The sequence below is a fragment of the Thiohalocapsa marina genome (assembly GCF_008632335.1).
Lineage (GTDB): Bacteria > Pseudomonadota > Gammaproteobacteria > Chromatiales > Chromatiaceae > Thiohalocapsa > Thiohalocapsa marina.
The window spans coordinates 112,810-169,293 of record NZ_VWXX01000005.1; the positions used below are offsets into that span (position 1 = coordinate 112,810).

Below are 56,484 nucleotides of genomic sequence, written 5' to 3' on the forward strand. Positions count from 1 at the left end.
GTTTCTGGCCGAAGGGATCGCGCCCTTCTACCTGGATCGCACCCATCGACTGCGGCATGGGGGTCGCAACCTGGCACTGGCGCTGGTCGGTGGAGGCATCGGCGCCGCCTTCGCGCCGGCCATGCTCTGGGCGATGCAGACCGCCGCAACCCAGGGCTGGGGGCTGGCCCATTGGCTCGCGCTGCCCACCTGGGCCGGCGCCCTGATCGCCTTCGTACTGTTCGATCTGTGGATGTACATCTGGCACCGGCTCAATCACCGGGTGCCGCTGCTGTGGCGCCTGCACCGCGTCCATCACAGCGATCCAGCCATGGACGCCACCACGGCGCTGCGCTTCCATCCCGGCGAGATCCTGATCTCCAGCCTGCTGAATCTACCGGTACTGATGCTGATCGGCATGACGCTGGACACACTGATTCTCTACAAGGCCGTGATGTTCGTCGTGATTCTGCTGCATCACAGCAATGTCGCGCTGTCGCCGGGGCTGGACCGCGCGCTGGGCCGGGTGTGTGTGCCGCCATCCATGCATCGCGTCCACCACTCGGATCGGCGCGCCGAGACCGACTCCAACTACGGTACCATCCTGCCGTACTGGGATCGGCTGTTCGGCAGTTACCGCCAACGCGCGGACCTGGCCGACATCCGTTTCGGCATGGGCCGCTTCGTCGAACCGCGCTGGCAGCGGTTGGCCGGGCTGCTGCAGATACCGCTGATCGGCAAGGACGATCCGCGCGCCCCCGCATACCCGGTCAACGACTGATTGCACCTGCTCGCACCATCAGGTCGCACCATCACCGCACGAGGCCCCCGATGCTTGCCACGCTGCCCCACCTGATACCCAGCGATTTTCCGGCCATCCGTCGCAAGAGGCTGAAGACGCTGCAACTCAACCTCGGCTACCGCTGCAACCAATCCTGCCTGCATTGCCATGTCGCGGCCGGGCCGAAGCGCGATGAAATGATGTCGCGCGAGACCATCGACCTGGTCATCGACCTGCTTGGCGACGGACGGATCGAGACGCTGGACCTCACCGGCGGCGCGCCGGAACTCAACCCCCATTTTCGTGACCTGGTCCGCGCCGCCCGCGCTCGTGGCGTGCGGGTCATGGACCGCTGCAACCTCAGCATCCTGTTCGAACCCGGTCAGGAGGGGCTTGCTGACTTCCTGGCCGCGCAGGCTGTCGAGGTGATTGCGTCGCTGCCGTGCTATCTGCAGGAGAATGTGGATGCGCAACGCGGCAAGGGGGTGTTCGATGCCAGCATCCGCGGTCTGAAACACCTGAATGCCCTTGGCTATGGGGCAGGTAACGGCGGGGCAGGTGACAGCGGCCTGATGCTGAGCCTGGTCTACAACCCCCAGGGCGCCGAACTGCCGCCGGGGCAGAATGAGCTCGAACGCGACTACCGCGCACGCCTCGCCCAGGACTACGGCATCCGTTTCGACCGCCTCTTCACCATCGCCAACATGCCCATCCAGCGCTTCGGCAGCAGCCTGCTGTCGAAGGGAGAGTTCCAGGACTACCTGCAACGGCTCAAGTCCGCGCACGAGCCGACGAACCTGGACGCGGTGATGTGCCGCGACCTGATCAGCGTTGATTGGAGCGGCTACCTCTACGACTGCGATTTCAACCAGATGCTGGATCTGGGGCTGGAAGACGGGCACGGGCAGCGGGTGCATCTGCGCGATCTGCTGATCGATACCCTGCCCGGGCAGCCGATCCGGGTGGCGGACCACTGCTATGGCTGCACCGCCGGGCAGGGGTCAAGCTGTTCCGGCGCCTTGGGCGCCTGAGCTGGTTGGCCGCTGGATCGGCAACTGGGTTGGGGGCTGATTTGGTTTCAGCGACAACAGCATCCAGCCAAGCCACACGGGTACTGGTCTTCGCCAAGACCCCAGTGGCCGGCGAGGCCAAGACGCGTCTGATGCCGGCGCTCGGTGCGGATGGCGCAGCGCGTCTGGCCGAGCGTCTGACGATGCAGACGTTCGACATGCTGGCGGCGTCCGGGCTCGGGCCGATCGAACTCTGGTGCGCGCCCGATGTGCGGCATCCGCTCTTCACACAGGCAGCCGGGCGCCATGGCTGGGCGCTCCATCCCCAGCGGGGGCGCGATCTGGGTGAGCGTCTGTGGTCTGCCGCTTCGCACTCGCCCGGCGGCCTGCTGATGCTGGGCACCGACTGTCCGGCGCTGACCGGGGACCATTTGCGCCAGGCGCTTGCCTGCCTGTCGAGCCAGGATGCCGTGCTCGGACCCGCGGAGGATGGCGGTTATGTACTCCTCGGCCTGAGGCGCGCGCATGCATCGCTCTTCACCGACATGCCCTGGAGTAGCGACCAGGTCGCGGCCATCACGCGCGAGCGACTTCGGCACCTCGGCTGGACCTGGTCGGAACTCGCCCCACTGCCCGATATCGATCGCCCCGAGGATCTGGCCAGATTGCCCGACGCCTTGCGTGACAGCCTGGCTGGATCGGCTTGGCAATCAGGCCAACACGCATCATGCAGTCGGTCTTGAGCAGAGTGGTTGGTTCATGTTGGGCAGCGGCCTGGGCCTTCAGGGTCTCTGGACGATGGAAGCCGAACACCTCCCGCGAACGCGGGCTCGGATCATACCCATTGGCGAAGCGGGTGATAGACCGTCCCTCAATTATTGATTGATTTCGACGGTGATGTGGGCCAATTGTGGGTGCTGGCCGAGCATCTGCCGGACCGTGCCTGGTTCGATGGGGTCAGAGACCACCAGTGACAGGATGCAGGCGTACTTGTTGCGGCCGACCCGCCATAGGTGCAGGTCGGTGATCCGTGCCGGCACCGGGAGCCGGGTGACGGTCTCCCGGACCACGTCCACCAGCGGGGTGTCCATCTCCGCGTCGATCAGGACACGTCCGGAATCGCGCAGCAGGCCGTAGGCCCAGACCGAGACCAGGGTGGCACCCACAAGCCCCATCACCGGGTCGAGCCAGGCGGCGCCCCAGAGCTTGCCGCCGAACAACGCCACGATGGCGAGGACGGAGGTGAGGGCGTCCGTGAGCACATGCAGGTAGGCGGCGCGCAGGTTCAGGTCGTGGTGCCGGGCATGGTCGCCTTGCCAGTGATCATGTTGGTGCTCATGTCCGTGGCCGGGCTGTGGGGCATGATGGTGGTGGTGATGTCCCTGGCCATCCCGGAGCAGCCAGGCGCAGACGAGGTTGACCACCAGTCCGAGCACGGCGATGCCGATGGCCTGGTCGTAGTGGATCGGGGTCGGTGCAAGCAACCGTTCGACGGACTGAAACACCATGAGCGCGGCCACGCCAAGCAGCAGCATGGCGCTGGTGTAGCCGCCGAGGATCTCGATCTTCCAGGTGCCGAAGGCGAACCGGGGGTCGTGGGCGTAGCGGCGGGCAGCGGCATAGGCCAGCACCGCCAGCCCCAGGGCCAGCGCATGGGAACTCATGTGCCAGCCGTCGGCGAGCAGGGCCATGGAGTTGAAGATCCAGCCGCCGGCGATCTCGACCATCATCACCGTGGCCGTGAGCCACACGACCCAGCGGGTGTTGCGTTCCGCGAGGGGATTGCCCTCGTCGAAGACGTGGGTGTGTTGCCAATGCTCGGGATCGAGGTCGACGTGCGGCATGGACGCTGGGGTCAGAGGTCCTCGGTCTTGTCTGCTGCCTGCAGGGTGCCGAGGCGCACGGCGGCCAGGTCTGCTTCGCTGATCTCCAGGGGCTGGCCGGTGAGGTCTTCGGCGGCGCGTACCAGGGCCATGGCGTCCAGGCCGTATTCGCGCATCAGGTAGTCGCGGCTGGCGCCGTGGGCATAGCGGTCGCGCAGACCGATGCGGATCAGACGCTTGCCGATGCCTTCTTCGGCCATGCGCTCGGCGGTGGCGGCGCCGAGGCCGCCGATGATGCTGTGGTTCTCCATGGCGATGACGCCGTGGCGGGCGCCGGCGATGGCCGCGCTGATCTGCGGGTCGTCGAAGGGCTTGAGGGTCGAGACATGCAGATGGCTGATGCTGACGCCGCAGGCGGCGAGGGCAGCGGTGGCGCGCATGGCCTCTTCGGTGCAGATCCCGGAGGACAGCACGCAGAGATCGTCGCCCCGGCTCAGCACCCTGGCCTGTCCAAACTGCAACGGCGCATTGGCCGGGAACAGTCGCGGCACCTCGCCGCGGAGCTGGCGCACGTAGACCGGACCGTTCACGGCCTGGGCCACGTCGAGCATGGACTCCACATCGGTGGCGTCGCCGGCCTCGAGGATGGTCATGTTCGGGATGACGCGCATCAGGGCGACGTCGTCGATGGCCTGATGGGTGACGCCGCCGGGGGTGGTGATGCCGGGCAGGAAGCCGATCATGCGTACCGGCAGGTTCGGATAGGCGATGGACATGGCCAGCTGGTCGTAGGGCCGGCGGGTGATGAACACCGCGAAGGTGTGGATGTATGGGAAGAACCCCTCGCGGGCGAGCCCGGCGGCGAAGCCCATCATGTTCTGCTCGGCCATACCCAGGGAGAAGAAGCGCTGCGGATAGGCGTCGCGAAAGCCATCCGCCTCGCAGGAGGCGGTGAGGTCGGCGGACAGCACCAGCACCTCGGGTCGCTGCGCGGCCCAGCGGACCAGGTTGTCGCGATGGGGACGGGTGACGGTCTCGATCATCGGCTTATCCGGTGTGGCCCAGGGTGGTTTGACTGGAAGCGGTGTGACTGGCGGCGTTGGCGCTTGCTTCCTGCGCGCGCATCTTGTACAGCAATTGCTCGTAGGCCTTGAACTCGGCGTCGCTCTTGAAGCGCACATAGTGCAGCTTGGGTGCGCGCTCGCGCATGCGCTCGATGCCGCGGCAGGGATCGGTGCGGGCGATGACGGCCAGCGGGCGGTCGCCGTTGCCGAAGCCCTCGGCGGCTGCGGTGAGCGCGTCGCTGTCGTGGCCGTCCACCTCATGCACCTCGGCGCCGAAGGCGCGCAGACGTTCAGCCAGCGGCTCGATGGTGGACACCTCGTCCATGGCGCCGTCGCATTGCTGGGCATTGGCGTCGATGTACACACCAAGGTTGCCGATGCGGTGGTGGGTCAGGGCGGCGAAGGCCTCCCAGGTCTGTCCCTCCTGAAACTCGCCGTCGGACATGAATACCCAGACCCGCCCTGGCTCGCCGCGCAGCCGGCGCGCCAGGGCGATGCCACCCGCCTGACTGATGGCCTGGGCCAGGGAGCCGGCGGTGACCTCGTGCCCGGGTGAGTGCTCGGCACCGATCAGCTCGACGGTGCTGCCGTCCCGGTTGAAGGCGTCCAGCGCATCCGGTCCCAGCCGGCCCAATTCGATCAGCAGCGAGTAGAGCACCAGCGCATAGTGCACCGGCGAGAAGATGAAACGATCCAGATCCGGCGCCTTCGGGCCGTTGTAGTCAGCGCCGGTGAATGCGTGCGGGTTGTCCGCGGCGGGCACGCCGGCGAACGGACGCGGCGTCAGCGGCGCCTGACTGGGGCCGAGCCGCATGATGCGCAGATAGAGGGTGGCCAGCAGCTCGGCGGACGAGCAGGCCTGGCTCAGGTAGCCGCCGTTGTGCTTGAGGGTATGCTCCAGCACGCGGCGGCGAACGGCATCGGCGATGCGGGCCACCTGCTGCCGTTGTTCGTTCCCGCTGGACGTCGGGTCGGTCGGGTTCATGGGCGCTGCTCCGGGGCCGTTGAGGTTGGTGACGTGGGCCGCACCGAAAGATACAGCATCGGACCGAGCAGCGGCAGATGCATCAGCAGGACCATGGCAGGGTGCAGACGGATGCCTCCGGGCTGATGTAGCCCACGGCGTTGGCGATCGGTCGCTGACGCCAGATGCAATGCCGTGGTCAACACGATCAGGTCCGCGGTCATCAGGGCGATGAATTGTGACTCGCCAGCCTGCGCGGCAAAGGCCCCCGGATTGCCGGCGACAAGGCCAAAGGTCAGCAGCCCAAGGGTGATCAGCAGCAGCACGACGCCGGCCGTGCGAGAGCCCAGGGCACGGACGAAGCGGTTCGGCGCCGGATCCAGCGGTGCGTCGCTGTCGCGTATCGCCAGATAGGGCAGCAGGATGATGCCGCCCAGAAAATAGCCGCCGATGGCGAACGGCCGGGGGCTGGGGCGTCCGGTGTCGAACAGCAGCAGCGCCAGGAAGGCCGTCGGCAACACGCCGAGCAGATGGAAGACGGCGATGGCCAGCGGGTCGAGGGCCTCGGTCTGCAGGGTGGCCAGCGCGATGACCTGGCCCAGGGTGTCCGGCGCCGGCGCCGGCGCGAACAGCACCCAGAAACCCATGAGCCCGAGCCAGAGCAGGGCGTAGGCAGCGCGCGCGGTCATTCGGTCAGCCATCGGACCAGCTCTCTTGTTGGCCTTCTGGTCAGCCTTGCGGTCAGGCATCGGCCCTAACCTGACCAGGAGACGCACTCAGGGCCTGTCCGGTGGTGCCTTGGGCGTCCGGCCCCAGCAGCCACAGGTAGGACGGAGCCACAGTGTCAGGCGACGGCAGCGTGGTTGGGTCCTCGCCGGGATAGAGCTCGCGGCGCTGGGCGCTGCGCACGACACCGGGGTCCAGGCTGTTGACGCGGATGCGGCTGCTGTCGCGGGTCTCTTCCGCCAGGGTCTGCATCAGACCCTCGATGCCGAACTTGGCGGCGCTGAATGCGCCCCAGTAGGCCAGGCCCTTGCGCCCGACGCGGTCGGCGGTGAAGACCACGGAGGCATCCTCGGCGGCACGCAGCAGCGGCAGGGTGGCCTGGGTCAGCAGGAACGGGGCGGTGAGGTTGATGCGCAGCACGCGCTCCCACTGGGCGGCGTCGTAGTCGTCGATGCGGCTCAGAAAGGGCACGAAGGTGGCGCAATGCACCAGCCCGTCGAGGCGGCCGAACTCGTCGCCGATGGTGTTTGCAATGCCGAGATAGAGCGATTCGTCTGCGTTTTCCAGATCGAGCGGCAATGTGGCCGGCTGCGGACCGCCAGCGCTTTCGATCTCGTCGTAGACGCTATTGAGGCGCTCCTCGTCGAATCCGCTCAGGATCACGGTGGCGCCGTGTCCGGCGCAGGCGCGGGCGACGGCCTGACCGACGCCCTCGGCGGCACCGGTGACAAGGATGACGCGCTCTGCGAGCAGGTCGGGGCTGGGTTGGTAGTCTTGCATCGTATGGTTTCGGCTCAGCGGCGAATGAGCTGGAAACGCTAACCGATGCGGCGGCGGCTGGAAATGATTTTTTTCTCGCGTGGTGGCCTATGGAGAGGCTGATTCATTGGCCTCCCTGATCCGGTCCGGGCCAAAATCAGCGTCTCCCTAACCGATGGCCAGCACCTTAACCCGCACCCGCAGCCCGCGCCGGGACAGGGGGTGGTTGAAGTCCACCCGTACGCCGTCTTCGTCAGCCCCGATGATGGTGCCGGCGGTCTCCTGGCCACCGGGGGTCTCGAAACGCAGCACCTGGCCAGGCTCCGGCAGGAAATCCGGCGGCAGGTCGGCACGGGGGAGGGTCTGCAGGAGCCCTTCGTCGATCGGACCGTAGATGTCCGTGCCATCAGCCAGGATCTGCATCTCCTCGCCCACCGCCAGCCCCTCCAGCAGGCCTTCCAGACCCTTGGCCAGGGTGCCGTCGCCGATGCGACAATGCAGCGGCTCGTCGTCGAAGGTGGACACGACCTCGGTGCCGTCGTCCAGGTGGATGGCCAGATGCAAGGTTGCTTGCCGGCCGTGCGCAATGGTCCGGGCGGCGGCTTCTTTACCGGTCTCGGTTGTGGCGGCCTCGCCTGCGTCGGCCGTCCGTGCGCGGGAGGGCATCATCATCCGGCTCAGGTCATCATCTCCTGGGTGACGAACAGGTAGCCAAGGCTGACCGTGACCACGGCAATGGTCAGATAGGGGATAAGGATGCACACCCCCGGCAGATCATTGCAGACTCGGCTGAGACGGCACAGGTTGCAACGTTTCATGGACAGGGCTCCCGCAGGTGGTCGTACAGGGCGTGGGCAGGTGCTCGGGTGAGTCTGCCTGCTCTTGTGGTTTGTACGAATGCAGTACACCGATAATACCAAAATTATCTCTGATTTCAACTGAAACCATCGGCTTGTGCGACGCTGGAGTGGAACCGCATAGTGCTGATCTGAACGGCTGACAGAAGGACGCGCATCCATGCCGGAGCCCACGACCACGCCTGCGGCCCCTGTGCTTGCGGGCACGAGCGAGAATTTTGACCGCCTGGTGCTGGAGAACTCCCGCCGGGGACCGGTGTTGGTGGATTTCTGGGCCGCCTGGGCGGGGCCGTCGCAACGCCAGGGTGAGCTGCTGCGGCGACTGGCGCAGGAGTACGGCGGCCGCTTCCTGCTGGTCAGCATCGACACCGACCGGGAAAAGGCCGTCGCCGAGCGCTTCGGCGTGAAGAGCCTGCCCTCGTGCCGGCTGTTCCGCCGGGGCACCGTCGTGGAGCAGGTGCATGGCATGCAGACCGAGGCGGACTACCGGGCCCTGATCGAGCGACATCTGGTACCGGTGGCGGGGCGGGTGCAGGCGGCGGCACTGACGGCCTGGCAGAACGGCCAACAGGCCGAAGCGCTGCAACTGCTGGCAGAGGCGGCGGTGGCTGAACCAGCCGATCCGGCGATCCCGCTACTAATGGCGAAACTGCTGGTGCGGCAGGGGCGGCATCAGGACGCCGCGGATCTGCTGGGGGCGTTGCCGCCGACACTGGCGGCTGAGACCGGCATCCGCCGACTGCAGGCGCATCTCGGTCTCATCCGGGCGGCGGCTGACACGCAACCGGAAGATCACTTGCAGGCCGCCATCGATGCCGATCCGGACGATCACGCCAGCCGCTACGGCTTGGCCGCCCGGCGCCTGCTTGCCGACGACTACGACGCGGCGCTGGAGCTGCTGGCGGAACTGCAGGCGCGGGCGTCGGACTGGCAGGGTGGCGCCGCGATGCAGGCCATCCTGGCGGTGGCGGACGTGCTCGGCCCGGACGACGCCCGGGTCCGGCGCGTCCGCCGGCGGTTGTTCGATCGCTGATGCCTGGTGCGGGCTGAAAGCCGGCTGCAGCCTGGAGCAGATAGCGCAGCCAGCACGGCCATCGGGAGCGGAATCAGGGCAGCGCACCGGGCGCTGCAACAGCCAACCCGCCAGCCAGCGCACCGGTGACTTGCAGCACCAGATAGGTGTTGTAGGCGACGAAGGCAGTCAGCAGGATGCCGCCTTCAATGCGGTTGATGCGTCCCTCGCCGCGGAAACCGTAGGCCATGACGAACAGCGCCAGGGTCATGGCAAGCATCACCGGCCAGTCGCGGTAGAGTATCTCGGGCGACAGGTCGGGCACCGGCGCAATCACACCGGCGATGCCCACCACCGCCAGCAGGTTGAACATGTTGGAGCCGACCACGTTGCCAATGGCGATGTCGTGCTCGCCCTTGCGGGTGGCGATGACGGACGCCGCCAGTTCCGGCAGCGATGTACCCAGTGCGACGATGGTCAGGCCGATGATCAGATCACTGACCCCCATGGTCTGGGCCACGCTGACGGCGCCCCACACCAGCACGCGGGAGCTCACCACCAGCAGCAGCAACCCGGCGACCAGCCAGAAGATGGCGCGCCCAAGGGTCATGGGGTGCACCTGCAGTTCCTGATCGATTTCCGACCCCAGCTCGTCGGTGCGGTTGCGCAGGGCGGCGAAGATGCTCCAGCCGATCAGGGCGAAGAATCCCGCCAGCAGCAGCCCGGCCTCCACGCGCGTGAGGCTGTTGCCCCAGAGCAGGGCGCCAAGCAGCAGGCTGAGGAACAGCAGCAGGGGCAGTTCCTTGCGCACGATCCGCGACTGCACCGCGATGGGGGCGATGACTGCCGTGACGCCGAGCACGAGGCCGGTGTTGACGATGTTCGAGCCCAGCGCATTGCCCAGGGCCAGCTCCGGATTGCCTCCCAGGGCGGCCATGGCCGAGACCACCATCTCCGGCGCCGAGGTACCGAAGCCGACGACGATCATGCCGATCAGCAGTGACGGCATGCCAGCATGTCTGGCGGTAGCGGCGGCGCCGTCCACGAAACGGTCGGCACTCCAGATGAGCAGCGCGAAGCCGCCGAGGATGGCGATGACAGCAAGGATCATGAAAAGGTCCAAATGTGATACGCAGGACGAACCCGAAAGCTTCCCAGCTTAACCCAGGCAGCACGAATGCGCATTGCCGCGTTGGCGCGCGCTGTTGGCAGCCAGCGGCCGTTCCGTTTAGATTGCGGCCATGACTGACAACGACGACACCCTGCCGCTGGTGCTCGCCGGGCCGATCCTGCGACGGATCACCCGGGACCGGCTGACCCTGTGGATGGCGCTGCGGGAGCCTGTGCGGCTGCGGCTTGAGCTCGACTGCGAGCAGTCGGTGCTGCATCGTCTCCAGTGCGATCCGGCCGCCGCGGAGGATCGGGGCGCCGGCACCTGTCGGCTCATCCGTGCCGGCCGGCAGCTGCATTATCTGCTGCTCGATCTGCCGTTGACGCGCCCGTTGCCCGAGGATCGCTGGATCGGTTACCGGCTCGCGCTGCAACCCCTCGATCCGCCGGAACAGCCCTGGCAGGACTGGCGCGACTGGGCACCGGATCTGTGCTATCCGGGGCGGTCATCGCCGGGGTTCGTGCTGGTGTCGCGGGTGGAATCGCTGCTGCACGGCTCCTGTCGCAAACCGCACCATCCGGGGGGCGATGGCCTGGTCCAGGCCGACCGCCTGCTGGCGCGTTGCAGCGCCGCACGGCCGGGGGTGGAGACGGACGCCCGGGAGGCTGCCGCCGCGGCGGACATCCCGCCGGCCTGGCCTGCGTTGCTGGTGATGTCCGGCGACCAGGTCTACATGGATGACGTCGCCGGCCCCATGCTGCGCGCCATCCATGCCTTGGTCCACCGGCTCGGCCTGCCGGATGAAGCGCTGGAGGGGGCGGAGGAGAGCGGCGTCTACGACGCGCAGTCGCTGTACCGGCATCCCCACGGCTATTACCGGCGCGAGCGCCTGCTGCCGCGGCATCGACGCAACCTGGCGCTGCTGGAGATCCTGTTCGGCGGTGTCGAGAAACCCGTGTTCACCACCAACAGCGCCCACAATCACCTGATCACCCTGGGCGAGATGCTGGCGATGTACCTGCTGGTGTGGTCGCCCGCGGCCTGGACAGGCATCCGGCTGGATCCGCCGCCGGGGCTGACCGCGGCGGAATGCGAGCTGTTCGGGCAGGAGCGCCATGCCATCGAAGCCCTGCGCGCGGATCTGCCGGCGGTGCGCCGGACCCTGGCGCATCTGCCGGTGGCGATGATCTTCGACGACCACGACATCACCGACGACTGGAACCTGAGTCGCGAATGGGAAGAGGTGGCCTACGGGCATCCATTCTCCACCCGGGTGATCGGCAATGCGTTGCTGGCCTACCTGGTCAACCAGGCCTGGGGCAACCGTCCGGAGGCCTTTCCGGATGACCTCATGGACCGGTTGCAGCAGGCGCTGGCGGTGCCGGGCGGCCCGAGCCATGCAGACTGCATCCGGCGTCTCCTGTCTTTCGGCGACTGGCACTATGACTGGCCCACGTCGCCGCCGCTGGTGGTCATGGACAGTCGCACGCACCGCTGGCGCTCGGAATCCGCCGCGCGCAAGCCGTCGGGGCTGCTGGACTGGGAGGCCCTGACAGCGTTGCAGCAGACCCTGCTGGGCCACCGGGCGGTGCTGCTGGTGTCGCCGGCGCCGATCTTCGGCGTGAAGCTGATCGAGGCGATTCAACGCCTGTTTACCTGGTTCGGCCTGCCGCTGATGGTGGATGCGGAGAACTGGATGGCACACCCGGGGGCGGCGCACGCGATGCTGAACATCTTTCGCCACCCGAGAACCCCGCAGACCTTCGTGGTGCTGTCCGGGGATGTGCATTACTCGTTCGTCTACGATGTGGAACTGCGCGGACGCGTGCGCGGCCCGGACATCTGGCAGATCTGCAGCAGCGGTGTGCGCAATGCCTTTCCGCCCCGGCTGCTGGCGGTGCTCGACCATGCCAACCGGTGGCTGTACTCGCCGCGCTCGCCGTTCAACTGGTTCACCAGGCGCCGGCGGATGCGGGTGGTGCCGCGCAAGCCACAGGGAACCCCCCGGGGCCGGCGGCTGCTCAACGGCAGCGGCATCGGACTGGTGGAACTGGACGCCGAGGGCGTGCCCTGGCGGATCCGGGAACTGCTTGCGGACGGGCGCATGCCGGCCTTCGTACGACGCGAGGGCGAGTCCCACTGGAGTTGACACTGGAACTGGCACTGAGGTCGATCGCCGGCGCCTGGCCAGGGGTATACTGGAGCGCCATTCCAACGGAGGCACAGCCCATGGCCACACCCGAATCCGAAGCCGGCGTCCTGCAGGCGGTCCTGGAAAAGCTGGAACAGTACACCCTGCCGCGGGCGCTGGACATCAAGAAGATGGTCGACGCCGGCGGCACGCTGGGCGAGATGGACCTGGCGTTTCTGGACAACGCACTGGAGGGACTGCGGCGCAACGGCCCGTTCGTGGAGCATCACCCGGACTGGGCGCCCCTGTATTCGCGCATGGTCGATCTCTATGATCAGATCACGAAGACGGCGCTGGCGAACGAACAGACAGGCCAGCGGGCCTGAGCAGCGCCGTCCCCGCCTGGCGGGCGCGCCGAGCGCACGGCGCGCCCGTCGGCATCACTTCCGCGTCGAGGCCGGATCCAGCCGCGTGTAGAAGACGCTCTTGCCGGGGGCATCCTGCTCCGGGTCGTACTGCATCGGCAGGCTGTGGGCGATGCCCTTGTGGCAGTCGATGCAGGTCAGGCCCGCCTCTTCCGCGTCCTGGTGGCCCTGGCTGCTGCGTGACTCCTGCTTGGTGTAGTCCATGGAGTCGAACTCGTGGCAGTTGCGGCACTCGCGGGAATCGGTACGCTTCATCTCGCTCCAGACGTTTTGCGCCAGGCGAAAGCGCTCGGCCTCGAACTTCTCCGGCGTGTCCACGTCGCCCATGAAGTGGTGATACAACTCCTTGCTCGCGCGGATCTTGCGCACGAACTTGTGCACCCAGTCCTTCGGCACATGGCAGTCCGGGCAGGTGGCCCGCACACCGGTGCGGTTGGTGTAGTGGATGGTATCGGTATATTCCTCGTAAACATTAACCCGCATCTCGTGGCAGGAGATGCAGAATGCCTCCTGGTTGGTGGCCTCCATGGCGGTGTTGAAGCCGCCCCAGAAGACGATGCCGATGGCGACACCGACGAGCAGGATCACCAGTGTGGCCTTGCGGGCGCGGGAGGGTTTGGGCGAAGCGTGATCAGACATGACGATCCTCGAAGTCGGTCAGTGAGGGTTGCGGTTGCGCCGTTGTGGTGCTGCCGTGGCAGTGATGCGGTTTCAGTGCTGCCGTTCCAGGGGCGCCGTCGTCGCCGGAACCGGGCGCGTCGGGCCTCAGCGCCCCTGGAAGACGTTCTCCACCAGCGGCATCGCGCCGGCCTGGGGGGCGTGGCACTGGGTGCAGAAGTAGCGGCGCGGCGCGATGCCGTTGGTGCGATTGCCGTCGCGGTCCAGGAAGTGGCTGCTGGCCACGGCCGGCGCCTTGGCCGCCTCGTAGGTGGCTGGGCTGTGGCACTTGAGGCAGCCGTTCTGGCGCAGATTGATGCTGTACTTGTCGATGGGGTGCGGGATCATCGGTGGCTGCTCCTCCCAGCTCACCTGGAAGCCGCCGGGAACGGCCAGCGTGGGCTTGTTCAGGGTCTCGTCGGACGCGTCGGTGACGGCGTGACCGCGCAGGGACGCAACCCCCACAGAGGCGTTCGCCGGTTGGGTAGACGATAGGCTCGACGATTGGGCGAGGGCCTGGCCAAGAGCCGGGCCGAGGTTGGCCGTGATCAGCGCGGCGGCGCCGACGAGCAGGGTAAGGATCGGTTTTTTCATCTCTCTCTCCGCCATCTTGATCGTGCATGTTTTCGCTTCTTAAGCTGAAGCGCCGGTTGAGGTATCTTATTTAAGATTTTATTTTTAATTGGAAAACATCCTTGCTGCAAACATCGATGCAGCGACCGCAGCGGGTGCAGTCCAGGCTGGCGATGCGCGGACCCAGCCCGGCCGCGGCCCCCTTCAGCGCGGGTTTGATCACCTGGGGCTCGGGGCAGATGTCGAAGCAGTCCATGCAGTCATCACAGCGCTCGCGCCCGGTTGCGGCGACATGGACCGGCGACTTGGCGCCGATCAGCGCGTAGCAGGCCCCCACCGGGCACAGGTGCCCGCACCAGCCGCGTCGCACCAGGAACAGGTCGTACAGGAACACCGCCAGCAGGATCAGCCAGGCCCAGCCGAAGCCGAAGATCAGCCCGCGGTGCAGCATCGAGACCGGATTGACGTATTCCCACACCATCACGCCGGTGAGCGGCGGAAAGGCCAGCACCAGGCCCAGCAACCACCAGCGCAGGTTGCGTGACAGCCGAGCACCGGAGCGGATGTCGAAGCGCCGGCGCAGCCAGGCGGCGAGGTCGGTGATCAGGTTCACCGGGCAGACCCAGGAACAGAACACCCGCCCGCCCAGTACGGCGTAGAACACCAGCACCAGCAGGGCGCCGATCAGACCGGTCATGGCCGGCCAGGTGCCGGAGAGCATGGACTGGGTCAGCAGCAGCGGATCCGTCAGGGGCAGGATGTCCAGCGTCATGCTCGAGGACAGCGTGCCGGTGACCAGCCAGGCGCCGAACAGCGGGCCGAGCAGGAACATGAACAGCACGCCGAACTGGTTGAAACGCCGCAATAGCAGGAAGCGATGGGCCTTGAGCCAGCCCTGTTCGGCCACGGCCGTCTTGCCGGGATAGTCGGTCATAGCGGCCCCCTGCGGTTCAGGCTGTCCAGCGGGTTGGCCGGGAACGGCGTGTCTGCCGGTGCCGATGCCGGCGCGTCGATCAGGCCCTCGCCGGCGTGGTCATAGCGCATGCCCTCGGGCAGGTTGTAGCGGTGCTCGGCATCCGGGGCCACCAGCGCGCCGCCGGCCTGCTGCTTCTGCTCCCAGCCCAGCCGGTAGTGTTCACCCAGCTTGCCTTGGGCCAGATGCCGCGGCAGCACCTTGATGGCGGCCTGGTCAAGGATGCAGGCCTCCTCGCACTTGCCGCAGCCGGTGCAGTGCTCGGAATGCACCACCGGGATGAACAGGGCATGCTTGCCGGAGCGGGCGTTGTGCTGCAGGTTCAGCGAGATGGCCTCGTTGCGCACCGGGCAGATATTGAAGCAGACCTCGCAGCGCAGGCCCTGGAAGGCGATGCAGGCCTCCTGGTCGATGAGCACCGCCAGTCCCATGTCTGCATCGCGGATGTCGGTGAGGGCGTGATCCAGCGCATTGGTGGGGCAGGCGACCACGCAGGGGATGTCCTCGCACATCTCGCAGCCGGCCTCGCGAGCGATGAAGTAGGGCGTACCGGTGGGGATGTCCTGGCCCAGCCGGGCCAGGTGCAGCATGTCGTAGGGGCAGTCGCGCACGCAGAGTCCGCAGCGGATGCAGGCGCCGTCAAAATCCTCCTCGGCCAATGCCCCAGGCGGGCGCAGGGCCCAGGCCGGCAGGCTGGAAGCCCGCCGGCTGTAGAGCCCAAGGCCAAGTCCGACCAGGCCCACGGCACAGGCCGTCTTCAGGGTCTCGCCGATGAATTGGCGCCGGGAGAGGCCTTGCCGGACGGGAGCATTGCTTTTTGGCGCTGACATCGTTTTCCGACTCCTGTGTAGGATCAGGGTTCAGGGTTCAGGGTTCAGGAGGCAGGCCAGCGGCAATCGCTGCACCCTGCACCCTGCACCCTTCCTTAAACCCGCTCTACCTTACAGGCGCACTTCTTGTAGTCGGTCTCCTTCGACAGCGGGCAGGTGGCATCCAGCGTGAGCTTGTTGACCAGCCGATTGGCATCGAACCAGGGGACGAACACCAGGCCATTCGGTGGCCGGTTGCGCCCACGGGTCTCGACACGGGCCTTGATCACGCCGCGGCGGGTGGAGATCTCGGCCATCTGGCCGTCGCGCAGGCGACGCTTCTTGGCGTCGTCCTTGCTCATGTAGACCACGGCATCGGGCACGGCGCGATAGAGCTCGGGCACGCGCCTGGTCATGGAGCCGGAGTGCCAGTGTTCGAGCACACGGCCGGTGCAGAGCCAGAGGTCGAACTCGTCGTCCGGGCTCTCCGCCGGTGGCTCATAGGGCGCGAAGATGATGTTGGCGCGGCCGTTCTTGTTGCCGTAGAAGTAGACGTCGCCCTTGTCGCCGTCTGGGTTGTAGGCGGCCACATGGGGATCATAGCCCTCACGGAAGCGCCAGAGGGTCTCCTTGCCGTCGATCACCGGCCAGCGCAGGCCGCGGGCCTCGTGATAGGCCTGGAACTCGGCCATCTCGTGGCCCTTCTTGAGGATGTCCGGGCCGGAATTGAACATCCGGTATTCCTCGAACAGACCCTTCTGCACGTAGAAGCCGAAGTCCTCGCTCTCGTGGTTCTTGTATTCGTTGCCGCGGCTATCGACGACCTTGCCCGCGTACGGGAACTTGTCCACCTGGCCGTTGGTGTAGAGCACCTCATACAGGCTCTTGCCGGCGTACTCCGGCATCTGGTCGATCAGTGACTGCGGCCAGACCTCCTCCACCTTGAAGCGCTTGGCGAACTCCATGATCTGCCAGAGGTCGGACTTGCTCTGCCCGGGCGCATCGGTCTGCTGACGCCAGAACTGGGTGCGCCGCTCGGCGTTGCCGTAGGCGCCTTCCTTCTCCACCCACATGGCCGTGGGCAGCACCAGGTCGGCGGCCTGGGCCGAGACCGTGGGGTAGGGGTCGGAGACGGTGACGAAGACCTCCGGATTGCGCCAGCCGGGATAGGACTCCTCGTTGAGGTTGGCGGCCGCCTGCATGTTGTTGTTGCACATCTGCCAGTAGCAGTTGAGCTTGCCGTCCTTCATCATGCGGTGCATGAGCACGGCGTGATAGCCGACCTTGCCCGGAATGGTGCCCTCGGGCAGCTTCCAGACCTTCTCGGCGAAGGCCCGATGTTCGGGCTTGGCCACCACCAGGTCCGCCGGCAGGCGGTGGGCGAAGGTGCCCACCTCACGGGCGGTGCCGCAGGCCGAAGGCTGGCCGGTGAGGGAGAAGGGGCTGTTGCCGGGCTCGGAGATCTTGCCCATGAGCAGGTGCACGTTGTAGCAACTGCCGTTGACCCAGGAGCCGCGGGTGTGCTGGTTGAAGCCCATGGTCCAGAAGGAGCTGACCTTCTTGTTCGGGTCGGCGTAGGCCTTGGCCAGGCGCAGCAGGTTCTCCTGGGGCACGCCGGACAGCTCGGAGACGTATTCCAGGGTGTAGGGCTCCACCTGCTTGGCGAATGCGTCGAAGCTGGAGGGCAGTTTCTTTCCGACACCAGCGTTTGCCGCCTTTTGCTCCAGCGGGTTTTCCGGTCGCAGGCCATAGCCGATGTCGGTGGTGGCGGTCTCGAACTGGACGTGCTTGTCGATGAATTCCTGATTGTAGCTCTTGGTCTGGATGATGTAGTTGGCAATGTAGTTGAGGATGGCCAGATCCGTCTGCGGCTTGAACACGATTGGGTTGTCCGCCAGTTCGTAGCAGCGATGCTCGAAGGTGGACAGCACATGCACCTCGCAGCCTGGCTTGGACAGACGGGTGTCGGTCAGCCGCGACCACAGGATCGGGTGCATCTCGGCCATGTTGGCGCCCCAGAGCACGAAGACATCGGCGTGCTCCAGATCGTCGTAGCAGCCCATGGGCTCGTCGATGCCGAAGGCGCGCATGAAGCCGACCACGGCGGAGGCCATGCAATGGCGGGCATTCGGGTCCAGGTTGTTGGAGCGCAGCCCTGCCTTCATGAACTTGGAGCCGGCGTAGCCCTCCCAGACCGTCCACTGACCGGAGCCGAACATGGCCACGCGCGAGGTCATCTCGTCCACCGACTTGCCGGCGTTCTCCTGCATGCTCCTGTTGATGGCCTTCTTCCATTGCTCGGCCATGACGTCGAAGGCCTCGTCCCAGCTCACCGCTTCGAAGTTGCCGTCCTTGTGATACTTGCCGTCCTTCTTGCGCAGTAGCGGCTGGGTCAGACGGTCCTGACCATAGAGGATCTTGGGCAGGAAATAGCCCTTGATGCAGTTCAGTCCGCGATTCACCGGCGCGTCGGGGTCACCCTGACTGGCCACCACCTTGCCGTCCTTGACCCCCACCAGCACGGAGCAGCCGGTGCCGCAGAAACGACAGGGCGCCTTGTCCCAGCGGATGTCCGGTTCCGGTTGCTGGGCCTGGTTCTGAGCCAGCACCGATGCCGGCAGCGAGACGCCGGCCGCGGTGGCGGCGGCCATCAGTGCCTGGGACTTGATGAAGGCGCGTCGGGTGATGTTCCGGGTGCTGGTCACGAGGGTCTCCTCCGGGGTGCAGGCTGCGGGGTGCGGTCTGGGTGGGGTTGAAGCGAGTCGTTGTCGTCGGGATCAGGCCGCGGCCGGGGTCTGGCCAAGGGCGGTGTTGCCGAGTTCATCGTCAAGGTCGTCGCCGCCGTAGTGGTAGATGAGCACCGAATTCACCACGCCGGGCAGCTGATTCATGGCGCCGAGGGTATCCGCGGCCGGGGCGCCGGCGTTGTCCTCGATGGTCACCACCAGTTTGTCCTGATCGGCGCCGGCGTGGACCTCGACCCCCGGCAGGGCAATGATCCGCCGGGCCACGTTGGCGCCCTCGCCCGGCCGGGTGTGGACGATGCAACTGCAGATGTTTTCCGTCATGGTGCCTGGGCTCCGTCAGAGATGTGCGTCTTGTACCGTGCCGTTGCCGGCGAAGCCGCGCAGCCGGGTCACGGAGGGGATGTCGATGTCACGTCGTTGCAGCCGGATGAGTCCGTGACGGGATAGACCGCGCAGTTCGCGCGAGAAGGTCTCGGCGGACAGGTTGAGGCTGGAGGCGACAACGCTCTTCGCCGCCGGCAGCGTCAGGTGGGCCTGGTCGGGCTGTGCCGGATCCTGCACGGCGTCGCGCAGCAGACGCCCGGCGACGCGTTGCGCGGCGGACTGCAGGCAGCAGCGCTCCAGATCGGCAATCAGGCCGCAGGTGCGCCGGGCCAGCAAGTCAAGCAGGCCGGAGGCGACCTCGGGCCAGTGCTGCATCGCCTCGCGCAACCGGCCGATGCCGACGAACAGCAGGCAGGATTCCGTCAGGCTCACCGCCTGCACCGGGCAGGGCCGGCCGAGGAAGGCGCTGGCTTCGGCGAAAGTCCGCCCCGGCAGCAGGATGTCGAGCACGCGCTCGCCGCCTTCCTCAGACAGGATGGAGAGCTTGACGCGGCCGCTCACCACCACATAAAACCCGCTCAGCGCCTGACCCTTGGTGCAGAGCACCTGGCCGCGAGAAGCCACCTGTCGGCTGCAGCCACCGGCGACCCGGCGCAGCGCGTCCGGCGGCAAACCGGCAAAGGGCTGCGCCGATGCCAGTAGCGCGAGACAGCTCTTGCCCCGGTCTTCGGCGTTCACGGCTGGATCCTGGTCGCTGGCTGTCGCATGCTGTTGGTGGTGCTGTCGGTGACGCGACCGATAAGCCGGTTTGGCGTGTGGAATTCTTGATCTTTCGCAAGACTAGCGCGAGTGCACAAATGCGCAATGGGCACAAAGTCCGACCGAGCGCATCGGAAATACCCCCTTGGAGGTATCCGGTGGGTGCGCACAACCGCCTGATTCCACTTTTAATGATCCGGTTTTTGCCGCTGTGAGGCGCGGAGCCGGAGAAGGATCAAAAAAAGTGGGTACCCCTTTTTTTTCAGTGATGCAGTAGTGGATTTCCATGATACGCCTCACCGCCTCCAATCCCGCATCGCCCGGGCCTCGCTCCATCCTGGTGGTGGTCGGATTGCTGATGGCCGCCGTGGTCTTGCTTGGCATCACCGGCATGGTCACGTCGGTGGTGATCGCGCAGATCAGCGGTGGCATGGCGGCGGCAGTGAATCAGTCCGGCACCCTGCGCATGCAGTCGTACCGCATCGGCATGGCACTGGCCGGCGACGAGGGGCCGCTGCTAGAGCGCCAGGCGGCGGTGGATGGGCTGGCGAAGGAATTCGAGGCGCGTCTGTTCAGCGCGCGCCTGATCGACGCCTTGCCGGCGGTGGCCAGTGATTCGGTGCGGCTGGCCTACGAGCGGGTACGCTGGCGCTGGGAGCATGAGATGCGTCGGGCGCTGGCGGTATTCCTCGCCGCTGCGGATACCATCGAGGCCGCCCCCGGGGGCGGTGCCTACCTGCGCCAGGTGGATGACTTCGTCGCCGACATCCACGGTCTGGTCCGGGTGCTGGAAGAGCGGGCGGAGCGCCGCATCCAGTTGCTGCGCTGGATGCAATCTATCGCGCTGGTGCTCGTCGTCGTAGTGGTGTCGGTCACCCTGGTGGTCGTGCGGCGACGGGTCGCGGCCCCGCTGGGGGCCTTGCTAGATAGTGCAGACCGGGTGCGATGTGGCGACTTCTCCGTTCGCACGCCGGTCACCGGCAACGACGAACTCGGCCGGCTGGGCGCCGCAATGAACCTGATGACCGACGGCCTGTCGAGGATCTACAGCGAGCTGGAACAACGGGTGGCGAAGAAGACCCTGGACCTGGCGCGGACCAACCAGTCGCTGGACCTGCTGTACCGGACCAGTCGGGCGCTGGAGAGCGGGCCGGTGTCGGAACCGGTGCTGCGCGGGGTGCTCGATGATGTCTGCAGGGAGCTGTCGCTGGAGCGGCTTGCCTTGTGCCTGCGCGACGGCTTTGCCCTGGCCGGCGTCGACTGCATTGCCACCGGCGATAGCCCGCGGCCGCAAGGGGGTTGCGCGGCGCGTGAGGACTGCGCCCTGTGCCGGGGGCCATTGCCCGCGGAGCCGATTGCCGGGCGTTCAGCCAAGAGCGGGGCCCGTGACCGCTCCTGCCAGGACTTTGCGGTGCGTGATCAGGCCCAGCACTTCGGTCTGTTGCGCGCGACGCCGGACTCCGACAAGGGCCTGCAGCCCTGGCAGATGCCATTGCTCGAGGCGGTGGCCGGCCATGCCGCGCGGGCGCTGAGCCTGCAGGCACGGATGAACGAGGGCCGCCGGCTGGTGCTGCATGAGGAACGCAGTATACTTGCGCGCGAACTACACGATTCCCTGGCGCAGTCGCTGTCGTACCTCAAGATTCAGGCCGCGCGCCTGGATGTGGCGCTGCAGGGGGCAACCAGCAATAGCAGCACCGGCAAGGCCGGGGCGGCCGACGCCGCACCGATCCTGGCGGAACTGCGCACCGGCATCAACAGTGCCTACCGGCAGCTGCGCGAACTGCTGACCACCTTTCGCCTGAAGATGGACGGGCAGGGTCTGGGCTCCGCGCTGATCGCCACCGTGCGTGAATTCGGCCAGCGCGGGCATCTGGACATCGCCTTGCATGACCGCTTGCCCGCCGGGGTGCTGTCCGCCAACGAAGAGGTACATGTTCTGCAGATCGTGCGCGAGGCGCTGTCCAACGTGGTGCGGCATGCCCGTGCCACGCAGTGTCGCGTGGAACTGGTGCTGCAGAGGGCGCTGCAGGGGGAACAGGCGCATGCCGACGCCGTGGTGACCATTACCGACGACGGCCGCGGATTCCACCCCCAGCCTCCGGGGCAGGGGCACTACGGCATGACCATCATGCACGAGCGGGCGGCGAGCCTGGACGGCAGCATCCGCATCGACAGCCAGCCGGGGTGCGGCACCGAACTGCGCCTGAGCTTCAGGCCGCGGCTGGGCCCGACGCCGACACCGACGCCGGAGCAGAAACAGAACGAGCAGCAGTCGCCATGACCGACCCCATCGAAACCCGGATCCTGATCATCGACGACCACCCGCTGTTCCGCAAGGGCGTGGCCGACCTCATCGGCATGGAGCCGGCGCTGCAGTTGGTTGGCGAGGCCGCCGACGGTGAACTGGGTCTGCGGCTGGCGCGTACGCTGCAGCCGGACCTGATCCTGCTCGATCTGAACATGAAGGGCATGGATGGCCTGGCGGTGCTGCGCCGTCTGCGGGGTGATGACGAACTGGACGCGCGCATCGTCATGCTGACGGTGTCCGACACCGAGGCCGACGTGCTCGCCGCCCTGCGTGCCGGCGCCGACGGCTACCTGCTCAAGGACACCGAGCCCGAGGAGATGCTGGAACTGCTGCGCGGGGCCATGCGCGGGCGCCTGGTCATCAGCCCGCAACTGACCGAACTGCTGGCCCGCGCCCTGCGTGAGGGCGCGACGCCGCCACCGCCGGACCAGGCCGACCTGACGCCGCGGGAGCAGGAGATCCTGGCGCTGCTGGCCCGTGGACTGAGCAACAAGCTCATCGCCCGCGAGCTCGACCTGGCCGTGGGCACCGTGAAGGTGCATGTGAAGCACATCCTGAAAAAGCTCGGCGTCAGGAGCCGCGTTGAGGCCGCGGTGATGGCCGTCAGCCTGACTTGAAGACGCCCATGGTCCGCAGCCTCATGCCGACGATCCGCCCACTGCCACCCCAGCTCATCAACCAGATCGCCGCCGGCGAGGTGGTGGAGCGCCCGGCTTCGGTGGTCAAGGAGCTGGTGGAGAACAGCCTGGATGCGGGTGCGACCCGCATCGAGATCGACATCGAGCGCGGCGGCATCAAGCGCATCCAGGTGCGTGACAACGGCGTCGGCATCGGCCGCGAGCAACTCGCGCTGGCCCTGTCGCGGCATGCCACCAGCAAGATCGCCAGCCTGTCGGACCTGGAGTCCGTGGCGACCATGGGCTTTCGTGGCGAGGCCCTGCCCAGCATTGCCTCGGTCGCGCGCCTGGAGATCGTCTCGCGCACCGCAGACGAGCCCCATGGCTGGCGGCTGGCCAGCGACGGCAGCGAGCAGGCCGGTGCGCCAGCGCCGGCCGCCCATGCGCCGGGGACGACGGTCGAGGTGCACGACCTGTTCTTCAATGTGCCGGCCCGGCGCAAGTTCCTGCGCACCGAGAAGACCGAACTCGGGCATGTGGAACAGCTGTTGCGACGCATGGCCCTGGCCCGCGGCGAAGTGGCCTGGCGGCTGCAGCACAACGGCCGGACCGTGTTCGACCTGCCGGCGGGCGCCGCCGGCAAAGACGACTGGGCCACGGCCGGGGTCGGCCGCCTGCGGGCGCTGCTGGGGGAGGGCTTCGTCGCGCACGGCCTGACCCTGGACGAACAGGCGGTGGACCTGCGACTGCACGGCTGGATCGCCCAGCCGGCGTTTGCCCGCAGCCAGGGGGACATGCAGTTCTTCTATGTCAACCGGCGGCTGGTGCGCGACAAGCTGGTGACCCATGCGGTGCGCCAGGCGTATCAGGACGTGCTGCACCACGGTCGGCATCCGGCCTATGTGCTGTTTCTGGAACTGCCGTCGTGGCAGGTAGATGTGAACGTGCATCCGGCCAAACAGGAGGTGCGCTTTCGCGAGGGTCGGCAGACGCACGACTTCCTCTTCCGGGCCCTGCATCGGCGGCTGGCGGCAGGGGTTGAGCCGATGCTGTCCGTCGGGTTGACCGCTGCCGCGACCACCGGACCCTTGGCCCCGGCCGATACCCGCGATGCTGACCGGCCCGTAACGGGCCGCCCGGCTGCTGCATTCCGCGGCCATGCGCCGGCCATGCGCCCGCTGGACCTGCGCCTGCGGGATCAGCGCGCCGCCTATGGGGCCGGATTCCAGTTCCAGCATCCGTCGGGAGGCGACGGCCCCTCGACGCAGGGCGCCACGGACGCTGGCGTGCCGCCGCTGGGGTTCGCCATCGGCCAGCTCAACGGCGTCTATGTGCTGGCACAGGTGGCCGATGGCCTGATCGTGGTGGACATGCACGCGGCGCACGAGCGTATCGGCTACGAGCGGCTGAAACGGGCCGTGGCGGAGGGCGAACTGCGGCGGCAACCGCTGCTGGTGCCGGTGGCGGTGCAGGTCAGCCGCGCCGAGGCGGAACTGGCGGAGACCCAGGCCGCGCTGTTGCGGCAGCTGGGGCTGCAGGTGGACCGCCTCGGCGAGGGCAGCCTGGTGGTGCGCGAGGTGCCGGCCATGCTGCACAACGCCGATGCCGAGGGGCTGTTGCGGGACGTGCTGGCGGACCTGGGTGCCCATGGCCACAGCGACCGGGTGCGCGAGGCGATGAACGCCATGCTGGCCACCATGGCCTGTCACGGCGCCGTGCGCGCCAACCGCCGGCTGACCCTGGAGGAGATGAACGCCCTGCTGCGGGACATGGAGCGCACCGAGCGCGCGGACCAGTGCAACCATGGCCGACCCACCTGGATCAAGGTGTCGCAGCAGGAACTTGACAACCTGTTCCTGCGCGGACGCTGAATGGCCGATCCGGCACCCGAACAGCCCGCGGAGGACGCTCGGCTGCCCCCGGCGATCCTGCTCATGGGTCCCACCGCCTCCGGCAAGACGGAGCTGGCGGTCGCGCTGCAGCAGGCGCTGCCCTGCGAGATCGTCAGCGTCGACTCGGCACTGGTGTACCGCGGCATGGACATCGGTACCGCCAAGCCGTCTGCGGAGGTGCTGGCCCGGGCGCCGCATCGGCTGATCGACATCTGTGATCCGGCGGAGGCCTATTCCGCCGCGCGCTTCCGTGATGACGCCCTTGCGGCCATGGCCGAGATCACCGAGCGCGGCCGCATCCCGCTGCTGGTGGGCGGCACCATGCTCTATTTCCGCGCCTTGCAGCAGGGCCTGTCGCCGCTGCCGGAGAGCGCTCCCGCCCTGCGGGCGGAACTGGCGGAACGCGCTCGTCGCGATGGCCCCGCGGCGATGCACCGCTGGCTGGCCAAGGTGGACCCGGACGCCGCCCGACGCATCCATGTCAACGACCCCCAGCGGGTGCAGCGGGCGCTGGAGGTCTGGCTGCTGACGGGGCGGCCGCTGACAGACCTGTGGCAGGCGGCTGCCGCGCCGGCGATGCCCTATCGGGCACTGAAACTGGTGCGCTCCCCCCACGAACGTGCCGAGCTACATCGGCGCATCGCCCGGCGTTTCCAGGTCATGCTGGCCGCGGGCTTCGAGGACGAGGTGCGCGGGCTCCTGGCCCGCGGCGACCTGCATCCGGACCTGCCGTCCATGCGCTGCGTTGGGTACCGGCAGATGCTGCAGTACCTGCGGGGCGAACTGGACCGCGCACAGCTGGCGGACCGTGCCATCGTCGCCACACGGCAGCTGGCCAAGCGCCAGTACACCTGGCTGCGTGCGGAGCCGGGGTGCCACTGGTTGTGGGATGCCCCCTCCGTGGAGGCGGCGGCCATTGATGCAGTGGCGGCCTTCATCGAGTCCGCAGACGCGGCACCGTTGTTCGCGCACGACAGACGCTGACTGCCGTGCTGTGCTATTTTGTCGGTCAGTGTCGTGACGACAACAGTCAATACAACAACAAGGAGTATCCATAATGTCCAAGGGGCAAAGCCTCCAAGACCCGTTCCTCAATGCCTTGCGCAAGGAACGCGTACCGGTCTCGATCTTCCTCGTCAACGGAATCAAGCTGCAGGGGCAGATCGAGTCCTTCGACCAGTTCGTCGTGCTGCTCAAGAACAACGTCAGTCAGATGATCTACAAGCACGCCATCTCCACGGTTGTGCCGGCGCGCAACGTCAAGCTGCCGCCGGCGCAGGAGGGGGCGGCGGACACCCAGGGCAACGCATGATCCGCTGCGCATGCCTGCGCCCGCCGGCCAGCGCTGCCCGACGGGCCTGACGTGTTCGAACGGCCCAGGTCCGGCGAGCGGGCCGTGCTGGTGCAACTGGCCGTGGGCCAGCCGGTAGAGCCCGACGCACGGCTGGAATTCCGCCTGCTCGCAAAGGCCGCCGGCGCCCTTGAGGTCGGCTGGCTGACGGGCTCGCGCGACACCCCGGATCCGCGGTTCTTCATCGGCCGCGGCAAGGTGGAGGAGCTCGAGTCCCTGGTGCAGGCGACCGCTGCGGAGCTGGTCATCTTCGACCATGCCCTGAGCCCGGCGCAGGAACGCAACCTGGAGCGTGTGCTGCAGTGCCGCGTGCTCGAGCGCAGCGGCCTGATCCTGGACATCTTCGCCCAGCGGGCGCGCTCCTTCGAGGGCAAGCTGCAGGTGGAACTGGCCCAGCTCCGGCACCTGTCCACGCGCCTGGTGCGGGGCTGGACCCACCTGGAGCGGCAGAAGGGCGGCATCGGCCTGCGCGGTCCGGGTGAGACCCAGCTGGAGACGGACCGGCGGCTGCTGGGCAAGCGGATCGCGCTGCTGAACCGCCGCCTGGCGCGGATCGAGACCCAGCGGGATCAGGGCCGCCGGGCGCGGGATCGCGCGGAGATCCCCACCGTGTCGCTGGTGGGCTACACCAACGCCGGCAAATCGACCCTGTTCAATCGGCTGACCCAGGCCGGGGTGTTCCAGGCGGATCAGCTGTTCGCGACCCTGGACCCGACGCTGCGCCGACTGGAACTGCCCGATGCACCGGCGGTGGTGCTGGCGGACACCGTGGGATTCATCAACCAGTTGCCCCACGAGCTGGTCGCGGCGTTCCGCTCCACGCTGCGGGAGACCCGTGCCGCGGCGCTGCTGCTGCATGTGGTCGACGCCGGCAGTGCCCAGCGCAATCGGCGCATCGACGATGTCGATGCGGTGCTGGAGGAGATCGGCGCCGAGGAGATCCCGGTCCTGCTGGTGTTCAACAAGATCGACACCCTGGCGGCGGACGGCGCCGACGCAGGTGACCGGCAGGGCGGCGAGCACGCGCGTGAAGCGCTCGGCGAACTCGGGGACGGGCAGGGTGGCGATCAGCAGGCGACCGATGCGCCGATGGTGACCGCGCCGCGCATCGATCGCGATAGCGAGGGGCGCGCGACCCGTGTCTGGGTGTCGGCCCAGACCGGTGCTGGCATCGACCTGCTGCTGCAGGCCATCGCCGAGCATTTCCGCGGCGCCTGTCGGCGGCAACGCTTCCTGCTCGGTCCTGGTGACGGCGGCCTGCGGGCCTGGCTGTACCAGCACGCGCGCATCCTGGACGAGGCGCCCACCGACCTGGGCGGCTGGGAGATCCGCGCGGAGCTGGCCGAGGCAGACTACCGGCGCAGTGTCGAGGGCCAGCCACGCTGGCAGGGGCGCCTGCGGCCGGACACGCCTCACCGCGGGGCAGATGCGCAGGCCGATATCGCCCACGCCGACCACGCCTGAGTGTCGCCTGCCGACAGGCGCCGACCAGCGAAAACCATCGCCGGCATTGCCCAGCTGCACGGCTGGCTTCTAAAATGCCGCGGCGCGTCCGGGCGAGCGAAACCGAGCCACGCTTGATATCGGGCCACGACGGTGGCACCTGAGCGGAGGAGAGCGGACAGGGAACGGCCCGGACGGGCCGTTGTCCGAGACACAGCCGGGACAGAACGACCCAAGTAACACGAGCGACGGAGATACTATGGCCTGGAATGAGCCGGGAGGCGGCAACAAGGACCCCTGGGGGGGTGGCGGCTCGGGGAATCAGGGCCCGCCTGACCTCGACGAGATCGTGCGCAAGCTCCAGGACCGGATCAGCGGTCTGCTTGGCAGTGTCAAGAAATCCGGCGGATCGGGATCCGGCGGTTCCGGCGGTGGGGCCGGCGGGTCGGGTGGCGGTTTCGGCGGTGACCTCAGCCTGCGCGTTATCGGCATCATTGCCGGCCTGGCGTTCCTGGGCTGGCTATTCACCGGCATCTACATCGTCGCGCCGGCGGAACGCGGCGTGGTCATGCGCTTTGGTGCCTACACCAAGACCACCGAGCCGGGTCCGCACTGGCACATCCCCTGGCCCATCGAGGCGGTGCAGATCGTCAACGTCGACGAGATCTCGTCGTTCACGCACAAGGCGGCGATGCTGACCCAGGACGAGAACATCGTCGACGTGGAACTCACCGTCCAGTCCCGCATCCAGGACGCGGCCAATTACCTGTTCCAGGATCAGGCGCCGGAGAAGACCCTGCGTGACGCCACCGAGACCGTGGTGCGCAAGACCATCGGTGGCAGCAAGCTGGACTTCATCCTGACCGAAGGGCGTTCCGCCGTTGCCGCGACCATCCAGGAGCGGGTGCAATCGCTGATGGATGCCTACAAGACCGGCCTGTTGGTCACGTCGGTGAACATGCAGCCGGCCAAGCCGCCAGATCAGGTCAAGGAGGCGTTCGACGACGCCATCAAGGCGCGTGAGGACAAGGAACGCCTGGAGAACAAGGCCGAGGCCTACGCCAACGAGATCCTGCCCCAGGCACGCGGTGAGGCCGCTCGCGCCATCGCCGAGGCCAAGGCCTACCGCGATCGCGTCATCGCCGAGGCCGAGGGTCAGACGTCGCGCTTCACCGCCGTGCTGGCGGAATACGAGAAGGCTCCGGTAGTCACCCGCGAGCGTCTCTACATCGAGACCATGGAAGGGGTGCTGGGGCAGAACAACCTGGTGCTGCTGGACGTACCCGAGGGAAACAGCCTGATGTACCTGCCGCTGGACCAGATCCTCAAGCAGACACCGGCGCCCCAGGCCAAGACCACCATGCTGCAAGCCGGTGAGGGTATGACCACCGATACCGTGCCGACAACCATCCGCGACACGTCGCGCGAGCGGAGGAGCCGTTAATGGATGACAGCAAGAAGATCCTGATCCCGATCGCCGTCGCACTGCTTGCGGTGATCCTGTGGGCCTCCACCTTCGTGGTCAAGGAGTGGGAAACGGCCATCAAGCTGCGACTGGGCGAGATCGTCGGTAGCGACTACGAGCCCGGCCTGCACTTCAAGGTACCGCTGCTGAACAACATCCTGACCTTCGATCAGCGTATCCAGACGCTGGATTCGCGTCCGGAGCGCTTCCTGACCATCGAGAAGAAGGACGTCATCGTCGACTCCTACGCCAAGTGGCGTATCAACAACGCGGCGCAGTTCTTCCGCTCCACCGGCGGCGACAGTGCGCGAACGGCGCGGCTGCTGTCCGAGCGCATCAACACCAGCCTGCGTGACGAGTTCGGCAAGCGCACCATCCAGGAAGTGGTCTCCGAAGACCGCATGGAACTGATGAAACTGCTGACCAAGGCCGTGGACGCCCAGGCGGCGGAACTGGGTGTCGAGGTGGTGGACGTGCGGGTGAAGAAGATCGACCTGCCCCCGGAGGTCAGCGAGTCGGTCTACAACCGCATGCGGGCCGAGCGTGAGCGGGTGGCCCGCGACCTGCGCGCCAAGGGCTCGGAGGCGGCGGAGCGCATCCGTGCGGATGCGGATCGCCAGCGCACCGTCATCTTGGCGGACGCCTACCGTGAGGCGGAAGAGACCCGCGGTCGCGGCGACGGCAAGGCGGCGGAAATCTTTGCCGCCGCGTTCGAGCAGGACCCGGAGTTCTTTGCCTTCTATCGCAGCCTGACCGCGTATCGCACCGCCCTCGGTGCCGGGGACACCACCCTGGTACTGGCGCCTGATTCGGATTTCTTCAAATTCTTCAACCAACAGTATTCGACGCCCCGTTGAATGCCTGAACCACGATGACCCCCAGCCCGGGCAGTTCTCGCCCGGGCTGGCGGTCATCGCCGCCCACAGCTCCCGTCGGTCCCTTTCGGGCCGTATTCGGCCGATTTTCGGCGCGTTCGCGACCCCGTTCGGGTCCGCTTCCCCGCTCACCTGTTCTCGGCTTCGCGTTGCCTTTTCTGTCCGTTGTCTTCCGCTTCTCAATGGACAAGCGAAGCATCATCTGTAATGATTCGGCCCTTTGCGGATTGCCGGATGCGGGTACATCCCGCACCGCCCGGAAGCGAGGCCGGTTATGTGGCACGATCTCTTTGTTGCGCTCGCGCTGCTGCTGGTCATCGAGGGCGTCATGCCGTTCCTGGCCCCTGACGCCATGCGCCGCATGCTGCTGGAGGTGGCGCGGCAGGACACCCGCAGCCTGCGGATTGCGGGGTTTGCGAGCATGCTCGGCGGCGTCGCCCTGCTTTACCTGATCAACTGATGACGTGCCCATGAATGACGAACGCTGGTTGTTGCCAGCCGGTATTGACGAGGTGCTGCCCAGCGAGGCGGCGGAGCTGGAACGGTTGCGACGGGCCCTGCTCGATCTGTACGCGACCTGGGGCTACGAACTGGTCATACCGCCCTTCATCGACTACCTGGAGAGCCTGCTGACCGGCACCGGGCACGACCTGGACCTGAAGACCTTCAAGCTGACCGACCAGGTCAGTGGCCGGCTGCTCGGCGTGCGCGCGGACATGACGCCGCAGGTGGCGCGCATCGATGCACATCACTTCCGCCGCGAGGCGCCGAATCGTCTGTGCTACCTGGGCACCGTGCTGCAGACGCGCTCCGACGGCTTCGCCGGCAGCCGCAGCCCGATGCAGATCGGCGCCGAGATCTATGGCCACGACGGCGTCGAGAGCGATGTCGAGGTGCTGCGTCTGCTGCTGGCAACCCTGCGCACCGCCGGCATCGACAATGCCTACATCGACCTGGGTCATGTGGGTGTCTTCCGTGGGCTGGCGCGGCAGGCGGGGCTGGATCGCACCCAGGAGATGGCGCTGTTCGAGGCCCTGCAACGCAAGGCGGGCGCCGAGATCGAATTGCTGATCGGCCAGTTCGACCTGCCGGCGGATATCGGCGCGATGCTGCTGGGACTGGCGGACCTGAACGGCGAGGACGCCCTGGAGCGCGCCAGGACGGTGTTGTCCAATGCAGATGCGGCGGTGCAGGCGGCGCTGGCGCGCCTGCAGGCGGTGGCGAACGAGACCCGGCGCTGGCAGCCGGAACTGCCGATCCATTTCGACCTGGCGGAACTGCGCGGCTACACCTACAAGACCGGCGTGGTGTTCGCCGCCTTCGTCCCCGGCTGGGGTCTGGAGATCGGCCGGGGCGGGCGCTACGATGACATCGGCCGGGTGTTCGGCCGGGCGCGACCCGCGGTGGGCTTCAGCAGCGACGTCAAGGGGCTGATCGCACTGGCGAACGGCGCATCGCCGCCGGCGGACGCCCCCGGGCCGGTACTGGCGCCCTGGGATGTGGACCCGCGGCTTCAGGCGGTGGTGGACGCGCTGCGCGCCGGCGGCCGATGCGTGATCCGGGAGCTTCCCGGCGAGGCGCCGAGCCAGACCTGCAGCGAGCGGCTGGAACTGGTCGACGGCCAGTGGCAACTGTGTCCGTGCGCTGTGCCGGATGCCTAGTCGCGCCTGTACATCAATCATTTACGGTCAGGTTCCGAGTGGAAATGCAAGATGGGTAAGAACGTTGTCGTGATTGGTGCCCAGTGGGGCGACGAGGGCAAGGGCAAGGTCGTCGACCTGCTCACCGAGCGGGCGGACGTGGTGGTTCGCTTCCAGGGCGGCCACAACGCCGGGCATACCCTGGTCATCGACGGGGAGCAGACCATCCTGCACCTGATTCCTTCCGGCATCCTGCACCAGGGCGTGCGCTGCATGATCGGCAACGGGGTGGTGCTGGCGCCCGAGGCCCTGCTGTCGGAGACCGCCACGCTGGAGCAGCGGGGCGTGCCGGTGCGCGAGCGGTTGACCATCAGTCCGGCCTGCGCCCTGATCATGCCCTACCACGTGGCGCTGGATCAGGCCCGCGAGCAGGCCCGTGGCAACAAGGCCATCGGCACCACTGGCCGCGGTATCGGCCCGGCCTACGAGGACAAGATCGCCCGCCGCGGTATCCGTGTGGGCGAACTGCTGGATCCCGCACACTTCGAGGCCCGCCTGCGGGAGGTCATGGACTACCACAACTTTGCCCTGCAGCACTATTTCAAGGCCGAGCCGGTCGATGTGGCCGCCACACTGGATCTGGCGCTGCGCCAGGGTGAGCAGATCGCGCCCATGGTGGATGATGTCACCGGCCGGCTGCACCAATTGCGTCGCGACGGCGTAAACGTGCTGTTCGAGGGCGCCCAGGGGGCGCTGCTGGACATCGATCACGGCACCTACCCCTACGTCACCTCTTCCACCACCACCGCCGGTGGCGCCGCCAGCGGCAGCGGTGTGGGTCCGCGCGACCTCGACTACATCCTGGGCATCGTCAAGGCCTACACCACCCGCGTCGGGGGCGGACCCTTCCCGACCGAGCTGTTCGACGCAGACGGCGACCGCCTGGGCGAGCAGGGGCACGAGTTCGGCGCCACCACCGGGCGCAAGCGTCGCTGCGGCTGGCTCGACATGGTGGCCCTGCGGCGCTCGTTTGACATCAACAGCGTCTCCGGGCTCTGCATCACCAAGCTGGACGTGCTCGACGGCATGGAGCGGCTGCGGATCTGCACCCACTACGAGCTGGACGGCCAGCGTCTGGACGCGCCGCCGGTGGATGCCGAGGCCCTGGCGCGCTGCACCCCGGTCTACATGGACCTGCCGGGCTGGAGCGAGTCTACCCTGGGCGCCCGTTCCCTCGAGGATCTGCCTGCACCGGCCCGCGCCTATCTGGACAAGATCGAGGAACTCGGCGGCGTGCCCATCGACATCGTCTCCACCGGGCCGGATCGCAGCGAGACCCTGGTGATCAGACACCCGTTTGCCAACTGACCCGGCCGCCGGCGACCAACCACCCAGGGGGTTCGGACCACATCATGACCGACAACACCTTGATCATCGAAAGCCTGACGCTGATGGGGATCGGCATGGGCATCGTGTTCGGCTTCCTGTTGCTGCTGGTCGGCATCCTGCGCACCATGTCCTGGGTTGCCGGGCGGCTGTTGCCGATGCCGCCGGCCCCGGACCCCGTGCCGCCGGTGCTGACGCCGTCCACGCACGGCAGCGGTGACACCGCCGGGTCCGATGACCTGATCGCGGTCATCGCGGCCGCGGTGGCGCGCTATCGAACTCGCCCTTGACCGCAACCGCCCTTTGCGAAAACCACCAGTGACCGACAGTGGTATCCCGCGTCCCGGATCTTACCCGACCTCCGGTCGTCAACACGCTGCAGAGACGTGCCCATGAACCAGAACACCCCACTCGGCATCACCGACGTCGTGCTGCGCGACGCGCACCAATCCCTGCTTGCCACCCGCATGCGCATCGAGGACATGCTGCCCATCGCCGCGAAGCTGGACCAGGTGGGCTACTGGTCCCTCGAGACCTGGGGCGGTGCCACCTTTGATGCCTGCATCCGCTATCTTGGCGAGGACCCCTGGGAGCGCTTGCGGCAACTCAAGGCGGCGATGCCGAAGACGCCGCAGCAGATGCTGTTGCGCGGTCAGAACCTGCTGGGCTACCGGCATTACGCCGACGACGTGGTGGATCGCTTCGTCGAGCGGGCGGCTTTCAACGGCATCGGCGTGTTCCGCATCTTCGATGCCATGAACGACCTGCGCAACCTGCAGCAGGCCATTCGCGCCGCGCTCGCCACCGATGCCCACGCCCAGGGCACCATGTCTTACACCGTCAGCCCGGTGCACGACATGAATTACTGGGTGGATCTCGGCCGCCGCCTGGAAGATATGCAGTGCCACTCCATCTGCATCAAGGACATGGCCGGCCTGCTGCGGCCCTATGTGGCGGAGGAACTGGTCTCCCGGCTGAAGGAGACCTGCGCGATTCCCATCGCGATGCAGTGCCATGCCACCACCGGGCTGAGCACCTCCACCATCGTCAAGGCCGCCGAGGCAGGGATCGACATGGTGGACACCGCCATCTCCTCCATGAGCATGACCTACGGTCACTCGCCGACGGAATCGGTGGTGGCCATTCTCCAGGGCACGCCACGGGACACCGGGCTCGACCTGAACCTGCTAGAGGAGATCGCGGCCTATTTCCGCGAGGTACGCAAGAAGTACGCCCGCTTCGAGGGCTCACTGAAGGGGGTTGACTCCCGCATCCTGGTGGCCCAGGTGCCCGGCGGGATGCTCACCAACATGGAGAACCAGTTGCGCGAGCAGGGCGCCGACGATCGCCTGGACGAGGTGCTGGAGGAGATCCCGCGGGTGCGCGAGGACCTGGGCTTCCTGCCGCTAGTGACGCCAACCTCGCAAATCGTGGGCAGCCAGGCGGTGCTGAACGTGCTCATGGGCGAACGCTACAAAAGCATCACCACAGAGACCGCCGGCGTGTTGCGCGGCAGTTACGGTGCGACGCCGGCGCCGGTCAACGCCGAGTTGCAGAAGCGGGTGCTGAATGAGGGGGAGCCCCCCATCACGCACCGCCCGGCAGACGATCTGACGCCGGAGATGGACAAGCTCACTGCCGAGCTCGACGGCATCGCCAAGGAGCGCCGGCTGCGACTGGCCACCGATGCGGTGGACGACGTGCTGATCTATGCCATGTTCCCGCAGATCGGGCTGAAGTTTCTGGAGAACCGCGACAACCCAGGCGCCTTCGAGCCGGCCCCCTGGACCATCGACGACACGCCAGCCACGCCACCGGCCACGGCAGCGACAGCCCGGGCGGATGTGCCCGAGGCCTACCGGGTGCAGGTCAACGGCACCACCTACGATGTGGTGGTCTCGCCGGGTGGCGCGGTGGAGTCGGTGGCGACGGCGCCTGTCTCCGCGGCCGCACCGGCGGCACCGGCGGCTGGGCCGGCGCAGATGATCGAGGCGCCGCTGGCCGGCAACATCGTCAAGATCAATGTGGCCGTGGGGCAGGCTGTGGCCGCGGGGGACGTGATCGTGGTGCTCGAGGCCATGAAGATGGAGACGGAGGTGCGTGCACCCGCAGCGGGCACGGTGGCGGAGATCCGCATCAAGGAGGGTGATTCGGTCACCCTTGGCGCGCCGTTGCTCGCGCTGGGCTGACGCCGATGGAAGAACTCCTCAAGCTGTGGCAATCCATGGGCATTGCCAACCTGGAATGGGGGCAGGCCCTGATGATGGCCGTGGGTTGCGGCCTGATCTATCTGGCGATTGCGAAGAAGTTCGAACCCCTGCTGCTGGTCCCCATCGGTTTTGGCGCCCTGCTGAGCAACATCCCGGTGGCGGGCATCGGCGGTCCGGACGGCATGATCGGCCAGATCTATGCGGTTGGCGTGGAAACCGGCATCTTTCCGCTGCTGATCTTCATGGGGGTCGGGGCGCTGACGGACTTCGGTGCCCTGATCGCGAGGCCGTCGACGCTGTTGCTGGGGGCCGCGGCACAGTTCGGCATCTTTGCAACGCTGATCGGGGCGGTGGCGCTGAATTTTCTGCCCGGCTTCGATTTCACGCTGCAGGATGCCTCGGCCATTGCCATCATCGGCGGGGCGGACGGGCCCACGGCGATCTTCCTGGCCTCGCGTCTGGCGCCGGATCTGCTGGGTGCCATCGCAGTGGCGGCCTATTCCTACATGGCACTGGTGCCGATCATCCAGCCGCCGATCATGCGTGCGCTGACCACCAAGAAGGAGCGGGCGGTGGTGATGCAGCAGTTGCGCCCGGTATCGCAACTGGAGCGCATCCTGTTCCCCTTTGTGGTGCTGCTGCTGTGTGCCATGCTGCTGCCGTCCGCGGCGCCGCTGATCGGCATGCTGATGCTGGGCAACCTGCTGCGGGAATGTGGCGTGGTGGAGCGTCTGAGTCGTGCGGCTCAAAACGAGATCATCAACATCGTCACCATCATGCTGGGTCTGGCGGTGGGCTCCAAGCTGTCGGCGGACAAGTTTCTGGCGCTGGAGACCCTGGGCATCCTGGTGCTGGGGGCCGCGGCCTTCTGCATCGGTACGGCGGCGGGGGTGCTCATGGGCAAGGTGATGTACCGGGTCACGGGCGGCAAGGTGAATCCGCTGATCGGGGCCGCTGGTGTCTCGGCGGTGCCCATGGCGGCGCGGGTGGTGAATCGCGTGGGTCTGGAGGAGGACCATCACAACTTCCTGCTGATGCATGCCATGGGGCCGAATGTGGCGGGCGTGATCGGCTCTGCGGTGGCTGCAGGGGTACTGCTTGCGTTGACCGGAAATTGACGGCGAACTGGCGTGGCGCATGCACGAGTCGCGGAGTTGTCGGGAGGTACTGTGTTCTTTTTGTGCTCTCCGCATCTCTGCGATTCCGTTTTTCGAGCAGCTGCATGCATACCTCGGATTGACATGGGATTGTCATGCATACTAAACTGACGGGCTTATGTCCGAGGCATTGCCAGAGTTTCTCGATCCCCGTCGAGCCGTGGTCTCCGAGGCCCGGTTCGAGGGTCGAATCGCGCTTGTTGCCTTTTCGCGTCTGGCGCCACTGCTGACCGATCACGATGGATTGGTCTGGTATCGATTGGAGTTCGGCCGTGATGCACGGGGCTTCGAGACGGTGACCGGCCGTATCGAGGCGACACTGCCGTTGAGCTGCCAGCGCTGCAATGGCTCGCTGGCGCTGGATGTGGTCAGCGATCTCTCCCTGGCACTGGTGGAGGGGCTGGATCAGGCGGCGGCGCTGCCGGATAGCTACGATCCCCTGTTGCTGGGTGATCGGCTGATTCGGCCGTCGGATCTGATCGAGGACGAGCTCATCCTGGCGGTGCCGGCTGTGCCGCGACATGCGGACGGGGACTGCCGGATGCCGGAGGCCGGCGCTGACGTCCGGGCCACGGGCCAGTCCCGTTCCCAAGCTCGGGCCGGGGCGGACGGCGAGGAAACAGTCCGGCCGAATCCCTTTGCCGCGCTCGCGCAGTTGAAACGGAACCAATCGCACTGAGCGACAAAAAAACACCGGGGCGACTCGCCTCTCACGGGGAACCCCGCAGCGTCGAGCGCTTCCCCGATCTACGAACGACGACGATGCGGAGTACCTTATGGCCGTCCAACAAAATCGAAAGACCCCTTCCAAGCGCGGCATGCGCCGCTCCCACGACGCCTTGTCCCGGCCGACGTTGTCGGAGGACTCCACCACCGGCGAGGTGCATCGGCGCCACCATGTGACGCCGGACGGCTTCTACCGGGGCCGCAAGGTCATCGAAAGGGAAGGCTGACATGCAGCGGCGCCGCCACTGGCGCCGCCGCTGTATCGGACGGCCCGCGGGCCGTTCGCCTCCAGGCTGACCGCGGACAGGGAGCATCCAGTTGAAGCGACGTCTGACCATCGCGCTCGACGCCATGGGCGGCGACCATGGGCCCAAGGTCGTGGTGCCGGCGGCCATAGCCTTTCTCAGGCAATCCGCTGGACGCCATGACGGGTCGGATCGCCGGGGTGGGGGCGATGCCGACGAAGGCGTCGGCGGCAGCACGGATACCCTTCGCGATGGCGTGGACCTGATCCTGGTGGGCCAGCCGGAGGTGCTGCAACCCCTGCTGGCGGAGGCGGGGGATGTCGCTTCGCGGGTCCGGATCCATCCGGCGTCCCAGGTCGTCGGCATGGATGAACTGCCGTCCAAGGCGCTGCGCGGCAAGAAAGACTCGTCAATGCGGGTCGCCATCGATCTGGTCAAGGACGGCACCGCAGATGCCTGCGTCAGCGCCGGCAACACCGGCGCCCTGATGGCCACTGCCCGTTTCGTGCTGAAGACGTTGCCGCAGATCGATCGGCCCGCCATCATGAGCGCCATTCCGTCGGTGGATGGCCACACGCATGTCCTTGATCTGGGCGCCAACGTCGACTGCACTGCCGAGCACCTGTTCCAGTTTGCCGTCATGGGCAGCGAGCTGGTGAAGGCGGTGGAGGGCGTCGAGCATCCGCGGGTTGGCCTGCTCAACATCGGTGCCGAGGAGATCAAGGGCAACGATCAGGTACGTGGTGCGCATGAGCTGCTTTCGGCCAGTTCGCTCGACTATGTCGGTTATGTCGAGGGCGACGGCATCTACACCGGTGGCGTCGATGTGGTGGTGGCGGATGGTTTCGTCGGCAATGTGGCGCTGAAGTCCAGCGAGGGCGTCGCCAAGCTTCTGGCCCACATGCTGGGTCAGCACTTCCGCAAGAACTTCTTCACCCGGCTCGCCGCGCTGGTGGCCATGCCGGTGCTGAGCGCATTCAAGCGGGCCGTTGACCCACGTCGGTACAACGGTGCCAGCCTGGTCGGCCTGCGGGGTATTGTGGTGAAGAGTCACGGGGGCGCCGACGAGATCGCCTTCGAGAACGCCATTCGCATCGCCGAGAAGGAGATCCACGCCAATGTCATTGACCGTATCGAGCAGCAGGTGAGCGCGCAGCTCGGTCAGCGGGGGTCAGTCGGTGCCGTCGGGCACACGGCCGCGTCGGCTTAGCAGGGAATCGTCGTGAATCTCTATTCCCGCATTTTGGGCACGGGCGGCTATCTGCCGTCGCGCGTCGTCACCAATCGCGATCTGGAAAAGCTGGTGGACACCAGCGATGACTGGATCACCGAGCGCACTGGCATCCGCCAGCGCCACCTGGTCAGCGATGACGAAACCTGTGTCGACCTGGCGGAGGCGGCAGCCCGGCGTGCCATCGAGGCGGCGGGCCTGACGCCGGCGGACATCGACCTGATCGTCATGGCCACCACGACACCGGATCAGGCCTTTCCCAGCAGCGCCTGTCTGCTGCAAAGCCGTCTTGGCATCCACGGCTGTCCGGCCTTCGACGTGCAGGCAGTCTGCACCGGCTTCGTCTACGCCCTGGGCGTTGCCGACAAGTTCATTCGTACTGCCAGCGCCACCCGCGCGCTGGTGGTGGGGGCCGAGGTCATCTCGCGCATCATCGATTGGACCGACCGCGGCACCTGTGTGCTGTTCGGCGACGGCGCCGGGGCGGTGGTCATCGGCGCAGACAGCGAACCTGGCATCATTTCGTCATTTCTGCATGCCGACGGCGCCTATCGCGAGTTGCTGCAGGTCCCGGCGGGTATCGGCAACGGCAACAGCGGTTCGCCCTATCTGGAGATGCGCGGCAACGAGGTGTTCCGGGTGGCCGTCACTACCCTGGGGCGCATCGTCGACGAGACCCTCAATGCCAACAACATGACCCGTGCGGATATCGACTGGCTGGTGCCGCATCAGGCCAACATGCGCATCATCCAGGCCACGGCGCGCAAGCTCGACCTGCCCATGGAGCAGGTGGTGGTGACGGTGGACACCCATGGCAATACGTCGGCGGCATCGGTGCCCCTGGCGTTCGACCAGGCCGTGCGCGACGGCCGCATCCAGCGTGGTCAGACCGTGCTGATGGAGGCCTTCGGTGGCGGCTTCACCTGGGGCTCGGTGCTGTTGCGTTACTGAACCGGAGCCAGTCGAGAAGGGCGTAACCAGGCTAAGCGCTCGACAAGCCGAAGCGGGGCGATCCGCCGGCCTTGTCATGCATATATTCTTCGCCGAGTTTCGGGCCTCGCGGACTTTCCTCGGAATGCCGGGCCCCTCCACGGCGATCACAGAACGGACCCTCCTGCGATGACCGATTCCAAGCTCGCTTTCATCTTTCCCGGCCAGGGCTCCCAGTCCGTCGGCATGCTGGCCGACCTGGCGCAGTCCGATGCGACGGTTGAGCAGACCTTTGCCGAGGCATCCGCCGTGCTGGGCATGGACCTCTGGACCCTGGTCAGCGATGGTCCGCGACAGATGCTGGACCAGACCGAGCACACCCAGCCGGCCATGCTGGCCGCCGGCATCGCCGTCTGGCGCTGCTGGCAGCAGCGCGGGGGCGCACAGCCGGCGCTGATGGCCGGGCACAGCCTGGGCGAGTACACCGCCCTGACGGCCGCCGGTGCGCTGGACTTCGCGGACGCGGTGGCGCTGGTGGCCGAGCGCGGACGGCTGATGCAGTCGGCGGTACCCGCCGGCGAGGGCGCCATGGCCGCGATCTTGGGGCTGGACGACGACGCGGTGCGCGCGGTCTGTGCCGAGCAGGCCGGGGAGCAGGTACTGGCCGCGGTGAATTTCAACGCCCCGGGGCAGGTGGTGATCGCGGGGAATCGCGAAGCGGTGCAGCGGGGCGTCGACGGGGCCAAGGCGGCAGGGGCCAAGCGCGCCTTGCTGCTGCCGGTGAGCGTGCCGTCGCATTGCGACCTGATGCGCGACGCCGCCGAGCGCTTTGCCGAGCGGCTGGCGCAGACCCGGGTCTCGTCGCCGACGATCGAGGTGCTGCACAATGTGACAGTGGCGCCCGCCACCACGCCGGAGGCCATCCGCGAGCTGCTGGCGCGACAGCTGTACAGTCCGGTGCGCTGGGTGGAGACCATCCGCGCCATGGGCGAGCGCGGCATCACGCTGGCGGTCGAGGCGGGTCCGGGCAAGGTGCTCACCGGGCTGGGCAAACGCATCGACCCACGTATCGAGACGCTGGCGGTGTTCGATCCGGCCGGCTTGGACAAGGCACGCGAGGAGACGACAGATGCTTGAGGGTGAAATCGCGCTGGTCACCGGCGCCAGTCGCGGCATTGGCCGCGCCATCGCCAGGGCGCTGCTGGAGCAGGGGGCCGCGGTGGCCGGCACCGCCACCAGCGATGCCGGCGCCGAGCGCATCGGCAAGGAACTGGCCGACGTCGGCGGACGGGCCATCGGCCTGCGCCTGGACGTGACCGATCAGGCCTCGGTGGACGCGGCCTTGAAGGCGGTGTCGGAGACCTTCGGCGGTGCCCCGACCATCCTGGTGAACAACGCCGGCATCACCCGCGACAATCTGCTCATGCGCATGAAGGATGCCGAGTGGAGCGACATCATCGACACCAACCTGACCTCGGTCTACCGTCTGAGCAAGGCCTGCCTGCGACCGATGATGAAGGCGCGCAAGGGCCGCATCATCAACATCAGCTCGCTGGTGGGCTCCGCCGGCAATGCGGGCCAGACCAACTATGCCGCGGCCAAGGCGGGCATGATGGGATTCACCAAGTCCCTGGCGCGGGAGGTCGGCTCCCGCGGCATCACGGTGAACTGTGTCGCCCCGGGCCTCATCGACACGGACATGACGCGGGAACTGCCCCAGGCCCAGCGCGACGCGCTGCTCACCGGCATTCCGCTGGAACGTCTGGGCCAGCCGGAGGAGATCGCCGCAACAGTGGTGTTCCTGGCCTCCGCCGGCGGCGGTTACATCACCGGCGAGACGGTGCATGTGAACGGCGGCATGTACATGGCGTGAGCCATAGGGTGCACGCAGGGGCATTGGCGCTTTCAAGACCAGGCCAATCTCACTAGAATACGCACGGCGTCGCTCTCCGAGCGGCCTATCCACATCCAGAGGGTTACATGACAATGAGCAGCGTTGAAGATCGGGTTCGGAAGATCGTGGTTGAGCAGTTGGGCGTCAAGGAGGACGAGGTCACGCTCGAGTCGTCTTTCGTGGATGATCTGGGGGCCGACTCCCTCGACACCGTCGAGCTGGTCATGGCGCTCGAAGAGGAATTCGAAACCGAGATCCCGGACGAGGATGCGGAGAAGATCACCACGGTCAAGCAGGCCATCGACTACATCAACGAGCACTTGGGCTGAGGCGCGGTTGCGGCATCACCTGAGTCGAACGGCATGGCGGGTCGAGGCCCCGGGCGCTGCCCGGCCACCCGCTTCTTGTCCGTGCAAGCCAGGGCCGCGCATCCTGTCACGTCGGCATCGATGTGCCGGCAAGCATTCGCATCCGCCCGTCATGTCGGCGACGTCCGCACAGGCTCCGGCGGAACGGTCAGTGATCGCGCAGCGTCCCCGGGGCCGGCCAGTCAAGGGCCGGACAGGCGGGGCGGTGACGAGCAATCGAGAGGTTAGCCATGTCAGGTAGAAGGGTCGTCATCACCGGACTGGGCATCATTGCTCCGGTCGGGCTCGACATCAAGTCGGCCTGGGACAGCATTCTTGCCGGTCGCAGTGGGATCCAGCCCATCACCCATTTTGATGTCGCACCCTTCAACACGCGTTTCGGCGGTCCGATCTACGGTTTCGACGCCACGCAGTACGTGTCGAAGAAGGATGCGCGCAAGATGGATGCCTTCATCCACTACGGCGTCGCCGCCGGCACCCAGGCCATCGAGGACTCCGGGCTGGAGATCACCGACGCCAATCGCAAGCGCATTGGCGTCGCCATCGGCTCCGGCATCGGCGGCATCACCGGCATCGAGAACAACTACGCCGCCTACCGCGACGGCGGGCCGCGGAAGATCTCGCCCTTCTTCGTGCCGGCCAATATCGTCAACATGGTTGCCGGAGACCTGTCCATCAAGTACGGTCTCAAGGGGCCAAACTTTTCCATCGTGTCCGCCTGTAGCACGGGTACGCACAACATCGGTGAAGCGGCCTACATGATCCGCCATGGCATCGTCGACGTGATGATCGCCGGTGGCGCCGAGATGGCCACCTCGCCGGTGGGTCTCGGTGGCTTCTCCGCTGCCCGGGCGCTGTCCACCCGCAACGACGATCCGCAGCGGGCCAGCCGTCCGTTCGACAAGGATCGTGACGGTTTCGTGCTCAGCGACGGTGCCGGTGTCATGGTGCTGGAGGAGTACGAGGCGGCCAAGGCCCGCAACGCCACCATCTACGCCGAACTGGTGGGCGTCGGCATGAATTCCGATGCCTATCACATGACCGCGCCGTCGGAGAACGGCGAGGGTGCAAGCGACTGCATGCGCCTGGCCCTGCAGGATGCAGGCCTGGATGCCACGCAGATCGACTATGTCAACGCCCACGGCACCTCGACGCCGGCGGGGGACATCGCCGAGACCAAAGGCATCAAGCTGGCTTTCGGCGCCCATGCGTCGAAGCTGGCGGTCAGTTCCACCAAGTCCATGACCGGCCACATGCTCGGCGCCGCCGGCGGTGCCGAGGCCATCTTCAGTGTGCTGGCCATCCGCGACCAGGTGGCGCCACCGACCATCAACTACGAGACGCCGGATCCGGAATGCGATCTGGACTGTGTGCCGAATACCGCCCGTGCGATGAAGATCGACTACGCCTTGAGCAATTCGTTCGGGTTCGGTGGTACCAACGGCACGCTGATCTTCAAGCGCCCCTGATCGCAGGGCCCGGCGGGGCCGATGCCCCTGAGCTCAACAGGACAGGCAGCAGGGCCAGCCATTTCAAGTTTGCCGCTTTGCCGCAGCTCGATTAGCCGCAGAGACACAGAGAACGCAAAGCGCACGCAGAGACGTTTACGAACAGGCTGGTGGGTCTCTGCGTTCTCTGGGCCTCTGCGGTTTGAATTTGGAATTGCTGGCACGTGACCCGGAACCTGATCCGGATCGCCGCCTTGGTGAACGGGCAGCCGAGCCATGCGGTGGATGTCTCCGACCGGGGCCTGCTGTATGGCGACGGGGTGTTCGAGACCCTGGCTGTGCGGGCGGGTCAGCCATGTTTGTGGTCGGCCCACATGGAGCGGCTACGGCTTGGGGCAGACCGGCTCGGTATCCCTGCTCCTGATGCGGGCATTCTGCGGCGGGAGGCGGATCGACTGCTCGCGGGCAGCGAGATCGGGGTCCTGCGCGTCACGCTCACCCGCGGTGCCGGCGGTCGAGGCTACTGGCCGCCGCCAGGACTGACGCCGACGCGTATCCTGGCGCTGTATCCTTCGACGACGGACGTCTCCGCTGCGGGGTCGGTGTCCTCCTCCCGACTGACCCTGTGCCGGACCCGACTGTCGGAAAACCGCCAACTGGCTGGCATCAAGCACCTGAACCGGCTGGAGCAGGTTCTGGCGCGGTCGGAGTGGCAGGATCCCGACATCATCGACGGGGTCATGCTCGATGGTCACGAGCGGGTGATCTGCGGCACCATGACGAATCTGTTCCTACTGGATGAGCGGGGCCTGTCGACACCCGATCTGACGCATTGCGGCGTGCAGGGCACGGTCCGCGCCCTGGTGCTGAAGCACGCGCGTGCGCTGGGCATCACGTTGGACGTGCGGACCCTCCAGGTCGCGGATCTGATTCGGGCGAAGGCGGTATTCGTGACCAATGCGGTGCTGGGCGTTGTCCCGGTCGCTGCCTTTGATGGCACGCGCTATGACCCCGGCGCCATGCCGGAGCCGCTGCGTCGGCTGATCCAGCAGGTGCGGCGGGCGGCGTTGACAGTGGAGACGGCAGAGTGAAGACCATCGTCGCAACCCTCCTGACCCTGCTGCTGCTGGCCGCCCTGGCTGGCTGGGCGGGCTGGGGCTGGTACCAGGACTTCCAGCAGCAGCCCCTGGCCCTGGATATCGAACCGCAATCCGGGCAGGACGCTGAGCAGGGTTCCGGGCAGGCGACCTTCACCGTGCCGCCGGGCGCCACCATCCGCAGCGTGGCACACGCCCTGGCGGATCGCGGCTGGCTGTCCAGCCGCTTCCTGTTCACCCTGCTGGCCTACGATCGGGGCCAGCAGAATGCCCTCAAGGTGGGTGAATATGCCATCGAGCCGGGCATGCGCCCGGGCGATGTGCTGGACCTGCTGACCTCCGGCCGATCGATCCAGTTTCCGGTGACCTTCATCCCCGGCAGCACCTTCCGCGAGGCCCTGGCCGCCATTCGCCAGCGCGACGACGTGTTCGAGATCGAGCTCGCGGATCTGGACGACGTGCAGATCCTGCAGCGGCTGGGCATCGAGCAGGCACATCCCGAGGGCATGCTGTATCCCGACACCTATCTGTTCGATCGTGGCACCACGGATACCGAGATCCTGCAGCGGGCCCACCGGCGGCTGCAGGCGGTGCTGGCCGAGGAATGGACCGCTCGGGCCAAAGACCTGCCGCTGCAGACGCCTTACGAGGCCCTGATCCTGGCCTCCATTGTGGAAAAAGAGACCGCCCTGGCCGCGGAGCGTCCGCGCATCGCCGGGGTCTTCGTGCGCCGCTTGCGCAAGGGCATGCGCCTGCAGACGGACCCGACGGTGATCTACGGCATGGGCGATACCTTCGACGGCGACTTGCGCCGCGCCGATCTGGAGCGTCCGACCCCGTACAACACCTATGTCATCAGCGGGCTTCCGCCGACGCCCATCGCGCTGGTGGGCCGGGAGGCGATTGCGGCAGCGCTGAACCCGGCCGAGGGCGATGCGCTGTACTTCGTCGGCCGGGGCGACGGCAGTCACCATTTCTCCGCAACCCTGGACCAGCACAATTGCGCCGTACGCCACTATCAGCTCAATCGGCCCTGCGCACGCCTGCAGCCGCAGGAGACTGCCCCAGCATCATCCCTGGCGTCCGGGGAAGACACCGGCTCCGGAGGGGCAGGGCAATGAGGGCACAATGAACCCATCATCGCCAGGTGTGCCGGGCCGCTTCATCACGCTGGAGGGGATTGAAGGGGCCGGCAAATCCACCCAGCAGGCTGTGGTCTGTGACTGTCTGCAACAGGCCGGCATCGCGGTGGAACTCACCCGGGAGCCCGGTGGCGCCGCGCTGTCCGAACGCATCCGCTCGCTGTTGCTGGACCCGGCCAACCAGGGCATGGCGGTGGATACCGAGCTGCTGCTGATGTTTGCCGCCCGCGCCGAACACCTGCAGCGAACGATCCGGCCCGCCCTGGCGGCAGGGCGCTGGGTGTTGTGCGACCGCTTCACCGATGCGACCTACGCCTACCAGGGCGGCGGACGTGGCGTGGCACGCGAACGGATCGCGCTGCTGGAGACGTTCGTGCAAGGCCAGCTGCGCCCCGATCTGACCCTGTTGTTCGATCTGCCGCCACACGTCGGCCTGCGGCGTGCCCGCGGGCGGTCGGCACCGGATCGTTTCGAGGCCGAGGCAGAGGCCTTTTTCGAGCGAGCGAGGGCGGAGTATCTGCGCATTGCCGAGCGCGAGCCCCGGCGCGTGCGCCGCATCGATGCGGATCGGCCGTCGGCGGCGATCAGCGCCGAGCTGCGCGACCTGCTTACGGCCTATGTCGCCGATTGCCGAGGCCATGGCTAGGCCGAGCAGACCGGCCAGCCAGGCAGCCACCGCTGCTGGCCCCGCGCGCGATGCAACGCTGGGGCCGTGGATTGATGCGGAGCTGCCGCCCTGGTTCGCGACGCAGTGGCAGCAGTTGCAGGCGGCGCGGCAGCAGGGGCGGCTCGGCCATGCCCTGTTGTTCGCAGGGCCTGCGGGGATCGGCAAGCGCCGGTTTGCAGACCTGTTCTCCGCCAGCCTGCTGTGCGCGGCGGCGGATGCCCAGGGCATGCCCTGCGGCCAGTGCGCTGAATGCCGGCTGCTGCAGGCGGGCAATCATCCGGATCTGATCCGCCTGCAACCCGATGCCGACGCCAAGAGCGGCGAGATCAAGGCCGAGGCGGTGCGGGCGCTCTGCAGCCACCAGGCGCTCACCGCCAACCGCGCCGACCGCGCCATCCTGCAGATCGCCCCGGCGGAGGCCATGAACGCCTTTGCCGCGAACAGCCTGCTGAAGACCCTGGAAGAACCGACGGATTCGACCTTGTTAGTGTTGATCTCGGAAGACTGGAGCCGTCTCCCCGCGACCATCCTCAGCCGCTGTCACCGCCTGACACTGTCGGCACCGGCAGCGGCGGAGGCCGTCGCCTGGGTGGCGGAGCGGCTGCAGGGCCATACCCGGGAGCAGATCGCGCTGCTGCTGCAACTGGCCCATGGGGCACCGCTGCGGGCGCTGGCTCTGGCCGAGGGCGATCATCTGCAGGCACGGGACGCCGCCTTCGACCAGTTTCGCGGCGTGGCCCAGGGGCGGATCGACCCGGTGGCCGCCGCGGCCGCCTGGCAGCGGCAGGATGCAGAGGCGCTGCTGGATTGGCTGGCCGGCTGGGTCAGCGATCTGCTACGCCTGGGCCAGGATGAGGCTGCAGCCTATCTCAACAACCCGGACAAGCGCGGGATGCTCGCGCCGCTGGTGGCCGGGATCGAGCCGGCGGCACTGCATCGCTACCTGCAACAGGTGCTCCGCTTCCGGGCGCTGAGCAGGAGTTCCGCCAACAAGCAACTGCTGTTCGAGTCGCTGCTGGTACACTGGGCGCGGCTGCGGACGCTATACCGGACCACGGGGTGACATGGACAACGGAGCAAGCGAGAACACCAACGCACGCCAGCGGGTGCTGAGCCTGGTCATCCGGGACCAGGCGGCCCTGTATGCGTCGTACATGCCGTTCATCAAGAACGGTGGTCTGTTCGTGCCGACCACCGGCGACTACCGACTGGGCGACGAACTCTTCGTGCTGTTGCAACTGCTCAACGAGCCGGAACGGCTGCCCATCGCCGGAACCGTGGTCTGGGTCACGCCCCAGGGCGCCGAGGGCAACCGGCAGGTGGGCGTGGGCATACAGTTCAGCGATCAGGACAAGGGCGACGCGCGCCGCAGGATCGAGCATTACCTGGCCGACAGCCTGGATTCAGACCGCCCGACTCATACCTTGTAACCACCCCGTATAGCGCATTCGACCACAACCCGCGAGGAAAACCGAAGGCGGTTTATACCTGCTCACAAACGAGATTTCGGTTTTCGTGGGTTGGGTGTCGGCGGTCTGGGGACGCCGTGAATACTTCCCTGTAGGCTTCACGATCGCATCCCTGCGATCGAGACCCCTGACCGCCGACACCCAACCCGCTCAAGCTGTCGCCGAAAACTGATGATCATTGGCTATACCACGCGCTCAGAGACCCAGCCATGCTTGTCGATTCCCACTGCCACCTCGACCGGGTCGACCTGACCCCGTACCAGGGTCGATTCGATGACCTCATGCGCCAGACTCGGAGCGATGGCGTAGGGCACATGCTGTGCGTCTGCATCGACCTGGAGCACTATCCGGCCATGCGTACGCTGGTGGCGGATCATCCGGACGTGTCGGTCTCCGTCGGGGTGCACCCGAACGAGACCGCCCATGACGGCGACCCCCGCCGGGAGCCGGACAGCGACGAACTGGTGCGGCTGGCCGCGGATCCGCGCGTGGTGGCCATCGGCGAGACGGGACTGGACTACCACTACAACCAGGGCGACCTGCGCTGGCAACGTGACCGGTTTCGGGTGCACATCGACGCTGCCCGTCGCTGTGGCAAGCCGCTGATCATCCACACCCGCGCTGCGCGCGAGGACACCATCGACATCCTGCGCGACGCCGGGGCGCGGGACGCCGGCGGTGTGATGCACTGCTTCACCGAGACCTGGGAGATGGCCAGCGCGGCCCTGGACCTCGGCTTCTACATCTCTTTTTCCGGCATCCTCACCTTTAAAAACGCCGCAGACCTGCGGGAGGTGGCACGGCAAGTGCCCCTAGATCGGCTGCTCATCGAGACGGACTCGCCCTATCTGGCGCCGGTGCCCCATCGCGGCAAGCCCAACGAGCCGCGCTTTGTCCGCCATGTGGCGGACCAGGTGGCGGAACTGAGGGGCATGGACGTGGAGGAGGTGGTGGCGATCACCGGCGACAACTTCTTCCGGCTGTTTGCGCAGGCGCAGCGGGAAGGCGCCGCGCCAGGCTGATCGCCCGGCGCTGCGCTTTCCGCCCTGCGCTCGGCCTCATTCGGCTTTGTCGGGCAGGTGCTCGCCGCAGCGCGTGACGGCGCCGCCGGACGTTTTGTACTTGGGGTCCTTCAGCGCCTTGCGCAGCGCATCGCAGACCGTCTGCAGCACCTTGATGCGGGCATAGGGCTTGTCGTCGCCCTCCACCAGGGTCCAGGGGGCCTGCTCGGTGCTGGTGCGCGCCACCATCTCGTTGACGGCGGCCTTGTACTGCGGCCACTTCTCGCGATTGCGCCAGTCCTCGTCGGTGATCTTGTAGCGCTTGTAGGGGGTGTCTTCACGGTCCTTGAAACGCCGCAGTTGCTCCTCTTCGCTGACCTGCAGCCAGAACTTGAGCAGGATGGCGCCGTTTTCCACCAGTTCATCCTCGAACTCGTTGATCTCGGCATAGGCGCGCCGCCATTCGGCCTCGCTGGCAAAGCCCTCTATCCGCTCCACCAGCACCCGGCCGTACCAGGAGCGGTCGTAGATGATCATGTGGCCGGCCCGGGGCACGTGCCGCCAGAACCGCCACAGATAGTGGTGGCCCTTTTCCTCGTCCGTCGGCGCGGCCACGGACATGGTGCGATACAGTCGGGCATCCACCGCGGCGGTGATGCGGCGGATGGCACCGCCCTTGCCGCCGGCGTCCACGCCCTCGAACACCAGCACCGTCGAGCGCCGCTGCTTGTAGGCCTCCCAGGTAAGTTCGTTGACCTCTTGCTGCAGCCGCTTCAGCTGCGCCTTGTAGGCATCGCGGGCCAGGCTGCGGGTCAGGTCCATCTGGTCCAGCAGGGTGATCTGGGCGCTGGCGGATTCGGGCAGTTCCAGCGGATCGGCCGCCGTCGGCGGTTCCGTGACCACCGGCTGGTTCAGCCGCGCGCGGATCGCCTGCAGCAGGGTCTTGCCGACAGTAAGGTCGCGATAGCGCTTGTCCTCGGCCTCCACCAGGTACCAGGGCGCGATGCCGCGGTCACTGTGGCGAATGACGCGCTCGGCGACGTGCTCGAAGAGCTTGTACTGCTCGGAGAATTTGGACTTCTCCGGCAGCATCTTCCAGCGGCTGCGGTCATCGCGAGAGAGTTCCTTCAGCCGCTTTTTCTGATCCGGTTCGGACAGGTGGAACCAGAACTTGACGATCAGGGCACCGTCGTTGGTGAGCATGCGCTCGAAATCCACAATGCGGTTCAGCTCCGCATCCAGCGCGGCATCGTCGCACAGGCCCTGGAAGCGATGCTCGATGGGGTCGAGGTACCAGCCGCCGAACAGGATGGAGATCTCGCCGCGGCGGGGCAGGGTGCGCCAGAAGCGCCAGTAGCGCGGGCGCTCGCGTTCCTCGTCGCTGCGCTCCCAGAAGGCGAAGGTCTGCACCCCTCGGGTGTCCAGCCACTCATTGAGGCGGTTTACCACCTCGCCCTTGCCGGCCGCCTCGACGCCGGAGACAATCACCACCACCGGGGTGTCCGTGCCGATGATCTCACGCTGTACCTCCAGCAACTGGGTGCGCAGTTCGTCCTGCTGGGCCTTGTATTCCGTCTTGCTGACCGAGCGGCCGACTTTGGTTGCCTCGAACATGGGCTTCTTGACTCCTCGTGCTGACCCAGACAGCAGGCCCGATCAGGCCTGCTGCCGACTGATGTTGCTGATGCTCCGGGACCGTCCGTCGGCGTCCACTGCGACATAGACCAGACGGCCCTCCGCCACCTGGTGGCCGTTCTCCGGCAGGGCCTCGCGACGGGCCCAGGCACTCACCTCAACTGTGATCGAACTGTTGCCGACCTGCACCGCGCGGGCGAACAACTCGACCAGATCGCCGACCCGTACCGGGGACAGGAAGCGGAAGTCCTGCACCGCGACCGTAGCCACGCGTCCGCGTGCCTGGGCCACGGCCACCGTGGCGCCGGCCAGGTCCGCCTGCGACAGGATCCAGCCGCCGAAGATGTCGCCGTAGGGATTGGTATCCGCTGGCATCGCCAGCACCCGCAGACCCAGTTGCCAGCGCCCGGGGTCGGCGCTTTCGGCCGGATTCAGATCACTGCGGGGGTCGAGTGGTTGTCCGGGTGTTGCGTCCATGTATCAATGGTCGCACACCAGGGCAGGGCATGCAGCCGCTTTGTCGGCTGTCCTGTCCGCTTGCCGGCGAATCACTCATCAGGAGCACCATAGTCGAGCTGACAGCCAGTTCATCAGTCAGGCCATCAGGCCGGTGGCCGTCTCCAGGGTCAGCGCGATGGCGCGTTCCAGTTGCTCCGTCCGCGTGTAGAAATGGGGTGAGAAGCGCAGGCCGCCACCGCGGCTTGCGCACATCAGGCCCTGGGTCATCAGCGCCTGGTACAGGGCCTGCTGATCGATGCCGGGGACGCGAAAGGTGACGATACCAGCCCGTCTGTCGGGCGCGCGGGGGCTCAGGAGCTCCAGGCCATGCTGGTCGATGAGCGCGATCAGTCGATCCGTGCGCTCGGCGATGGCGTCGGCGACAGCCTGCATGCCGACCTCCTGCAGTAGCGAGAGGCTGGCCTCCAGCGCATGGGCGCCAAGCAGGTTGGGGCTGCCGGACTCGAAGCGGCGCGCATCGGCGGCGGGCTGCCAGTCCTTGCGCTCGAAGTCGCCCATGTCCTGCACCATGTGCCAGCCGAATTGACTCAGGCGTATCTGCTCGCGCAGCTCGGGACGACACCAGAACAGGGCGAGTCCCTCAGGGCCGAGCATCCATTTGTGGCCGTCAGCCGCGACGAAGTCCGCCTGGACGCGCTCGACATCGAAGGGCAGGGCGCCTAGCCCCTGGATACCGTCGATGCAAAACAGGATGCCCCGCGCCCGGCAGGCGGCACCCAGCCGCTCGAGGTCCAGACGCAATCCGCGGGCATACTGCACCCAGCTCACGGCCAGCAGGCGGGTGCGCGCATCGCACAGGGCCAGCAGGGCGTCCTCAGGATTCTCGCCAGGCCTGAGATCGTAGAGATCGAGCCCGCGCCAACGCACGCCACGGTCCGCCAGCGCCTCCCAGACGATGCGGTTGGATGGAAACTCCTGGACGATACCAACGACAGTATCACCCGTCTGCCAGGGAAGTCCCTGAGCGACCATAGACAGGGCCTCGGATGTGCTCTTGGTCAGCGCGATGTCCGTCGCTGCCGCCGCGCCGATCAGCGCAGCCAGGCGCTCGCGTAGCCGCGTCTCGGTGGCGAGCCAGCGCATGTAGCGCCTGGAGCCCGTGGTGCCGTTCTCCGCAGCGAAGCGCTGCACGGCCTCCACGGTCCGGCGCGGCCAGGGTGAGACCGCGGCATGGTTCAGATACAGGATGTCGTCTTGCAGATCGAAATGTTCCATGGACATGATCAGTCCCACCTAAATTGCAGAGCTTGTGGCGCGCTATCATCTCAGAAAGAGCCGTCGACAGTGCCGCAAGACGCATCAGCTGCTGTCGGTGATGCGCAAGTGCGCCGATGGCTCTGTCGACCAGTGCGGTGTGCTAGCGGTGGCCCTCGAGCTCGATGCAGCCGTCGTTGCCTTGCTTGGCGCTCGACTTGTCCCCACCTGCAGGTATCATTTTTCCAATAGCAGTGACCGAAGGCGTCCGTCTGCTACTCGGGCAGCAGCCTGAGCATCACGCCACCCATTGGCACTTGGCTTCAGGGAGCCGACATAAGCATGCACGATACCGGAGAGTTCCGCCGCTGGGAGTCCACCTTTCGCCACTGGGTCACCGCAGACGGCAGTCCCGGACCCACAGGCGAGGGTGGTTTTCCGGCGGCGCCGGGACGGTATCATCTGTATGTTTCCTACGCATGCCCCTGGGCCCATCGCACCCTGATCGTCCGCGCCCTGAAGGGTCTGGACAAGGCCATTTCCGTATCCGTCGTCCACCCCATCATGCCCGCCGAGAGCTGGGTATTCGGCGAATACCCAGGCTCCACCCCGGACCAGGTGCACGGCTTCAGTCGGCTGGGGCAGCTCTACGAACAGAGCGCTCCCGGCTTCGACGGCGTGGTCACGGTGCCGGTGCTCTACGACATGGAGCGTCAGTGCATCGTCAACAACGAATCCTCCGAGATCATCCGCATGCTCAACCGCGCCTTCGATGCCTGGGGATGCGCTGAGCTCGACTTCTACCCAGCGCATCTACGCGACGAGATCGACGCCGTGAACGCGCTGGTCTATGAAAACATCAACAACGGCGTCTACCGCGCCGGCTTCGCGACAACCCAGCAGGCCTACGAGGCCGCCTACGATCAGCTGTTCGACACCCTCGATGCGCTCGAGACACGGCTGGGCCGACAGCGCTATCTGGTCGGCGATCGGATCACGGAGGCCGATTGGCGACTTTTTCCCACCTTGGTGCGCTTCGACGCCGTCTATCATGGGCACTTCAAGTGCAATCGCCAGCGCCTGGTCGACTACCCCAACCTTTGGTCTTATACGCGAGAGCTGTACCAGATTCCCGGCGTCGCCGAGACCGTCCATATGGACCACATCAAGCTCCACTACTACGGCAGCCACCGCGGAATCAACCCAACCGGGATCGTGCCGAAGGGGCCGGACCTGGACTTCAGCACACCCCACGGCCGGGATGCATGACACAAAGTCCATGAGGCACCGGCAGACGTCGGTCTTGCCCAGGCCCTGTATCGGGCCATCAGTCGTCAGATATGCCTTACTTTACATAATATACATTATGCGCAATCCCGCCGAGGGGCCGATTCGCCGCCAGGGCGCCTGCTGACTGGCTTCAGGCCGAATCCCATGAGCTCCTGGCGGCGGGCTTCGCGGCAGAATCTGCCACCTTGCGGGCGCTGCAACGGCGCTTGCAGCTCACCAACGCTGAGACCGCCTCGCTCCTTGGCGTCCACCCCCGGACCTATCGCGGTTGGCTGGCCACGGGTCAGGCGGCCCCGGCGGCAGTGCGTCTGCTGGCGATCCTGGCGGGCTTTGTGCCCTGGGTCGGCTGGGACGGCTGGGAGGTCGAGCGCGGGCTGTTGTTCCCGCCTGGCTACACCCGCGGCGGCATCGCCCCGGGTGAGTTCTTCGCCCTGGTGTTCTACCGCCAGCAGGTCAGCGAGCAGCGGCGCTTGCTGCTCGAACGTGAGGCGCGCATCACGCAATTGCAGGCCGAGGTGGCAGCCCTCGATGAGCGTGTCGAACGGCTGCAGGCACAGCGCTCCGGGGTGGCACGCTCCAGGTATCGGCGCCGCTGATTGTTGCTTCCGGCGCCGTTGCCTTCCCTGGCGATGGATTCGGCGTCCTGGCCGAAATGACGGCGTTGATGGGATGATTCAGTGTTTTCCGGGTTCCAGTGGAACGCCGCGGCGCTCATACCTCACATAGGACTCGAGGGCGATCATGCGTGGATCGGCCGGGCTCATTGCCTCGCCCTCCAGCGGGTTGCGGATGCACCAGTTGTCGTCGGTGACCGCAAAGCGCCCCAGCTCCGAGCTGTCGGGATCGGTCAGCACGGTCTCGTCGACATTGGCGCCGGCGTGCTTGGCGCTGAGGAAGGCCTGTGCCAGGGTCGGCACCGTCGGCTCGATACGGTTGATGCCGACGCCGATGTTGTGGAACCTGTTGTCGGTGAACAGCGCCTGATCCTGCTCGATGACATGACAGGAGACGCAGCGCCCCTGCACCAGGAAGACGCTCAGACCACGGATCTGCTGCGGTGTCATGGCATCCGCCTCGCCGCCGAAATAGAAGCGGTCGAAGGGCGAATCGCCGGCGATCAGCGTGCGCTCGAAGCTGGCGATGGCCTTGGCCACCTCGTCCATGGTGATGGCATCGGGCTCGGTGCCGAACACCTCGCGAAATGCCTCGACATAGGCCGGATCGGTACGCACCACCTCAGGGATGGGCCCATGATCCGCCAGGCCGCCCTCCACCGGATTGACGAACGGCCGCAGTGACTGCGACTCCAGCGTGGGCTCCCGTCCGTCCCAGAACTGGCTGGTGAGATAGGCCGCATTGACCACCGTCGGCGCGTTGCGGGTACCGCGCAGGGCATTATTGCTGGCCGCCTTCCAGCGTGGCTTCTATAGTCAAGGCATTGGCCGGCGCGGTGCGGCACGCGCCGGCAGACAGTGCCTATGGGAGATCCGGCGTGTTTGATCGCAACATTCTGCTCTTCGACATCATTGCCCTGGAGTGGCTGATCGCCATCCTGGCGGCGCTGGTGTTGGTGCTGGGCGGCGGCTTTGTGGGCTGGGGCGTGGGCCGTCAGCGGCGTGCCCTGAAACGCGTGCGGCTGCAGCCGGAACAGACGCGCTGGCACAGCCTGACGGAGGCGCAGACCCTGCAGCAGCTGCAGGCGGATGCCCATGGCCTGAGCGCGGCGGCGGCCCGGCTGCGGCTTACCGAACATGGCGCCAACCGGCTTCCGGAGGCCAGGCCGCGCAGCGCGCTGGTGCGATTCCTCGCCCAGTTCCACAATGTGCTGATCTATGTGCTGCTCAGTGCCGGGCTGGTGACCGCGATGTTGCAGCACTGGCTCGATGCCGGCGTGATCCTTGGCGTTGTGCTGGTGAATGCCGCCATCGGTTTCGTGCAGGAAGGCAAGGCGGAAGATGCCCTGCGCGCCATCCGGCGGATGCTGTCGCCCCTGGCGATGGTCTGGCGCGACGGCCGGCTGATCAGCATCGAGGCCGCCAATCTGGTGCCTGGCGACCTGGTGGCCCTGCAATCAGGCGACAAGGTGCCCGCGGACCTGCGTCTGCTGCGTACCAAGGGGCTGCAGATCGAAGAGGCGGCGCTCACCGGGGAGTCACTGCCGGTGGACAAGCGCCCGGACCCCCTGCCCCGGGATACCGTGCTGGCGGATCGACGTTGCATGGCCTACTCGGGCACCCTCGTCACCCACGGCCAGGGCAGCGGCATCGTCGTTGCCACCGGCGCCGACACCGAGATCGGCCGCATCAGCGCCCTGGTTGCCGGCGTGCAGCAACTCACCACGCCGCTGTTGCGGCAGATGGCCCAGTTCGGCCGCTGGCTCACCGGCGCCATCCTGTTGCTGGCCGCCGCCGGCTTCGCCTTCGGCATGCTGGTGCGCGACTACAGCGCCAGCGAGATGTTCATGGCCGCGGTGGGCCTGGCCGTGGCCGCCATCCCCGAGGGGCTGCCGGCCATCATGACCATCACGCTGGCGATCGGTGTGCAGCGTATGGCCGCGCGCAACGCCATCGTGCGTCGGCTGCCGGCGGTGGAGACCCTGGGCACCGTGGGTCTGATCTGCTCGGACAAGACCGGCACCCTCACCTGCAACGAGATGACCGTGACCGCCATTGCCACCGCCGGGCGGCAGCTAGGTCTGAGTGGCGCCGGCTATGATCCCCATGGCACCTTCAGCGTCGATGGCGAGCACCTGGCGCCACAGGGCGATGCGGCGCTGCAGGAGATCCTGCGCGCCGTTGTGCTGTGCAACGACAGCACCCTGGAACAGCTGGACGGCGACTGGCGGGTGCATGGCGACCCGATGGAGGGCGCCCTGCTGGTGGCCGGCGCCAAGGCGGGCCTGGACCTGGTGCGGATCGCCAAGGACTACCCCCGTACCGACCTGATCCCATTCGAGTCCGAGCACAAGTTCATGGCTACGCTGCACCACAGCCATGCCGGTGAATCCTTCATCTATGTCAAGGGCGCGCCGGAGGCCGTGCTGGACATGTGCGCCACGCAGCGGGCCAGTTCCGACGCGGGGGCCACAATCAGCGCCCTGACGCCGGCGCTCTGGCACGCGCGCATGGAGGCGATGGCGGATGTCGGCCTGCGGGTGCTGGCAGTGGCGGTCAAGCCGGCGCAACCGCATCGCTCCGAGCTGGACTTTGCCGATGTCGACAGCGACCTGACCCTGCTGGGGCTGTTCGGCCTCATGGACCCGCCCCGGGCGGAGGCCATCGCCGCCGTGCGCGACTGTGCCGCCGCCGGCATCCGGGTGAAGATGATCACCGGCGATCATGTGGCCACGGCGCGCTCCATCGCGCGTCGCATCGGTCTGGCCAATCCGGATGCCGCGCTGACCGGGAGGGAACTCGACCAGCTGGACGATGCCACGCTGCAGCAGCGCGTGGCAGAGGTGGATGTCTATGCGCGGGTGACGCCGGAGCACAAACTGCGACTGGTGCAGCTGTTACAGGGTGCCGGGCGGGTGGTGGCGATGACCGGCGACGGCGTCAACGATGCGCCGGCGCTCAAGCGGGCGGATGTCGGTATCGCCATGGGGGTCAAGGGCACCGAGGCCGCCAAGGAGGCCGCCGAGATGGTGCTGGCGGATGACAATTTCGCCTCCATCGCCAGTGCCGTCGAGGAGGGGCGCACGGTCTACGACAACCTGCGCAAGGCGATCCTGTTCATCCTGCCCACCAACGGCGGCGAGGCCCTGGTGGTGCTGGGTGCGATCCTGTTCGGTTTCCAGC

56 protein-coding genes (2 of these 56 cut by a window edge) are annotated in these 56,484 nt (G+C 66.9%); 37 read left to right on the top strand and 19 right to left on the bottom strand.

What is annotated here, in order from left to right:
- The 3 genes in view from F2Q65_RS05675 to F2Q65_RS05685 are tightly spaced (at most 50 nt apart) and all read left to right on the top strand, a layout consistent with a single transcriptional unit that may run on beyond the window.
- Positions 1-760: the 3' portion of a sterol desaturase family protein gene (locus F2Q65_RS05675; protein ID WP_150091295.1), read on the top strand. Its footprint begins 44 nt before the window's first position; 760 of the gene's 804 nt are visible here — the last part of the coding sequence; its start codon lies beyond the left edge, outside the window; it ends in the stop codon at positions 758-760.
- Between the two features lie 50 nt (positions 761-810).
- The gene (gene arsS, locus F2Q65_RS05680; protein ID WP_150091297.1) at positions 811-1,791 is read left to right on the top strand and encodes an arsenosugar biosynthesis radical SAM (seleno)protein ArsS; all 981 of its coding nucleotides are present in this window, start codon (positions 811-813) and stop codon (positions 1,789-1,791) included.
- A 41-nt stretch (positions 1,792-1,832) separates the two neighbouring features.
- A complete protein-coding gene (locus F2Q65_RS05685) occupies positions 1,833-2,513 on the top strand; it encodes a TIGR04282 family arsenosugar biosynthesis glycosyltransferase (RefSeq protein WP_150091471.1) in 681 nt (226 codons plus the stop codon).
- Between the two features lie 132 nt (positions 2,514-2,645).
- On the opposite strand, the gene dmeF is transcribed toward F2Q65_RS05685, so the two are convergent.
- The 7 genes from dmeF to F2Q65_RS19405 form a co-directional block, all read right to left on the bottom strand.
- Positions 2,646-3,614: a CDF family Co(II)/Ni(II) efflux transporter DmeF gene (gene dmeF / locus F2Q65_RS05690; protein WP_150091299.1), complete on the bottom strand. Its 969-nt coding sequence runs from the start codon at positions 3,612-3,614 to the stop codon at positions 2,646-2,648.
- An 11-nt stretch (positions 3,615-3,625) separates the two neighbouring features.
- Positions 3,626-4,636 carry a transketolase family protein gene (locus tag F2Q65_RS05695; protein WP_246155998.1) on the bottom strand — a complete coding sequence of 337 codons (1,011 nt, stop codon included), beginning with the start codon at positions 4,634-4,636 and terminating at the stop codon, positions 3,626-3,628.
- Between the two features lie 4 nt (positions 4,637-4,640).
- Positions 4,641-5,642, bottom strand: a complete 1,002-nt coding sequence (locus tag F2Q65_RS05700) for a transketolase (RefSeq protein WP_150091301.1) — start codon at positions 5,640-5,642, stop codon at positions 4,641-4,643.
- On the bottom strand, positions 5,639-6,310 hold the full coding sequence (locus F2Q65_RS05705) for a hypothetical protein (protein ID WP_150091303.1): 672 nt from the start codon (positions 6,308-6,310) through the stop codon (positions 5,639-5,641). Before F2Q65_RS05705 ends, F2Q65_RS05700 begins: the two co-directional genes overlap by 4 nt.
- Positions 6,311-6,362: 52 nt before the next feature.
- The gene (locus tag F2Q65_RS05710; protein WP_150091305.1) at positions 6,363-7,127 is read right to left on the bottom strand and encodes a YciK family oxidoreductase; all 765 of its coding nucleotides are present in this window, start codon (positions 7,125-7,127) and stop codon (positions 6,363-6,365) included.
- Positions 7,128-7,274: 147 nt separating this feature from the next.
- Positions 7,275-7,775, bottom strand: coding sequence for an FKBP-type peptidyl-prolyl cis-trans isomerase (locus tag F2Q65_RS05715; protein ID WP_170265554.1), 501 nt, complete (start codon positions 7,773-7,775; stop codon positions 7,275-7,277).
- 8 nt (positions 7,776-7,783) lie between these two features.
- Positions 7,784-7,924, bottom strand: coding sequence for a hypothetical protein (locus F2Q65_RS19405; RefSeq protein WP_170265556.1), 141 nt, complete (start codon positions 7,922-7,924; stop codon positions 7,784-7,786).
- A gap of 199 nt (positions 7,925-8,123) precedes the next feature.
- On the opposite strand from F2Q65_RS19405, the gene F2Q65_RS05720 reads away from it, so the two are divergent.
- Positions 8,124-8,996 carry a tetratricopeptide repeat protein gene (locus tag F2Q65_RS05720; RefSeq protein WP_150091309.1) on the top strand — a complete coding sequence of 291 codons (873 nt, stop codon included), beginning with the start codon at positions 8,124-8,126 and terminating at the stop codon, positions 8,994-8,996.
- 73 nt (positions 8,997-9,069) lie between these two features.
- Here F2Q65_RS05720 and F2Q65_RS05725 read toward each other — a convergent pair whose 3' ends face one another.
- On the bottom strand, positions 9,070-10,086 hold the full coding sequence (locus F2Q65_RS05725) for a calcium/sodium antiporter (protein ID WP_150091310.1): 1,017 nt from the start codon (positions 10,084-10,086) through the stop codon (positions 9,070-9,072).
- A gap of 130 nt (positions 10,087-10,216) precedes the next feature.
- On the opposite strand from F2Q65_RS05725, the gene F2Q65_RS05730 reads away from it, so the two are divergent.
- Together F2Q65_RS05730 and F2Q65_RS05735 are read left to right on the top strand one after the other, a co-directional pair.
- Positions 10,217-12,235 carry a metallophosphoesterase family protein gene (locus F2Q65_RS05730; RefSeq protein WP_150091312.1) on the top strand — a complete coding sequence of 673 codons (2,019 nt, stop codon included), beginning with the start codon at positions 10,217-10,219 and terminating at the stop codon, positions 12,233-12,235.
- Between the two features lie 80 nt (positions 12,236-12,315).
- Positions 12,316-12,603: a hypothetical protein gene (locus tag F2Q65_RS05735; RefSeq protein WP_150091314.1), complete on the top strand. Its 288-nt coding sequence runs from the start codon at positions 12,316-12,318 to the stop codon at positions 12,601-12,603.
- A 54-nt stretch (positions 12,604-12,657) separates the two neighbouring features.
- On the opposite strand, the gene F2Q65_RS05740 is transcribed toward F2Q65_RS05735, so the two are convergent.
- The 7 genes from F2Q65_RS05740 to F2Q65_RS05770 form a co-directional block, all read right to left on the bottom strand.
- Entirely contained in the window at positions 12,658-13,281 is a 624-nt protein-coding gene (locus tag F2Q65_RS05740; RefSeq protein WP_150091316.1) for a NapC/NirT family cytochrome c, read from the bottom strand.
- 126 nt (positions 13,282-13,407) lie between these two features.
- A complete protein-coding gene (locus tag F2Q65_RS05745) occupies positions 13,408-13,893 on the bottom strand; it encodes a nitrate reductase cytochrome c-type subunit (RefSeq protein ID WP_150091318.1) in 486 nt (161 codons plus the stop codon).
- Positions 13,894-13,963: 70 nt separating this feature from the next.
- Entirely contained in the window at positions 13,964-14,806 is an 843-nt protein-coding gene (gene napH, locus F2Q65_RS05750) for a quinol dehydrogenase ferredoxin subunit NapH (protein WP_150091319.1), read from the bottom strand.
- The gene (gene napG / locus F2Q65_RS05755; RefSeq protein WP_150091321.1) at positions 14,803-15,675 is read right to left on the bottom strand and encodes a ferredoxin-type protein NapG; all 873 of its coding nucleotides are present in this window, start codon (positions 15,673-15,675) and stop codon (positions 14,803-14,805) included. The genes napH and napG overlap by 4 nt, the downstream gene beginning before the upstream one ends.
- Positions 15,676-15,770: 95 nt before the next feature.
- A complete protein-coding gene (napA, locus tag F2Q65_RS05760; RefSeq protein WP_246156000.1) occupies positions 15,771-18,359 on the bottom strand; it encodes a nitrate reductase catalytic subunit NapA in 2,589 nt (862 codons plus the stop codon).
- Between the two features lie 72 nt (positions 18,360-18,431).
- The gene (locus F2Q65_RS05765; protein ID WP_150091323.1) at positions 18,432-18,722 is read right to left on the bottom strand and encodes a chaperone NapD; all 291 of its coding nucleotides are present in this window, start codon (positions 18,720-18,722) and stop codon (positions 18,432-18,434) included.
- 15 nt (positions 18,723-18,737) lie between these two features.
- Positions 18,738-19,463 (bottom strand): Crp/Fnr family transcriptional regulator, encoded by a 726-nt coding sequence (locus F2Q65_RS05770; protein ID WP_150091325.1) that lies wholly within the window; start codon positions 19,461-19,463, stop codon positions 18,738-18,740.
- Positions 19,464-19,770: 307 nt separating this feature from the next.
- On the opposite strand from F2Q65_RS05770, the gene F2Q65_RS05775 reads away from it, so the two are divergent.
- From F2Q65_RS05775 to F2Q65_RS05910, 28 genes are all read left to right on the top strand, one after another.
- On the top strand, positions 19,771-21,768 hold the full coding sequence (locus F2Q65_RS05775; protein ID WP_150091327.1) for a type IV pili methyl-accepting chemotaxis transducer N-terminal domain-containing protein: 1,998 nt from the start codon (positions 19,771-19,773) through the stop codon (positions 21,766-21,768).
- Entirely contained in the window at positions 21,765-22,412 is a 648-nt protein-coding gene (gene narL, locus F2Q65_RS05780; RefSeq protein WP_150091329.1) for a two-component system response regulator NarL, read from the top strand. Before F2Q65_RS05775 ends, narL begins: the two co-directional genes overlap by 4 nt.
- 8 nt (positions 22,413-22,420) lie before the next feature.
- Positions 22,421-24,283, top strand: a complete 1,863-nt coding sequence (gene mutL, locus F2Q65_RS05785) for a DNA mismatch repair endonuclease MutL (protein WP_246156002.1) — start codon at positions 22,421-22,423, stop codon at positions 24,281-24,283.
- On the top strand, positions 24,284-25,288 hold the full coding sequence (gene miaA, locus F2Q65_RS05790) for a tRNA (adenosine(37)-N6)-dimethylallyltransferase MiaA (protein WP_150091331.1): 1,005 nt from the start codon (positions 24,284-24,286) through the stop codon (positions 25,286-25,288).
- A gap of 73 nt (positions 25,289-25,361) precedes the next feature.
- On the top strand, positions 25,362-25,616 hold the full coding sequence (gene hfq, locus F2Q65_RS05795; protein WP_150091333.1) for an RNA chaperone Hfq: 255 nt from the start codon (positions 25,362-25,364) through the stop codon (positions 25,614-25,616).
- Between the two features lie 51 nt (positions 25,617-25,667).
- Positions 25,668-27,119, top strand: coding sequence for a ribosome rescue GTPase HflX (gene hflX / locus F2Q65_RS05800; RefSeq protein ID WP_211353961.1), 1,452 nt, complete (start codon positions 25,668-25,670; stop codon positions 27,117-27,119).
- Positions 27,120-27,357: 238 nt separating this feature from the next.
- The gene (hflK, locus tag F2Q65_RS05805; protein ID WP_150091335.1) at positions 27,358-28,542 is read left to right on the top strand and encodes an FtsH protease activity modulator HflK; all 1,185 of its coding nucleotides are present in this window, start codon (positions 27,358-27,360) and stop codon (positions 28,540-28,542) included.
- Positions 28,542-29,420, top strand: coding sequence for a protease modulator HflC (hflC, locus tag F2Q65_RS05810; RefSeq protein ID WP_150091337.1), 879 nt, complete (start codon positions 28,542-28,544; stop codon positions 29,418-29,420). Before hflK ends, hflC begins: the two co-directional genes overlap by 1 nt.
- Before the next feature lie 292 nt (positions 29,421-29,712).
- Complete coding sequence (locus F2Q65_RS05815; RefSeq protein ID WP_150091339.1) at positions 29,713-29,898, top strand: DUF2065 domain-containing protein; 186 nt, start codon at positions 29,713-29,715, stop codon at positions 29,896-29,898.
- Positions 29,899-29,908: 10 nt separating this feature from the next.
- Positions 29,909-31,099 carry an ATP phosphoribosyltransferase regulatory subunit gene (locus tag F2Q65_RS05820; RefSeq protein WP_150091341.1) on the top strand — a complete coding sequence of 397 codons (1,191 nt, stop codon included), beginning with the start codon at positions 29,909-29,911 and terminating at the stop codon, positions 31,097-31,099.
- Positions 31,100-31,150: 51 nt separating this feature from the next.
- The gene (locus F2Q65_RS05825) at positions 31,151-32,446 is read left to right on the top strand and encodes an adenylosuccinate synthase (RefSeq protein ID WP_150091343.1); all 1,296 of its coding nucleotides are present in this window, start codon (positions 31,151-31,153) and stop codon (positions 32,444-32,446) included.
- 44 nt (positions 32,447-32,490) lie between these two features.
- Positions 32,491-32,754: an OadG family protein gene (locus F2Q65_RS05830; protein WP_150091345.1), complete on the top strand. Its 264-nt coding sequence runs from the start codon at positions 32,491-32,493 to the stop codon at positions 32,752-32,754.
- Positions 32,755-32,856: 102 nt separating this feature from the next.
- On the top strand, positions 32,857-34,653 hold the full coding sequence (gene oadA / locus F2Q65_RS05835) for a sodium-extruding oxaloacetate decarboxylase subunit alpha (protein WP_150091347.1): 1,797 nt from the start codon (positions 32,857-32,859) through the stop codon (positions 34,651-34,653).
- Between the two features lie 5 nt (positions 34,654-34,658).
- The gene (locus F2Q65_RS05840; RefSeq protein ID WP_150091349.1) at positions 34,659-35,792 is read left to right on the top strand and encodes a sodium ion-translocating decarboxylase subunit beta; all 1,134 of its coding nucleotides are present in this window, start codon (positions 34,659-34,661) and stop codon (positions 35,790-35,792) included.
- Positions 35,793-35,949: 157 nt separating this feature from the next.
- Positions 35,950-36,510, top strand: a complete 561-nt coding sequence (locus F2Q65_RS05845; RefSeq protein ID WP_150091351.1) for a YceD family protein — start codon at positions 35,950-35,952, stop codon at positions 36,508-36,510.
- A 97-nt stretch (positions 36,511-36,607) separates the two neighbouring features.
- Positions 36,608-36,784 (top strand): 50S ribosomal protein L32, encoded by a 177-nt coding sequence (gene rpmF, locus F2Q65_RS05850; RefSeq protein WP_150091353.1) that lies wholly within the window; start codon positions 36,608-36,610, stop codon positions 36,782-36,784.
- Between the two features lie 91 nt (positions 36,785-36,875).
- Positions 36,876-38,012, top strand: a complete 1,137-nt coding sequence (gene plsX / locus F2Q65_RS05855) for a phosphate acyltransferase PlsX (protein ID WP_150091355.1) — start codon at positions 36,876-36,878, stop codon at positions 38,010-38,012.
- Positions 38,013-38,024: 12 nt separating this feature from the next.
- Positions 38,025-38,984, top strand: a complete 960-nt coding sequence (locus F2Q65_RS05860) for a beta-ketoacyl-ACP synthase III (RefSeq protein WP_150091357.1) — start codon at positions 38,025-38,027, stop codon at positions 38,982-38,984.
- Positions 38,985-39,152: 168 nt separating this feature from the next.
- Positions 39,153-40,100, top strand: coding sequence for an ACP S-malonyltransferase (gene fabD / locus F2Q65_RS05865; RefSeq protein WP_150091359.1), 948 nt, complete (start codon positions 39,153-39,155; stop codon positions 40,098-40,100).
- A complete protein-coding gene (fabG, locus tag F2Q65_RS05870; protein ID WP_150091361.1) occupies positions 40,093-40,836 on the top strand; it encodes a 3-oxoacyl-ACP reductase FabG in 744 nt (247 codons plus the stop codon). Before fabD ends, fabG begins: the two co-directional genes overlap by 8 nt.
- A 113-nt stretch (positions 40,837-40,949) precedes the next feature.
- Positions 40,950-41,186 (top strand): acyl carrier protein, encoded by a 237-nt coding sequence (acpP, locus tag F2Q65_RS05875; RefSeq protein ID WP_150091363.1) that lies wholly within the window; start codon positions 40,950-40,952, stop codon positions 41,184-41,186.
- A 269-nt stretch (positions 41,187-41,455) separates the two neighbouring features.
- Complete coding sequence (gene fabF, locus F2Q65_RS05880) at positions 41,456-42,694, top strand: beta-ketoacyl-ACP synthase II (RefSeq protein ID WP_150091365.1); 1,239 nt, start codon at positions 41,456-41,458, stop codon at positions 42,692-42,694.
- Between the two features lie 203 nt (positions 42,695-42,897).
- Positions 42,898-43,764 (top strand): aminodeoxychorismate lyase, encoded by an 867-nt coding sequence (gene pabC / locus F2Q65_RS05885; RefSeq protein WP_170265558.1) that lies wholly within the window; start codon positions 42,898-42,900, stop codon positions 43,762-43,764.
- A complete protein-coding gene (gene mltG / locus F2Q65_RS05890; protein ID WP_211353962.1) occupies positions 43,761-44,891 on the top strand; it encodes an endolytic transglycosylase MltG in 1,131 nt (376 codons plus the stop codon). The genes pabC and mltG overlap by 4 nt, the downstream gene beginning before the upstream one ends.
- A 7-nt stretch (positions 44,892-44,898) precedes the next feature.
- The gene (tmk, locus tag F2Q65_RS05895) at positions 44,899-45,558 is read left to right on the top strand and encodes a dTMP kinase (RefSeq protein ID WP_211353963.1); all 660 of its coding nucleotides are present in this window, start codon (positions 44,899-44,901) and stop codon (positions 45,556-45,558) included.
- Positions 45,551-46,642: a DNA polymerase III subunit delta' gene (locus F2Q65_RS05900; protein WP_150091369.1), complete on the top strand. Its 1,092-nt coding sequence runs from the start codon at positions 45,551-45,553 to the stop codon at positions 46,640-46,642. Before tmk ends, F2Q65_RS05900 begins: the two co-directional genes overlap by 8 nt.
- Before the next feature lies 1 nt (position 46,643).
- On the top strand, positions 46,644-47,009 hold the full coding sequence (locus F2Q65_RS05905; protein WP_150091371.1) for a PilZ domain-containing protein: 366 nt from the start codon (positions 46,644-46,646) through the stop codon (positions 47,007-47,009).
- A gap of 248 nt (positions 47,010-47,257) precedes the next feature.
- Positions 47,258-48,070 (top strand): TatD family hydrolase, encoded by an 813-nt coding sequence (locus F2Q65_RS05910; RefSeq protein ID WP_150091373.1) that lies wholly within the window; start codon positions 47,258-47,260, stop codon positions 48,068-48,070.
- Between the two features lie 36 nt (positions 48,071-48,106).
- On the opposite strand, the gene pap is transcribed toward F2Q65_RS05910, so the two are convergent.
- The 3 genes from pap to F2Q65_RS05925 all read right to left on the bottom strand — a co-directional run bounded on the left by pap (position 48,107) and on the right by F2Q65_RS05925 (position 51,418).
- On the bottom strand, positions 48,107-49,663 hold the full coding sequence (gene pap / locus F2Q65_RS05915; RefSeq protein WP_150091375.1) for a polyphosphate:AMP phosphotransferase: 1,557 nt from the start codon (positions 49,661-49,663) through the stop codon (positions 48,107-48,109).
- A gap of 42 nt (positions 49,664-49,705) precedes the next feature.
- A complete protein-coding gene (locus F2Q65_RS05920) occupies positions 49,706-50,161 on the bottom strand; it encodes an acyl-CoA thioesterase (protein ID WP_150091377.1) in 456 nt (151 codons plus the stop codon).
- A gap of 117 nt (positions 50,162-50,278) precedes the next feature.
- Entirely contained in the window at positions 50,279-51,418 is a 1,140-nt protein-coding gene (locus tag F2Q65_RS05925; RefSeq protein WP_150091483.1) for an aminotransferase class V-fold PLP-dependent enzyme, read from the bottom strand.
- 321 nt (positions 51,419-51,739) lie between these two features.
- Here F2Q65_RS05925 and F2Q65_RS05930 point away from each other — a divergent pair, with 321 nt between their 5' ends.
- On the top strand, positions 51,740-52,666 hold the full coding sequence (locus tag F2Q65_RS05930; RefSeq protein ID WP_150091378.1) for a glutathione S-transferase family protein: 927 nt from the start codon (positions 51,740-51,742) through the stop codon (positions 52,664-52,666).
- Between the two features lie 227 nt (positions 52,667-52,893).
- Positions 52,894-53,283: a hypothetical protein gene (locus F2Q65_RS05935; RefSeq protein WP_150091380.1), complete on the top strand. Its 390-nt coding sequence runs from the start codon at positions 52,894-52,896 to the stop codon at positions 53,281-53,283.
- 78 nt (positions 53,284-53,361) lie between these two features.
- Here the strand turns inward: F2Q65_RS05935 and F2Q65_RS05940 are convergent, their stop codons facing one another.
- Positions 53,362-54,078 carry a cytochrome-c peroxidase gene (locus F2Q65_RS05940; protein ID WP_150091382.1) on the bottom strand — a complete coding sequence of 239 codons (717 nt, stop codon included), beginning with the start codon at positions 54,076-54,078 and terminating at the stop codon, positions 53,362-53,364.
- Positions 54,079-54,323: 245 nt separating this feature from the next.
- Between F2Q65_RS05940 and F2Q65_RS05945 the strand changes: the two genes are divergently transcribed.
- Positions 54,324-56,484, top strand: the 5' portion of a protein-coding gene (locus F2Q65_RS05945; protein WP_386114810.1) for a cation-transporting P-type ATPase. Its footprint extends 554 nt past the window's final position; the window shows 2,161 of its 2,715 coding nt (coding positions 1-2,161); the start codon lies at positions 54,324-54,326; the stop codon falls past the right edge of the window.

Coding starts and splice junctions, on each gene's coding strand:
- F2Q65_RS05700 (WP_150091301.1), bottom strand. CDS start 5,642: ATGAACCCGACCGACCCGACGTCCAGCGGGAACGAACAACGGCAGCAG.
- F2Q65_RS05820 (WP_150091341.1), top strand. CDS start 29,909: ATGAATGACGAACGCTGGTTGTTGCCAGCCGGTATTGACGAGGTGCTG.
- F2Q65_RS05735 (WP_150091314.1), top strand. CDS start 12,316: ATGGCCACACCCGAATCCGAAGCCGGCGTCCTGCAGGCGGTCCTGGAA.
- F2Q65_RS05720 (WP_150091309.1), top strand. CDS start 8,124: ATGCCGGAGCCCACGACCACGCCTGCGGCCCCTGTGCTTGCGGGCACG.
- F2Q65_RS05840 (WP_150091349.1), top strand. CDS start 34,659: ATGGAAGAACTCCTCAAGCTGTGGCAATCCATGGGCATTGCCAACCTG.
- F2Q65_RS05930 (WP_150091378.1), top strand. CDS start 51,740: ATGCACGATACCGGAGAGTTCCGCCGCTGGGAGTCCACCTTTCGCCAC.
- F2Q65_RS05920 (WP_150091377.1), bottom strand. CDS start 50,161: ATGGACGCAACACCCGGACAACCACTCGACCCCCGCAGTGATCTGAAT.
- narL (WP_150091329.1), top strand. CDS start 21,765: ATGACCGACCCCATCGAAACCCGGATCCTGATCATCGACGACCACCCG.
- F2Q65_RS05725 (WP_150091310.1), bottom strand. CDS start 10,086: ATGATCCTTGCTGTCATCGCCATCCTCGGCGGCTTCGCGCTGCTCATC.
- F2Q65_RS05745 (WP_150091318.1), bottom strand. CDS start 13,893: ATGAAAAAACCGATCCTTACCCTGCTCGTCGGCGCCGCCGCGCTGATC.
- F2Q65_RS05730 (WP_150091312.1), top strand. CDS start 10,217: ATGACTGACAACGACGACACCCTGCCGCTGGTGCTCGCCGGGCCGATC.
- fabF (WP_150091365.1), top strand. CDS start 41,456: ATGTCAGGTAGAAGGGTCGTCATCACCGGACTGGGCATCATTGCTCCG.
- fabD (WP_150091359.1), top strand. CDS start 39,153: ATGACCGATTCCAAGCTCGCTTTCATCTTTCCCGGCCAGGGCTCCCAG.
- F2Q65_RS05705 (WP_150091303.1), bottom strand. CDS start 6,310: ATGACCGCGCGCGCTGCCTACGCCCTGCTCTGGCTCGGGCTCATGGGT.
- F2Q65_RS05910 (WP_150091373.1), top strand. CDS start 47,258: ATGCTTGTCGATTCCCACTGCCACCTCGACCGGGTCGACCTGACCCCG.
- hflC (WP_150091337.1), top strand. CDS start 28,542: ATGGATGACAGCAAGAAGATCCTGATCCCGATCGCCGTCGCACTGCTT.
- F2Q65_RS05715 (WP_170265554.1), bottom strand. CDS start 7,775: ATGATGCCCTCCCGCGCACGGACGGCCGACGCAGGCGAGGCCGCCACA.
- oadA (WP_150091347.1), top strand. CDS start 32,857: ATGAACCAGAACACCCCACTCGGCATCACCGACGTCGTGCTGCGCGAC.
- F2Q65_RS05905 (WP_150091371.1), top strand. CDS start 46,644: ATGGACAACGGAGCAAGCGAGAACACCAACGCACGCCAGCGGGTGCTG.
- F2Q65_RS19405 (WP_170265556.1), bottom strand. CDS start 7,924: ATGAAACGTTGCAACCTGTGCCGTCTCAGCCGAGTCTGCAATGATCTG.
- hflK (WP_150091335.1), top strand. CDS start 27,358: ATGGCCTGGAATGAGCCGGGAGGCGGCAACAAGGACCCCTGGGGGGGT.
- F2Q65_RS05815 (WP_150091339.1), top strand. CDS start 29,713: ATGTGGCACGATCTCTTTGTTGCGCTCGCGCTGCTGCTGGTCATCGAG.
- acpP (WP_150091363.1), top strand. CDS start 40,950: ATGAGCAGCGTTGAAGATCGGGTTCGGAAGATCGTGGTTGAGCAGTTG.
- mutL (WP_246156002.1), top strand. CDS start 22,421: ATGGTCCGCAGCCTCATGCCGACGATCCGCCCACTGCCACCCCAGCTC.
- tmk (WP_211353963.1), top strand. CDS start 44,899: ATGAACCCATCATCGCCAGGTGTGCCGGGCCGCTTCATCACGCTGGAG.
- F2Q65_RS05775 (WP_150091327.1), top strand. CDS start 19,771: ATGATACGCCTCACCGCCTCCAATCCCGCATCGCCCGGGCCTCGCTCC.
- pap (WP_150091375.1), bottom strand. CDS start 49,663: ATGTTCGAGGCAACCAAAGTCGGCCGCTCGGTCAGCAAGACGGAATAC.
- F2Q65_RS05710 (WP_150091305.1), bottom strand. CDS start 7,127: ATGCAAGACTACCAACCCAGCCCCGACCTGCTCGCAGAGCGCGTCATC.
- F2Q65_RS05900 (WP_150091369.1), top strand. CDS start 45,551: ATGGCTAGGCCGAGCAGACCGGCCAGCCAGGCAGCCACCGCTGCTGGC.
- arsS (WP_150091297.1), top strand. CDS start 811: ATGCTTGCCACGCTGCCCCACCTGATACCCAGCGATTTTCCGGCCATC.
- F2Q65_RS05925 (WP_150091483.1), bottom strand. CDS start 51,418: ATGGAACATTTCGATCTGCAAGACGACATCCTGTATCTGAACCATGCC.
- napG (WP_150091321.1), bottom strand. CDS start 15,675: ATGTCAGCGCCAAAAAGCAATGCTCCCGTCCGGCAAGGCCTCTCCCGG.
- F2Q65_RS05695 (WP_246155998.1), bottom strand. CDS start 4,636: ATGATCGAGACCGTCACCCGTCCCCATCGCGACAACCTGGTCCGCTGG.
- F2Q65_RS05765 (WP_150091323.1), bottom strand. CDS start 18,722: ATGACGGAAAACATCTGCAGTTGCATCGTCCACACCCGGCCGGGCGAG.
- F2Q65_RS05740 (WP_150091316.1), bottom strand. CDS start 13,281: ATGTCTGATCACGCTTCGCCCAAACCCTCCCGCGCCCGCAAGGCCACA.
- rpmF (WP_150091353.1), top strand. CDS start 36,608: ATGGCCGTCCAACAAAATCGAAAGACCCCTTCCAAGCGCGGCATGCGC.
- dmeF (WP_150091299.1), bottom strand. CDS start 3,614: ATGCCGCACGTCGACCTCGATCCCGAGCATTGGCAACACACCCACGTC.
- F2Q65_RS05825 (WP_150091343.1), top strand. CDS start 31,151: ATGGGTAAGAACGTTGTCGTGATTGGTGCCCAGTGGGGCGACGAGGGC.
- hfq (WP_150091333.1), top strand. CDS start 25,362: ATGTCCAAGGGGCAAAGCCTCCAAGACCCGTTCCTCAATGCCTTGCGC.
- F2Q65_RS05830 (WP_150091345.1), top strand. CDS start 32,491: ATGACCGACAACACCTTGATCATCGAAAGCCTGACGCTGATGGGGATC.
- fabG (WP_150091361.1), top strand. CDS start 40,093: ATGCTTGAGGGTGAAATCGCGCTGGTCACCGGCGCCAGTCGCGGCATT.
- napH (WP_150091319.1), bottom strand. CDS start 14,806: ATGACCGACTATCCCGGCAAGACGGCCGTGGCCGAACAGGGCTGGCTC.
- F2Q65_RS05845 (WP_150091351.1), top strand. CDS start 35,950: ATGTCCGAGGCATTGCCAGAGTTTCTCGATCCCCGTCGAGCCGTGGTC.
- miaA (WP_150091331.1), top strand. CDS start 24,284: ATGGCCGATCCGGCACCCGAACAGCCCGCGGAGGACGCTCGGCTGCCC.